Source organism: Azotobacter tropicalis (assembly GCF_059739045.1).
Genome location: NZ_AP046059.1, coordinates 1,355,646 through 1,413,316 on the forward strand (window position 1 = coordinate 1,355,646; position 57,671 = coordinate 1,413,316).

General features: G+C 65.0%; 46 protein-coding genes, 3 tRNA genes and 6 pseudogenes (2 of these 55 cut by a window edge). 18 read left to right on the plus strand and 37 right to left on the minus strand.

Features of this window, described 5'->3' with window-relative positions:
• The 14 genes from Atro_RS06270 to mtnA form a co-directional block, all read right to left on the minus strand.
• Positions 1-147, minus strand: partial view of a flippase gene (locus Atro_RS06270; protein WP_497926895.1) — the 5' portion only. 1,122 nt of this gene lie to the left of the window's left edge; only the first 147 of its 1,269 coding nucleotides appear in the window; its start codon is at positions 145-147; its stop codon lies off the left edge, out of view.
• A 186-nt stretch (positions 148-333) separates the two neighbouring features.
• A complete protein-coding gene (gene rfaH, locus Atro_RS06275; RefSeq protein WP_238996017.1) occupies positions 334-855 on the minus strand; it encodes a transcription/translation regulatory transformer protein RfaH in 522 nt (173 codons plus the stop codon).
• Positions 856-1,097: 242 nt separating this feature from the next.
• Complete coding sequence (locus Atro_RS06280) at positions 1,098-2,231, minus strand: MBL fold metallo-hydrolase RNA specificity domain-containing protein (protein WP_497926896.1); 1,134 nt, start codon at positions 2,229-2,231, stop codon at positions 1,098-1,100.
• Between the two features lie 58 nt (positions 2,232-2,289).
• Positions 2,290-3,345 carry an LPS O-antigen chain length determinant protein WzzB gene (locus Atro_RS06285; RefSeq protein ID WP_497926897.1) on the minus strand — a complete coding sequence of 352 codons (1,056 nt, stop codon included), beginning with the start codon at positions 3,343-3,345 and terminating at the stop codon, positions 2,290-2,292.
• A 221-nt stretch (positions 3,346-3,566) separates the two neighbouring features.
• On the minus strand, positions 3,567-3,845 hold the full coding sequence (locus Atro_RS06290) for a lipopolysaccharide assembly protein LapA domain-containing protein (RefSeq protein WP_497926898.1): 279 nt from the start codon (positions 3,843-3,845) through the stop codon (positions 3,567-3,569).
• Between the two features lie 169 nt (positions 3,846-4,014).
• Positions 4,015-4,293, minus strand: coding sequence for an integration host factor subunit beta (ihfB, locus tag Atro_RS06295; protein ID WP_039805172.1), 279 nt, complete (start codon positions 4,291-4,293; stop codon positions 4,015-4,017).
• 209 nt (positions 4,294-4,502) lie between these two features.
• Positions 4,503-6,182 carry a 30S ribosomal protein S1 gene (gene rpsA, locus Atro_RS06300; protein WP_497926899.1) on the minus strand — a complete coding sequence of 560 codons (1,680 nt, stop codon included), beginning with the start codon at positions 6,180-6,182 and terminating at the stop codon, positions 4,503-4,505.
• A gap of 118 nt (positions 6,183-6,300) precedes the next feature.
• Positions 6,301-6,990, minus strand: coding sequence for a (d)CMP kinase (gene cmk / locus Atro_RS06305; RefSeq protein ID WP_497926900.1), 690 nt, complete (start codon positions 6,988-6,990; stop codon positions 6,301-6,303).
• Positions 6,987-9,245: a bifunctional prephenate dehydrogenase/3-phosphoshikimate 1-carboxyvinyltransferase gene (locus Atro_RS06310; protein WP_497926901.1), complete on the minus strand. Its 2,259-nt coding sequence runs from the start codon at positions 9,243-9,245 to the stop codon at positions 6,987-6,989. Before Atro_RS06310 ends, cmk begins: the two co-directional genes overlap by 4 nt.
• Positions 9,238-10,350, minus strand: a complete 1,113-nt coding sequence (gene hisC / locus Atro_RS06315; protein ID WP_497926902.1) for a histidinol-phosphate transaminase — start codon at positions 10,348-10,350, stop codon at positions 9,238-9,240. The genes Atro_RS06310 and hisC overlap by 8 nt, the downstream gene beginning before the upstream one ends.
• A gap of 93 nt (positions 10,351-10,443) precedes the next feature.
• On the minus strand, positions 10,444-11,541 hold the full coding sequence (pheA, locus tag Atro_RS06320; RefSeq protein WP_497926903.1) for a prephenate dehydratase: 1,098 nt from the start codon (positions 11,539-11,541) through the stop codon (positions 10,444-10,446).
• On the minus strand, positions 11,541-12,626 hold the full coding sequence (gene serC, locus Atro_RS06325; RefSeq protein WP_497926904.1) for a 3-phosphoserine/phosphohydroxythreonine transaminase: 1,086 nt from the start codon (positions 12,624-12,626) through the stop codon (positions 11,541-11,543). Before serC ends, pheA begins: the two co-directional genes overlap by 1 nt.
• 142 nt (positions 12,627-12,768) lie before the next feature.
• Positions 12,769-15,573, minus strand: a complete 2,805-nt coding sequence (gene gyrA, locus Atro_RS06330) for a DNA gyrase subunit A (protein WP_497926905.1) — start codon at positions 15,571-15,573, stop codon at positions 12,769-12,771.
• A 142-nt stretch (positions 15,574-15,715) separates the two neighbouring features.
• Complete coding sequence (mtnA, locus tag Atro_RS06335; RefSeq protein ID WP_497926906.1) at positions 15,716-16,792, minus strand: S-methyl-5-thioribose-1-phosphate isomerase; 1,077 nt, start codon at positions 16,790-16,792, stop codon at positions 15,716-15,718.
• A 112-nt stretch (positions 16,793-16,904) separates the two neighbouring features.
• Here mtnA and Atro_RS06340 point away from each other — a divergent pair, with 112 nt between their 5' ends.
• The 4 genes from Atro_RS06340 to Atro_RS06355 all read left to right on the plus strand — a co-directional run bounded on the left by Atro_RS06340 (position 16,905) and on the right by Atro_RS06355 (position 20,596).
• Positions 16,905-18,242: a TRZ/ATZ family hydrolase gene (locus Atro_RS06340; RefSeq protein ID WP_497926907.1), complete on the plus strand. Its 1,338-nt coding sequence runs from the start codon at positions 16,905-16,907 to the stop codon at positions 18,240-18,242.
• Between the two features lie 90 nt (positions 18,243-18,332).
• A complete protein-coding gene (gene ubiG, locus Atro_RS06345) occupies positions 18,333-19,031 on the plus strand; it encodes a bifunctional 2-polyprenyl-6-hydroxyphenol methylase/3-demethylubiquinol 3-O-methyltransferase UbiG (protein ID WP_497926908.1) in 699 nt (232 codons plus the stop codon).
• 7 nt (positions 19,032-19,038) lie between these two features.
• Positions 19,039-19,710 carry an N-acetylmuramic acid 6-phosphate phosphatase MupP gene (gene mupP, locus Atro_RS06350; RefSeq protein ID WP_497926909.1) on the plus strand — a complete coding sequence of 224 codons (672 nt, stop codon included), beginning with the start codon at positions 19,039-19,041 and terminating at the stop codon, positions 19,708-19,710.
• A 127-nt stretch (positions 19,711-19,837) separates the two neighbouring features.
• Entirely contained in the window at positions 19,838-20,596 is a 759-nt protein-coding gene (locus tag Atro_RS06355; protein ID WP_497926910.1) for a YciK family oxidoreductase, read from the plus strand.
• A gap of 15 nt (positions 20,597-20,611) precedes the next feature.
• Here the strand turns inward: Atro_RS06355 and rluB are convergent, their stop codons facing one another.
• The 3 genes and pseudogenes from rluB to pgl form a co-directional block, all read right to left on the minus strand.
• Positions 20,612-21,862, minus strand: coding sequence for a 23S rRNA pseudouridine(2605) synthase RluB (rluB, locus tag Atro_RS06360; RefSeq protein ID WP_497926911.1), 1,251 nt, complete (start codon positions 21,860-21,862; stop codon positions 20,612-20,614).
• Positions 21,863-21,948: 86 nt separating this feature from the next.
• Positions 21,949-22,587, minus strand: coding sequence for a bifunctional 4-hydroxy-2-oxoglutarate aldolase/2-dehydro-3-deoxy-phosphogluconate aldolase (locus Atro_RS06365; RefSeq protein WP_497927624.1), 639 nt, complete (start codon positions 22,585-22,587; stop codon positions 21,949-21,951).
• Between the two features lie 29 nt (positions 22,588-22,616).
• Positions 22,617-23,331, minus strand: a pseudogene (gene pgl / locus Atro_RS06370) (6-phosphogluconolactonase).
• A gap of 176 nt (positions 23,332-23,507) precedes the next feature.
• On the opposite strand from pgl, the gene Atro_RS06375 reads away from it, so the two are divergent.
• Positions 23,508-24,374, plus strand: coding sequence for a MurR/RpiR family transcriptional regulator (locus tag Atro_RS06375; protein ID WP_497926912.1), 867 nt, complete (start codon positions 23,508-23,510; stop codon positions 24,372-24,374).
• Positions 24,375-24,393: 19 nt separating this feature from the next.
• Here the strand turns inward: Atro_RS06375 and Atro_RS06380 are convergent, their stop codons facing one another.
• The 6 genes and pseudogenes from Atro_RS06380 to Atro_RS06405 all read right to left on the minus strand — a co-directional run bounded on the left by Atro_RS06380 (position 24,394) and on the right by Atro_RS06405 (position 30,408).
• Positions 24,394-25,362, minus strand: a complete 969-nt coding sequence (locus Atro_RS06380; protein ID WP_497926913.1) for a glucokinase — start codon at positions 25,360-25,362, stop codon at positions 24,394-24,396.
• On the minus strand, positions 25,359-27,185 hold the full coding sequence (edd, locus tag Atro_RS06385; protein ID WP_497926914.1) for a phosphogluconate dehydratase: 1,827 nt from the start codon (positions 27,183-27,185) through the stop codon (positions 25,359-25,361). Before edd ends, Atro_RS06380 begins: the two co-directional genes overlap by 4 nt.
• Positions 27,186-27,268: 83 nt before the next feature.
• Entirely contained in the window at positions 27,269-28,018 is a 750-nt protein-coding gene (scpB, locus tag Atro_RS06390; RefSeq protein WP_497926915.1) for an SMC-Scp complex subunit ScpB, read from the minus strand.
• Entirely contained in the window at positions 28,015-28,854 is an 840-nt protein-coding gene (locus tag Atro_RS06395) for a segregation and condensation protein A (protein WP_497926916.1), read from the minus strand. Before Atro_RS06395 ends, scpB begins: the two co-directional genes overlap by 4 nt.
• A gap of 48 nt (positions 28,855-28,902) precedes the next feature.
• A pseudogene (locus tag Atro_RS06400) lies at positions 28,903-29,531 on the minus strand (L-threonylcarbamoyladenylate synthase).
• Positions 29,532-29,544: 13 nt separating this feature from the next.
• Positions 29,545-30,408: a PHP domain-containing protein gene (locus Atro_RS06405; protein ID WP_497926917.1), complete on the minus strand. Its 864-nt coding sequence runs from the start codon at positions 30,406-30,408 to the stop codon at positions 29,545-29,547.
• Positions 30,409-30,474: 66 nt separating this feature from the next.
• Between Atro_RS06405 and Atro_RS06410 the strand changes: the two genes are divergently transcribed.
• From Atro_RS06410 to Atro_RS06430, 5 genes and pseudogenes are all read left to right on the plus strand, one after another.
• Positions 30,475-31,077, plus strand: coding sequence for a septation protein A (locus Atro_RS06410; RefSeq protein WP_497926918.1), 603 nt, complete (start codon positions 30,475-30,477; stop codon positions 31,075-31,077).
• A 1-nt stretch (position 31,078) separates the two neighbouring features.
• Positions 31,079-31,378, plus strand: coding sequence for a YciI family protein (locus Atro_RS06415; RefSeq protein ID WP_497926919.1), 300 nt, complete (start codon positions 31,079-31,081; stop codon positions 31,376-31,378).
• 11 nt (positions 31,379-31,389) lie between these two features.
• Positions 31,390-32,066: pseudogene (locus Atro_RS06420) on the plus strand (response regulator transcription factor).
• Positions 32,067-32,354: 288 nt separating this feature from the next.
• Complete coding sequence (locus tag Atro_RS06425; RefSeq protein ID WP_497926920.1) at positions 32,355-32,618, plus strand: hypothetical protein; 264 nt, start codon at positions 32,355-32,357, stop codon at positions 32,616-32,618.
• Positions 32,619-32,682: 64 nt separating this feature from the next.
• Positions 32,683-34,026, plus strand: coding sequence for a HAMP domain-containing sensor histidine kinase (locus tag Atro_RS06430; protein ID WP_497926921.1), 1,344 nt, complete (start codon positions 32,683-32,685; stop codon positions 34,024-34,026).
• 9 nt (positions 34,027-34,035) lie between these two features.
• Here the strand turns inward: Atro_RS06430 and Atro_RS06435 are convergent, their stop codons facing one another.
• Positions 34,036-34,596, minus strand: a complete 561-nt coding sequence (locus tag Atro_RS06435; RefSeq protein ID WP_497926922.1) for an NAD(P)H nitroreductase — start codon at positions 34,594-34,596, stop codon at positions 34,036-34,038.
• A gap of 269 nt (positions 34,597-34,865) precedes the next feature.
• Here Atro_RS06435 and Atro_RS06440 point away from each other — a divergent pair, with 269 nt between their 5' ends.
• Positions 34,866-35,696, plus strand: a complete 831-nt coding sequence (locus Atro_RS06440) for a sulfite exporter TauE/SafE family protein (RefSeq protein ID WP_497926923.1) — start codon at positions 34,866-34,868, stop codon at positions 35,694-35,696.
• Positions 35,697-36,647: 951 nt separating this feature from the next.
• Here the strand turns inward: Atro_RS06440 and Atro_RS06445 are convergent.
• The 4 genes from Atro_RS06445 to Atro_RS06460 all read right to left on the minus strand — a co-directional run bounded on the left by Atro_RS06445 (position 36,648) and on the right by Atro_RS06460 (position 41,877).
• Complete coding sequence (locus tag Atro_RS06445) at positions 36,648-37,271, minus strand: recombinase family protein (RefSeq protein WP_497926924.1); 624 nt, start codon at positions 37,269-37,271, stop codon at positions 36,648-36,650.
• Between the two features lie 970 nt (positions 37,272-38,241).
• On the minus strand, positions 38,242-39,333 hold the full coding sequence (locus Atro_RS06450; RefSeq protein WP_497926925.1) for a hypothetical protein: 1,092 nt from the start codon (positions 39,331-39,333) through the stop codon (positions 38,242-38,244).
• A gap of 573 nt (positions 39,334-39,906) precedes the next feature.
• Entirely contained in the window at positions 39,907-41,358 is a 1,452-nt protein-coding gene (locus Atro_RS06455; RefSeq protein WP_497926926.1) for a tyrosine-type recombinase/integrase, read from the minus strand.
• A gap of 147 nt (positions 41,359-41,505) precedes the next feature.
• The gene (locus Atro_RS06460) at positions 41,506-41,877 is read right to left on the minus strand and encodes a YkgJ family cysteine cluster protein (protein ID WP_497926927.1); all 372 of its coding nucleotides are present in this window, start codon (positions 41,875-41,877) and stop codon (positions 41,506-41,508) included.
• 235 nt (positions 41,878-42,112) lie between these two features.
• On the opposite strand from Atro_RS06460, the pseudogene Atro_RS06465 reads away from it, so the two are divergent.
• Positions 42,113-43,563 (plus strand): annotated as a pseudogene (locus Atro_RS06465) (TrkH family potassium uptake protein).
• A 27-nt stretch (positions 43,564-43,590) separates the two neighbouring features.
• Here the strand turns inward: Atro_RS06465 and queF are convergent.
• Positions 43,591-44,421 (minus strand): NADPH-dependent 7-cyano-7-deazaguanine reductase QueF, encoded by an 831-nt coding sequence (gene queF, locus Atro_RS06470; RefSeq protein WP_497926928.1) that lies wholly within the window; start codon positions 44,419-44,421, stop codon positions 43,591-43,593.
• A gap of 124 nt (positions 44,422-44,545) precedes the next feature.
• Between queF and Atro_RS06475 the strand changes: the two genes are divergently transcribed.
• Entirely contained in the window at positions 44,546-45,229 is a 684-nt protein-coding gene (locus Atro_RS06475; protein WP_497926929.1) for a heavy metal response regulator transcription factor, read from the plus strand.
• Positions 45,226-46,544 (plus strand): annotated as a pseudogene (locus Atro_RS06480) (heavy metal sensor histidine kinase). Before Atro_RS06475 ends, Atro_RS06480 begins: the two are co-directional and overlap by 4 nt.
• On the opposite strand, the gene Atro_RS06485 reads toward Atro_RS06480, so the two are convergent.
• Both Atro_RS06485 and Atro_RS06490 read right to left on the minus strand, forming a co-directional pair.
• Entirely contained in the window at positions 46,541-47,320 is a 780-nt protein-coding gene (locus Atro_RS06485; protein ID WP_497926930.1) for an ABC transporter permease, read from the minus strand. The pseudogene Atro_RS06480 and the gene Atro_RS06485 overlap by 4 nt on opposite strands.
• Entirely contained in the window at positions 47,317-48,249 is a 933-nt protein-coding gene (locus tag Atro_RS06490; protein ID WP_497926931.1) for an ABC transporter ATP-binding protein, read from the minus strand. Before Atro_RS06490 ends, Atro_RS06485 begins: the two co-directional genes overlap by 4 nt.
• A 192-nt stretch (positions 48,250-48,441) precedes the next feature.
• Between Atro_RS06490 and Atro_RS06495 the strand changes: the two genes are divergently transcribed.
• Entirely contained in the window at positions 48,442-50,889 is a 2,448-nt protein-coding gene (locus Atro_RS06495; RefSeq protein ID WP_497926932.1) for an acyl-CoA dehydrogenase, read from the plus strand.
• A gap of 99 nt (positions 50,890-50,988) precedes the next feature.
• Entirely contained in the window at positions 50,989-51,396 is a 408-nt protein-coding gene (locus Atro_RS06500) for a PA2817 family protein (RefSeq protein ID WP_497926933.1), read from the plus strand.
• Positions 51,397-51,488: 92 nt separating this feature from the next.
• Here Atro_RS06500 and Atro_RS06505 read toward each other — a convergent pair.
• From Atro_RS06505 to Atro_RS06520, 4 genes are all read right to left on the minus strand, one after another.
• Positions 51,489-51,564: transfer RNA gene (locus Atro_RS06505), tRNA-Gly, on the minus strand.
• A 111-nt stretch (positions 51,565-51,675) separates the two neighbouring features.
• Positions 51,676-51,751, minus strand: a tRNA-Gly gene (locus tag Atro_RS06510).
• A gap of 2 nt (positions 51,752-51,753) precedes the next feature.
• Positions 51,754-51,829: transfer RNA gene (locus Atro_RS06515), tRNA-Glu, on the minus strand.
• Positions 51,830-51,980: 151 nt separating this feature from the next.
• Positions 51,981-52,862, minus strand: coding sequence for an ATP-binding protein (locus Atro_RS06520; protein WP_497926934.1), 882 nt, complete (start codon positions 52,860-52,862; stop codon positions 51,981-51,983).
• 101 nt (positions 52,863-52,963) lie between these two features.
• Between Atro_RS06520 and Atro_RS06525 the strand changes: the two genes are divergently transcribed.
• Positions 52,964-55,285: a hybrid sensor histidine kinase/response regulator gene (locus tag Atro_RS06525; protein ID WP_497926935.1), complete on the plus strand. Its 2,322-nt coding sequence runs from the start codon at positions 52,964-52,966 to the stop codon at positions 55,283-55,285.
• Between the two features lie 89 nt (positions 55,286-55,374).
• Here Atro_RS06525 and Atro_RS06530 read toward each other — a convergent pair whose 3' ends face one another.
• The gene (locus Atro_RS06530) at positions 55,375-55,851 is read right to left on the minus strand and encodes a glutathione peroxidase (protein WP_497926936.1); all 477 of its coding nucleotides are present in this window, start codon (positions 55,849-55,851) and stop codon (positions 55,375-55,377) included.
• Positions 55,852-55,921: 70 nt separating this feature from the next.
• Positions 55,922-56,322 (minus strand): annotated as a pseudogene (gene msrB / locus Atro_RS06535) (peptide-methionine (R)-S-oxide reductase MsrB).
• Positions 56,323-56,573: 251 nt separating this feature from the next.
• On the opposite strand from msrB, the gene Atro_RS06540 reads away from it, so the two are divergent.
• On the plus strand, positions 56,574-57,671 hold the 5' portion of the coding sequence (locus Atro_RS06540; RefSeq protein ID WP_497926937.1) for a pyridoxal phosphate-dependent aminotransferase. Its footprint extends 114 nt past the window's final position; 1,098 of the gene's 1,212 nt are visible here — the first part of the coding sequence; the start codon lies at positions 56,574-56,576; the stop codon falls past the right edge of the window.

A 57,671-nucleotide genomic window follows, 5' to 3' on the forward strand; every position in this document is an offset into this window, starting at 1 on the left:
TGAAAAGTAGCCAACAAACACCCACAATATGGTCAGAAAGCCAAAAAGCTCATTTCCGAACTGATCTACCATCAACGGTATCGAATAAACCCCTATCGCAAGCGGTAGAAAATTGCTTGCAAAAACCCACACCATTTTCTTCTTCACTAGTTCCCCTTCAAACAGCTTGGGCTCTGCAACATCTCAACGGAAGCGGTGGAGCCTCCACCGTCTTTTCTCTTTTTCTTTAAACACGCTACCGCCCCAGGATTTACCGTCGGTTTCCTGAGAACGCGAAAGCCATGATGTAGACACGCCCGGGCACAGCATCGCTGCGCCCGGGCGTGAGGATTGTCAGTATTTGCGTATGCTTTCCAGCGGCAGGCTCAGCCGGTGTTCGCGGTGAAGCAGGCTCATCAGCAGGACGACGCGCTCTTCGCCATCCATCGCCAGGAAGATGGCATCCAGCTCCGCGAAGCTTCCCGTGGTGATGCAAACCCTGTCGCCGGGTTGCAGAACCGGTTGTGGCACCGGCTGGACACGCCGCTGCAGTTCGGCAATCAGTTCGTCGGCGATGGACAACGGCATGCCGCCAAAGCCGACCAGACGACTGACACCGCGCGTCGAGCGCAGCGGCGCCCAGTTGGCATCGGCTGCCAGCCGAATGAACAGATAGCCTGGAAACAGCGACTCGCTCTGGACCTGCAGGGTGCCACGCACCAGACGCTCTCGTCGGCACTGCGGGCGAAAGTATTCGTATCCTTGGCGGTCCAGATTTGCTTCGGCCCGTTCGTCCTGGCGAGGTTTGCACTGCACGAGATACCACGCCTTGCCCTTGCGCATGCCGGATGCGTCGTTCGCAGTGCGGATGTTCATTTCCGTGTCACCTTGCTCCTGACTTGGCCACGGCCAACGCAGGAAGCTTTTCCGATTTACTCAACGTCCCTGGTTACGCGCCAATGGACTTCGTTTGCACGTCTGGCAACACTTCCGATACCAAGCGGATCTGCCTGACGGGTTTCAGGGCAGTGCCACCGCCCAAGACCATCGCGAATGAATTCGCTCCTATGCCCCTCCTGCGATTGATTTGTCGATCGCTCTATCCTTTACCATCGCCTTCACGGGGTGATCATGTTCACCCTCTTCTGTCTTTGCTCATATCTATGCTGCAGTTCGGCAGCGAGCGCACGCTTAGCCTCGGCCTCGCCATGAACAAGACGTATCTCGTCCGGCCATTCGCGCATCCGGCTGATGAAACTTACCAGCCCCTGCCGGTCGGCATGGGCCGAATAGCCGCCCAGAGTGGTAATGCCAGCCGTGATCGCTAAGCGCTCGCCGTCCAGTTCCACATAACCGCCCCGTGGTCCATATTTCTGGATAGCATGTCCAGGCGTACCCATGGCTTGGTAGCCGACGAAGAGCACGTTGTGCCGACGATCATCGAGCATGGCCTTCAGGTAGTTGACGATGCGCCCGCTGGTGCACATGCCGCTGCCGACAATAACAATGGCCGTGCTCGCCAGATGCTCGACCGTGCGCAGATGGTCGGCATGGGTTTCCAACGTGACCAACAGCTCGAAGCCCAGCGGCCGGCGACCGGACTTTATCCGGCTGATGGCTTCCTGGTCCCAGAAAGGCTGCAGTTCGCGATAAGCCTGAGTGAAGCGGCTGGCCAGGGGGGAATCGAGGATGATGGGCAGTTGCGGCCACAGGATGCGGCGCTTGCGACCAGTGGCCTTGTAAGCCAGATCGACCTCAACATAGGCCAAGCCGAGAATGTGGCCTGCCCGCTGCAGGCGAACTTTGCAGAGCAACGCCGGGGTATCCGCTAGGGTGGACCAGTGCTTGTAGGGCAAGGTGATCAGACGCTGTCCGATCAGCGTGAGGTAGCGCTCCACCTGTCGCTGATCGCCACTCACGCCCAGCTTGAAGGCATCCTCCAAGACGATGGGCAGCAGCCTGGCCGAGGGCTCGCTGCAAAGAATCGGCCCCTTGAAACCGGCCGTCAGCAGATAGGGAATCCATCCGACATGGTCGATGTGCACGTGGGTCGCGACCAGCGTCTTGACGGTATCCAGCGGAAAGTCGATGGCCAGACTGCCCGCCCCGCCTCGCCCGTCGGCGGAGATCTCCGCCCCCTGGAACAGGCCGCAGTCGATCAGTAGGCTGTGCTGCATATCCATCAGCAACTGATGGCAGGAGCCGGTGACACCCAAGGCGGCGCCGTGATGGAGAATCTCCGGATATGGCATTGCTCGACTCTCCAGCTCAAGGTTCCCGGCCACCGGGTGCGGCAGGTGCTATCTCGCCTCAGGCGATGGAACGTTTCTTCAGCATCGCGCGCACTAGGGCGATGAACACGCCCAGCATGCCACCCAGCACCACGCCAAGCGCCAGAACCAGAAACCTCTTGGGCTTGATCGGCTTGTCCGGCGTCACGATGCTGCCGTCCTGACGAAAAACCGCAACCCTGTCCGCATCGATCTTTAAGCCAGCATAGAGGTTGTACCTTTCCTCGAGATTGCGCAGCTCACCGATGAAGGGATCGTCCGACTCGCGGGTTTCCAGGGATTGGATTTCCGCGCGCAACGCCTTGGCACCGCGCATGTACATCAGGCTGCCATCCATGATGGCGGAGAGCTGTCTTTCATCCTGACCGGACACGACCGGAGGATCCTCCAGCTTCAGGGCATCGGCCACGGCCAAGGCCTCCTTGAGCCGAACGATACGGTCCTCCCGGCGGTTGCGGGCGGCTTCGCGCAGAGTGCTGATTTGCTGCTGAACGGTTCGCCCCCGTACGAGAATCTCACTGCGGGCATTTTCCAGCATCTGCGTCAGGGACTCCCGGGCTACCCGATCCAGGTACAGCCTGGCCCACTCGGCGGCCTGCGCCGGATCTTTGCGCTCGACGGAAAGCTCGTAGCGATCAGGTTGATCCTTGTCCTTGCCCGGCGTCTTGATGATCAGATCTTCGGAAAAGCGTTCGTACAGATCGTCCAGTTCGTCGTCGCGGTCATCTTCGTCCAAGGCAGGCAAATAAACGTCATTAAAGAAGCTGCGACGCGCCTCATCGGACTGCAGGTTACGGGTGAATACCGCATAAACGCCTGCAGTAGTGAGCGGCTCGAGGCCGATCTCGGCGTTGCGCACGAAGTTGAGCGGTGCAATATCGCTGAGCAAGGGCGGGTATGTGCCCACCGTGGCCTGATAGACAGGCTTGGTCAGAAACGCGTAAGCGGCCGCACAGGCGGTCACCAGAACAGTTACTAGGACAATCAGCCATTTCTGGCTCCATATTGCCTGAAAAAGTTCGATCAGGTCGATCTCGTCGCTCCGCGGAGCGCGACGTACGAGGGGCTCATCCATTCGAGCAGGTCCATCGATAATGATGACATAAGAAAGCTGCGGGCAATTCGCATATCCATGCCAGACAACAAAGTCGAAGGCGCGAATTGTGCCGAGCTGAAGGTAGATTGCAAGCCTTGACAGGGGGTAGCGGCGATCAGCCGGAAAACCTAGAACGCAAATACCGGAACGGCATCACAAATCCTGCCATCCCCTGAAGGGCGGAAATAATGCTGCCCCAACTACTCCGCAGCGGGCTGCGCCGTCAATCGGGCCAATTCCTTCTGACACTCCACCAATTGGCGCTGACGGGAAGCCAGCTGCATCCTCAGGCGACCGTAGAACATCATTCCCAGCAGCGGCGAGGCCAGCAGGCCCAGCAGCAGGGCAGCGGAAACGAAGACGGCCATCGGCAGTTGCGGCGTAGTCCAGCCAAAGAGCACCAGTGTTGCGACCTGGCGATTTTCCAGCACGAACACCAGCGTGGCGGCGGCTACCAGCAGCAGGATCAGTCCCAGCAAGATTCGTTTGAAGTGGCGCATTAAGCAATTCTCTCGTGATGACTACACTTTCGTTCGCTCTATCCGGACGGGCCATTGCAAAGGGGCAATACAAGGTCCACCGTGCGGACGAGCCAGCTCCGGAGACGCTCAGTGTACCGTCCCGGTGTTCAGGCAGGACATAGTCATTTCAATCATTGACGCGATCGCGCAGTTCCTTGCCGGGCTTGAAATGCGGCACGAACTTGCCATCGAGGCGAACGGTCTGCCCGGTTTTCGGATTGCGTCCGACACGCGGCGCTCGGTAGTGCAGCGAGAAGCTGCCGAAACCGCGAATTTCGATACGATCGCCGGTGGCCAGAGCTTGCGACATCTGCTCCAGCATGGTCTTGATGGCCAACTCCACATCCTTTGCAGAAAGCTGGCCCTGCTGGGTGACGATGCGCTCGATCAACTCCGACTTGGTCATGGTTTTCCCTTCGTTTTCAAGCGGCTAGATCAAAATAGGTTGCTTGGGTTTTAGCATGCTGAACAGAGTTTGAACAGCCCGAAGCACGGCCAGGCAGCGACAAGCACACAGAAAGCACAGCGTTTCCTTCAGATGAACGTATAAGGAAAACTCGAAAACAAAAAAGGGCGACCGAAGTCGCCCTTTTCCATTCAACGCATCGCCAGAACTCAGCTCTGGTTGCCCATCTGAGCGCGGATCAGGTCGCCGATAGTGGTGGGACCGGGCGCCTCGGTTTCCTGCTTGCGCAGTTCCTTGATGGCATCCTTCTCGTCGTCCACATCCTTGGCCTTGATCGACAGGCTGATGACGCGACTCTTGCGGTCGATGCTGATGATCTTGGCTTCGACTTCGTCGCCTTCCTTCAGCACGTTGCGGGCGTCTTCAACGCGGTCACGGCTGACTTCGGAAGCCTTCAGCACGGCTTCGATGTCATTACCCAGGTCGATGACTGCACCCTTGGCGTCGACTTCCTTCACGGTGCCGCGCACGATGCTGCCCTTCTCGTTGAGGGAGGCATAGTTGGAGAACGGATCGTCCGCCAGCTGCTTGATGCCCAGGGAGATGCGCTCGCGCTCCGGATCGACGGAGAGGATGACGGTTTCCAGCTCATCGCCCTTCTTGAAGCGGCGCACGGCTTCCTCGCCCTGCTCGTTCCAGGAGATGTCGGACAGGTGGACCAGACCGTCGATGCCGCCTTCCAGACCAATGAAGATACCGAAATCGGTGATCGACTTGATGGTGCCGGAGATGCGGTCGCCCTTGTTGTAGTGGCTGGAGAAATCTTCCCAAGGATTGGACTTGCACTGCTTGATGCCCAGGGAGATGCGGCGACGTTCCTCGTCGATGTCCAGCACCATGACTTCCACTTCATCGCCGACCTGAACGACCTTCGACGGGTGGATGTTCTTGTTGGTCCAGTCCATCTCGGAAACGTGCACCAGGCCTTCCACACCCTCTTCCAGCTCGGCAAAGCAGCCGTAGTCGGTGAGGTTGGTGACGCGGGCCATGACGCGGGTGCCTTCCGGATAACGGGCCTTGATGGCGACCCACGGATCCTCGCCCAGCTGCTTCAGACCCAGGGAGACGCGGTTGCGCTCGCGGTCGAACTTGAGCACCTTGACTTCGATCTCGTCGCCGACGTTGACGATCTCGGACGGATGCTTGATGCGCTTCCAGGCCATATCGGTGATGTGCAACAGACCGTCCACACCACCCAGGTCGACGAACGCGCCGTAGTCGGTGAGGTTCTTGACGATACCCTTGACCTGCTGGCCTTCCTGCAGGGATTCCAGCAGGGCTTCGCGCTCGGCGCTGTTCTCGGCTTCCAGGACGCTGCGACGGGAAACGACAACGTTGTTGCGCTTCTGGTCGAGCTTGATGACCTTGAACTCGAGCTCTTTGCCTTCCAGGTGGGTGGTGTCGCGCACCGGACGCACGTCGACCAGGGAACCCGGCAGGAACGCACGGATGCCGTTGATATCGACGGTGAAGCCGCCCTTGACCTTGCCGTTGATGACGCCTTTGACAACTTCTTCTGCCGCGAAAGCCGCTTCCAGAACAATCCAGCACTCGGCGCGCTTGGCTTTTTCGCGGGACAGCTTGGTTTCACCGAAGCCGTCTTCCACTGCGTCCAGCGCGACGTGGACCTCGTCACCCACCTTGATGGTCAGCTCGCCCTGCTCGTTGTAGAACTGTTCGACCGGGATGACGCCCTCGGACTTCAGGCCGGCATGCACGGTAACCCAGTCACCGTCGATGTCGACCACGATGCCGGTGATGATGGCACCGGGTTGCATGTCGAGGGATTTCAGGCTTTCTTCAAAAAGTTCTGCAAAGCTTTCGCTCATGTTGATTCCTGTCGATTGAGGCGGAGAGCCGCCCATCTCCACATTCCAGACAATGTGGGTTCGTTTCTTTAAAAAAGAGGCCGCAGTACAAGGCCTGGTTTTCTGCGGCCCTTCTATATCATCCGGCGAGATCACGCGCGGCGATTTCACCCATGATGCACTCCACCACCTGCTCGATCGAGAGTTCGGTGGAGTCCAGACAGATCGCGTCCGGTGCAGCCTTGAGCGGAGCAACGCTGCGCTTGCTGTCGCGCTCGTCACGCTTGCTGATCTCGCCCAGTAGACTGGACAGATTAGCATCGACCCCACTGTCCTTCAACTGCTGGTAGCGGCGGCGCGCCCGCTCCTCGGGGCGGGCGGTGAGGAAGACCTTCAGCGGGGCGTCCGGGAAGACCACCGTCCCCATGTCCCGACCGTCGGCCACCAAGCCCGGCGGCTCAAGGAAAGCGTGCTGACGCTGCAACAGCGCCTCGCGCACGGCCGGCAGCGAGGCGACCTGGGACGCCCCGGCGCCGACTTGCTCGTTGCGGATGGCGTCGGTGACATCCTCGCCCTCGAGGACGATCTGCTGCGGCCGCTGCTCGGTGGAAGTGACGAACTGCACGTCCAGATGGGCGGCCAGCACCTTGAGCGCTTCCTCATTGGTCAGGTCCACGCCATGGTTGCGCGCGGCAAAGGCGAGCAGACGGTACAGCGCTCCCGAGTCGAGCAGGTTCCAGCCGAGCCTCTTGGCCAACAGGCCGGCCACGGTCCCTTTGCCGGAGCCGCTGGGACCGTCGATGGTGATCACGACCGGGCGAGCGCTCATGACTCATTCTCCTCGTCCACGCGAATACCGACATGCTTGGCCAGGGCGACGAAGTTGGGGAAGGAGGTGGCCACATTGGAACAGTCGTGGATACGAATCGGCGCGCCGGCACGCAGCGAAGCGATGCTGAAGGACATGGCGATGCGGTGGTCACCGTGGCTGTACACCTCGCCCCCGCCGATCTGGCCGCCCTCGATGACGATGCCGTCCGGAGTCGGCTCGGCCTTGACGCCGAGCGCCTGCAAGCCGTCGGCCATCACCTGGATGCGATCGGACTCCTTGACCCGCAGCTCCTCGGCGCCACGCAGTACGGTACGGCCCTCGGCACAAGCAGCGGCGACGAACAGCACGGGGAACTCGTCGATCGCCAGCGGCACCAGGTCCAGGGGAATCTCGATGCCCTTGAGGCGAGCGGAACGCACGCGGATGTCGGCGACCGGCTCGCCGCCCACTTCGCGCTGGTTCTCCAGAGCGATGTCAGCGCCCATCAGCTTGAGGATCTCAATCGCGCCGGTGCGGGTCGGGTTAATGCCGACGTGCTCGAGCAGCAATTCGGAGTCTTCGGCGATGGTCGCGGCCACCAGGAAGAAGGTCGCCGAAGAAATGTCCGCCGGAACCTCGATCTGGGTCGCCTTCAGCTTGTGGCCGGACGCGACGGTGACCTTGCTGCCCTCGACCTTCACCGGATAACCGAAGCCGCGCAGCATGCGCTCGGTATGGTCGCGGGTCGGTGCCGGCTCGCTGACCGAGGTCTCGCCGCCGGCATAGAGGCCGGCGAGCAGCAGGCAGGACTTCACCTGGGCACTGGCCATCGGCATCTGGTAATGCATGCCGGTAAGTTTGCGCCCGCCCTTGATGGCCAGCGGCGGACGGCCTTCCGGCCCGGTTTCGATCTGCGCCCCCATCTCGCGCAGGGGCTTGGCCACACGGTTCATCGGCCGCTTGGAGAGCGAGGCATCGCCGGTCAGCACGGTGTCGAACGGCTGAGCGGCGAGCAGACCCGACAGCAGACGCATCGAGGTGCCCGAGTTGCCCAGGTACAGCGGCCCGGGCGGCGCCTTCAGACCGTGTAGGCCGACCCCATGGATGGTCACCCGTCCATGGTGCGGCCCCTCGATGACCACGCCCATGTCGCGGAACGCCTGGAGGGTGGCAAGGGCGTCCTCGCCCTCGAGAAAGCCTTCCACTTCGGTCGTGCCCTCGGCCAGCGAGCCGAGCATGATCGAGCGGTGGGAGATGGATTTGTCGCCGGGAACACGGATGTGTCCGCGGGCATGACCGCCCGGCAGGGCCAGGTAGATCAAGTCGTTATCGTGCATGGCATCCACATAGGCCCGGCGGGCCAGTATCTTGCTGAAATGCTCACGGGCGACGCGGGCGCGGGTGAACACGCCCAGCAATTGATGCCCGTCCCCTGCATCGACCGCGGCGCGCAGGGCGTCGAGGTCGCTGCGAAAGACATCGAGGGTGCGCAGCACCGCCTCGCGGTTGGCGAGGAAGATGTCGTGCCACATCACCGGATCGCTGCCGGCAATCCGCGTGAAATCGCGAAAACCGCCGGCAGCGTAGCGAAAGATCTCCAGGTTTTCGCTGCGCTTGGCCAGCGAGTCCACCAGACCGAAGGCCAGCAGGTGCGGCAGATGGCTGGTAGCGGCCAGCACCTCATCGTGACGCTCGACGGCCATATGCTCGACCACCGCACCGAGTCCCCGCCAGAGGCTGTCGACCAGCGTCAGCGCCTCGGGCTCGCTTTCCTGCACCGGTGTCAGGATGACCTTATGGTGGCGGAACAGTTCGCTGTCGGCCGCCTCGACGCCGCTGCGCTCGGAGCCGGCGATCGGATGGCCAGGCACGAAGCACAACGGCCGGCCGGCGAAGGCCTGGCGTGCCGCCTGCAACACATGCCCCTTGGCGCTGCCGACGTCGGTAATGATGGCGTTGCCCAGATCGAGCCCGGAGAGCACGCCGAGCAGTTTCTCCATGGCCAGAATGGGCACAGCCAGCTGGATCACTTGCGCATCTCGGCAGGCGGCAGCCAAATCCTCCTCGCAGCGATCGACGACACCCTGCTCGACGGCCAGCCGGCGGGTTTGCGGGTCGAGATCCACCCCGACCACTTCGCGGCACAGACCGCGCTCGCGGATGCCCTTGGCGAAGGAGCCGCCGATCAGTCCCAGGCCCACTACGACCAGACGGCCAATCCTGGGCTCCTCCCGTTGCACTGCGGTGACAGGCGTGAACGCATGCTCAGACACTGGCGAGAACCCTCTTCAGCGCCGTCAGGAAGCGGGCGTTCTCTTCTGGCAGCCCGATGGAAACCCGCAGGAAGGTCGGCATGCCGTAGCCAGCCACCGGCCGCACGATCACGCCCTCGCGCAGCAGCGCCGCGTTGATCGGCGCGGCATCGCGACCGAAGTCGACGGCGACGAAGTTGCCCTTGCTGGGAATCCAGGACAGGCCGAGCTCGCCCAGCCCCGCCTCCAACTGGGCCATGCCCGCATCGTTGATGCGCCGGCCCTCAGCCAGGTAGTCGGCGTCCTCCAGCGCGGCGCAAGCAGCAGCCAGGGCCAGGCTGTTGACGTTGAACGGCTGGCGCACGCGGTTCAGCACGGCTGCCACCTCCGGCGTGGACACGGCATAGCCGACGCGCAGAGCGGCCAGGCCATAGGCCTTGGAGAAGGTGCGCGAAACCAGCAGGTTCGGGTAGCGGGCCAGGTAGCGGAGTCCGTCGGGCAGAGCGTCGCCCGAAGCGTATTCGATGTAGGCCTCGTCGAGGACCACCAGCACGCGCTCCGGTACCCGGGCGAGGAAGCGCTCCAGGGCGGCCGGGCCGAACCAGGTGCCGGTCGGATTGTTCGGGTTGGCGAGGAACACCACATGGGTGTCGGCATCGATGGCGGCAAGCATGGCCTCCAGATCATGGCCGTAGTCCTTCGCCGGCACCACCCGCCCCTCGGCGCCCACCGCCTGGGTGGCGATCGGGTAGACGGCGAAAGCATGCTCGCTGAATACCGCATTGCGCCCCGGCGCCAGCCAGGCACGAGCGATCAGATCGAGGATGTCGTTGGAGCCATTGCCTAGGGTGATCTGCGCCGGCGCCACGCCACAGCGCTCGGCCAGTCTGGCCTTGAGCACATAGCCGCTGCCGTCGGGATAGCGGGTCAACTCCGCCAGCTCGGCACGGATCGCCTCCAGCACCCTCGGGCTTGGGCCGAGCGGGTTCTCGTTGCTGGCCAGCTTGACGATGCCGGCCGGGTCGAGCTTCAGCTCGCGCGCCAACTCGTCCACCGGCTTGCCCGGCACATAGGGAGACAGCTTCTGCACGCCCGGCACGGCCAGGGCGAGGAAATCACAGGTCATGAATCAAGCCTCAAGCGTGAAGCCACAAGCCACGGGGCAGGCCGGACAGCGCTGCGCTGGCGGCCTGCCTGCGCTCGCATGCAGCTGCCGCAATCACAGTACTGCCTTGGGATAGGAGCCAAGCACCTTGAGTGCTACGGCCTCCTGGCTGAGCCGCTCCAGCACGCTCTTGACCAGCGGGTCGTGGCGGTGGCCGACGAAGTCGATGAAGAACACATAGGTCCATTTGCCGCTGCGCGACGGACGGGTTTCGATGCGGGTCAGGTCGATGCCATTCTCGTGGAAGGGCACCAGAAGCTCGTGCAGAGCCCCGGGCTTGTTGCTCATCGAGACGATGATCGAGGTCTTGTCGTCGCCGGTCGGCGGTACTTCCTGATTGCCGATGATCAGAAAGCGCGTGGAGTTGTCCGGGCGGTCCTCGATCTTCTCGGCAAGCCTGGTCAGGCCGTAGAGCTGAGCCGCCATGTCGCCGGCGATGGCCGCCGAATTCCACTCGCCCTTCACCCGTCGGGCGGCGTCGGCATTGCTGGCCACTGCCACGCGCTCGACGTTCGGGTAGTGCGCATCCAGCCACTTGCGGCACTGGGCCAGCGATTGGGCATGGGAGTAGATACGGGTGATGCCGTCGGTGCGGGTGTTCTCGCCGACCAGCAGATGATGGTGGATACGCAGCTCCACCTCGCCGCAGATCACCAGATCGTGTTCGAGGAAGCTGTCCAGGGTATGGTTGACCGCGCCCTCGGTGGAGTTCTCCACCGGCACCACGCCGAAGTTGACCGCCCCGGCAACCACCTCGCGGAACACCTCGTCGATCGCCGCCATCGGCGTGCTGATCACGGCATGGCCGAAGTGCTTGAGTGCGGCGGCCTGGGTGAAAGTGCCTTCCGGGCCGAGGTAGGCGACCTTCAGCGGGTGCTCCAGGGCCAGACAGGAGGACATGATCTCGCGGAACAGCCGGGCGACCTCCTCGTTGCCCAAGGGCCCCTTGTTGATCTCCATGATGTGCCTGAGCACCCAGGCTTCGCGTTCGGGCCGGTAGAACACCGGCGTCTCGCCGGGCTTGAGCGTCGCCATCTTCACCCGCGCCACTTCTTCGGCACAACGCGCACGCTCGCTGATCAGCTCGAGGATGCTCTCGTCGAGGCTATCGATGCGTACGCGCAGGGCCTTGAGCTGATCCTGGTCGCTCATCAGCCATGCTCCTTCTCGAACTCGGCCATATAGCTCACCAAGGCCTCGACCGCGTCCAGGCCGACCGCGTTGTAGATCGAGGCGCGCATGCCGCCGACCGAGCGGTGCCCCTTGAGGTTGAGCAGGCCGCGTGCTTCGGCGCCGACGAGGAAGGCTTTGTCCAGCTTCTCGTCGGCCAGGCGGAACGGCACGTTCATCCAAGAGCGGGCATTCGTGGAAATCGGGTTGGTGTAGAAGGCGCTGCTGTCGATGAAGCCGTAGAGCAGATCCTTCTTAGCGCGGTTGCGCTGCGCCATGGCCTCGACGCCGCCCTGCTCCTTCAGCCACTCGAAGACCAGCCCGGACAGATACCAAGAGAAGGTCGCCGGAGTGTTGTACATGGAGCCGTTATCGGCGGCGATCTTGTAGTCGAGCATGGTCGGGCAGGCGCTACGGGCGCGGCCGAGCAGGTCCTCGCGGACGATCACCACCACCAGGCCGCTTGGGCCGATGTTCTTCTGCGCACCGGCATAGATCAGGCCAAACTGCGACACGTCGATCGGACGGGACAGAATGTCCGAGGACATATCCACCACCAGCGGCACGTCGCCAAGCTCCGGCACCCAGTCGAACTGCAGGCCGCCGATGGTTTCGTTGCTGGCATAGTGCAGGTAGGCAGCGCTCTTCGACAGCCGCCACTCGTTCTGCCCGGGGATGGCGAAGTAGTCGTAGGCCTCGGCGCTGGCGGCGACGTTGACGGTGCCGAAGCGGCGCGCCTCCTCCATGGCCTTGCGCGACCAGATGCCGGTGTCGATATAGTCGGCGACGCCGCCTTCGGGCAGCAGATTCAGCGGAATCTCGGCGAACTGCTGGCTGGCCCCGCCCTGCAGGAACAGCACCTTGTAGTTCGAGGGGATCGCCAGCAGATCGCGCAAGTCCTGCTCGGCCTTCTCGGCGATAGCCACGTACTCGTCGCTGCGATGGCTCATCTCCATCACCGACAGGCCCTTGCCGTGCCAGTCGAGGAGTTCGGCCTGGGCGCGAAGCAGGACAGCTTCGGGAAGCGCGGCCGGGCCGGCGCAGAAGTTATAGGCGCGTTTGCTCACGTCGTTTCTCTCACTCTGTTCTTCGATCGTTTCCGCGCGCTGCGGAAACGCAGCCTTGACGCCCGCGGGAGGCGTCGTCCGCAATGTCCTTGCCGGCCCGCTTCCAGCAAGGCCCGCCGTGACCGATGGCCGGCAGGCCGAATCAATCCTCGTCGTCGGTCGGCACTACGCCCGGCGACACGTCGCCGATTCCGCCGAGCAGCTCGTCCTCGCCCGGCTCGGTGCTGATCACCGGCATTTCCTTTTCCAGAGTCTGCTCGTCGAGCTGGGCCTCGACGCCTTCCAGAACTTCCTCCTCGGAGGGCTCCTGAACGCGCTCCAGGCCAACCAGTTTCTCGTCGCAGGCCAGCTTGATGAGGGTCACGCCCTGAGTGTTGCGCGATAGCGAGGACACTTCGTCCACGCGGGTGCGCACCAGGGTGCCCTGGTCGGAAATCAGCATGATTTCCTCGCCGTCGAGCACCTGAATGGCACCGACCAGCTGGCCATTGCGCTCATTGGTGACCATGGCGATCACGCCCTGGCCACCACGACCGCGACGCGGGAACTCGTCCATCGCGGTGCGCTTGCCGTAACCGCGCTCGGAAGCGGTGAGAATCTGCGCACCCGGCTCGGGAATCAGCATGGAGATCAGACTCTGGCCTTCGCCCAGCTTCATGCCGCGCACGCCGCGGGCAGTACGCCCCATGGTGCGCACGTGCTTCTCCTTGAAGCGGATGACCTTGCCACCGTCGGAGAACAGCATCACCTCGCGGGCGCCGTCGGTCACCGCGGCGGCGATCAGGGTGTCGCCCTCTTCCAGCTTCAGGGCGATCAGGCCGGCGCTGCGCGGCTTGCTGAACTGCACCAGCGGCGTCTTCTTCACCGTGCCGTTGGCCGTGGCCATGAAGATGTAGGCGCCGGTCGGCTCGTCCTGCTCGTCATCGGCGACCTCGGCATCGCTGTCTTCGGCCGCTTCGCCCTCGATCACCAGATCGTCGGCCTCGTCCAGTTCCTCGTCGCTGCCGGCGCCTTGTTGCAGCGCCTCCAGGTCGACCTGCAGCATGGCGGTGATGCGCTCGCCCTCGTCCAGCGGCAGCAGGTTGACCAGCGGACGACCACGCGCGCTGCGCGAGGCTTCGGGAATCTCGAAGGTGCGCAACCAATAGACCTTGCCCTTGCTGGAAAACAGCAGCAGGGTGGCATGACTGTTGGCAACCAGCAGGTGCTCGATGTAGTCCTCGTCCTTCACCCCGGTAGCCGACTTGCCCTTGCCACCACGGCGCTGCGCTTGGTAGGCGGCCAGCGGCTGGCTCTTCGCATAGCCGCCGTGGGAGATCGTCACCACACGATCCTCTTCGGTGATCAGGTCGGCGATGGTCAGGTCCACCTGAGAGGCGACGATCTCGGTGCGCCGCGCGTCGCCGAACTCGGCCTTGACCCGCTCCAGCTCCTCGCAGATCACCTCCATCAGCCGTTCGGGGCTGGTCAGGATGCGGATCAGCTCGCCGATCTGGGCGAGGATCTCCTGGTACTCGGCGAGAAGCTTCTCGTGCTCCAGGCCGGTCAGGCGGTGCAGACGCAGGTCGAGGATCGCCTGGGCCTGCTCCGGCGACAGGTAGTACTTGCCGTCACGCAGGCCATATTGGGGATCGAGATCCTCGGGACGACAGGCGTCGGCGCCAGCGCGCTCGACCATGGCCTCCACGGCGCTGGATTCCCAGGCGGTGGCGACCAGGCGCTCCTTGGCTTCGGCCGGGGTCGGCGAGCGCCTGATCAGCTCGATCACCGGGTCGATGTTGGACAGGGCAACCGCCTGCCCCTCGAGGATGTGGCCGCGCTCGCGGGCTTTGCGCAGCTCGTAGACGGTGCGCCGGGTCACCACCTCGCGGCGGTGGCGGACGAACACCTCGAGCATGTCCTTGAGGTTCAGGGTGCGCGGCTGGCCATCGACCAGGGCCACCACGTTGATGCCGAACACGCTCTGCAGCTGGGTCTGCGCGTAGAGGTTGTTGAGCACCACCTCGGGCACCTCGCCGCGGCGCAGCTCGATGACCACGCGCATGCCGTCCTTGTCGGACTCGTCGCGCAGCTCGGTGATGCCCTCGATCTTCTTCTCTTTCACCAGCTCGGCGATCTTCTCGATCAGCCGCGCCTTGTTCAGTTGGTAAGGCAACTCGGTGACGACGATCTGCTGACGGCCACCGGCCTTGTCGATGTCCTCGATATCGGCCCGGGCGCGGATGTAGATGCGTCCGCGCCCGGTGCGGTAGGCCTCGATGATCCCCGCACGGCCGTTGATGATGCCCGCCGTGGGAAAATCGGGACCGGGGATGTACTGCATCAGCTGATCGACGGTCAGCTCCGGGTTATCGATCAGCGCCAGGCAGCCGTCGATCACCTCGGAAAGGTTGTGCGGCGGAATATTGGTGGCCATGCCCACGGCGATGCCGCTGGAGCCGTTGACCAGCAGGTTGGGGATCTTGGTCGGCATGACCGCCGGAATCTGCTCGGTGCCGTCGTAGTTGGGCACCCAGTCGACGGTTTCCTTGTCCAGATCGGCCAGCAGCTCGTGGGCCAGCTTGGCCATGCGCACTTCGGTGTAACGCATCGCCGCGGCGTTGTCGCCGTCCACCGAACCGAAGTTGCCCTGGCCATCCACCAGCAGGTAACGCAGCGAGAACGGCTGGGCCATGCGCACGATGGTGTCGTACACCGCGGTATCGCCGTGCGGATGGTATTTACCGATGACATCGCCGACCACACGGGCGGACTTCTTGTACGGCTTGTTCCAGTCGTTGCCCAGCTCGCTCATGGCGAACAGCACACGCCGGTGCACAGGCTTCAGGCCGTCGCGCGCATCCGGCAGGGCCCGCCCGACGATCACGCTCATCGCGTAGTCGAGGTAAGACTGCTTCAGCTCGTCTTCGATATTGACCGGGAGGATTTCTTTGGCCAGTTCGCCCATGGAAGCCGGGTTCCTTTTACGTCAGCAATGTCCTGCGTTTAAGCGCGGAATGGTAACACAAGCGAGGTGTCGCAGGCTGCACGCCATGCGCGGCAAGCGCAAGCCGGAGCACCGCTCCGACGAGCCCCTGCCTCCGGCCTTTTCAGTGCAGCCGCTTGCGGCTCATCAGCTCGGCCATCTTGGCCGCGTTCGGCCGCTCGACCACGCCCCGCTCGGTGACGATGGCGTCGATCAGGTCGGCCGGGGTGACGTCGAATACCGGGTTGACCGCCTCCACCGAGGCCGCCACGCGCTTGCCACCGACCTCCAGCAACTCGCGCCCGTCGCGCTCCTCGATGGGAATTTCCTCGCCGCCCTGCAGCGACATGTCGATGGTCGAGCTGGGCGCCACGACCATGAAGCGCACCCCATGGTGCATGGCCACCACCGCCAACTGATAGGTGCCGATCTTGTTGGCCACATCGCCCTCGGCAGTGATCCGGTCGGCACCGACGATCACCCAGGTGATGCCCTTGGTCTTCATCAGGTGAGCGGCCGCACCGTCCACGTTCAGACTCACCGGCACGCCCTCCTCGGCCAGCTCCCAGGCGGTCAGACGCGCACCCTGCAGCCATGGCCGGGTTTCGTCGGCATAGACCCGCTCGACCAACCCCTCCAGATAGGCCGCCCGGATCACGCCAAGGGCGGTGCCGAAGCCGCCGGTCGCCAGCGCGCCGGTATTGCAGTGGGTCAACAGCGCCTGGGCGCTGCCGTTATGCTTGCGGATCAGCTCGACGCCGAGCTGGGCCATGGTCAGGTTGGCCTCACGGTCGCTCTCGTGGATGCCCACGGCCTCGGCCTCCAGCGCGACCAGCGCGTCCTCGCCCGCCTTCAGCCGCCCCAGGCGCTCGCGCATGCGATCCAGCGCCCAGAACAGGTTGACCGCGGTCGGCCGCGATTCGGCCAGCGCCCGGAAATCCTCCTCCAGCGCCGCCCGCCAGTCGCCGCCCTCCGCCAGCCGCCGGCGGGCGCCCAGCACCACGCCATAGGCGGCGCTGATGCCGATCGCCGGAGCGCCGCGCACCACCATGTCGCGGATCGCCTCGGCCACCCCTGCCGCGGAATCATAGGTGCGCCAGGTTTCCTCCAGCGGCAGCAGGCGCTGGTCGAGCAGATGCAAAGTGCCATCCCGCCATTCGATGGCCTTGATTTTCTCCGCAGCCAGCAATCGCTCGCGCATGGGACACCTCGCAGTTCAGGAAACGAAAAAGGCGCGGATTATAACGAGCGCCCCAAAACAGCGCTCGGGTATACTGCATCTTGTTGAAATGACTGATCGAAGGACCCCCGCCATGCCTGACGCCACCGCTCCGCTCGACCTGCTGCTCCTGCCGACCTGGCTGGTGCCGGTCGAGCCCGCCGGCGTCGTGTTTCACGATCACGCGCTGGGCATCCGCGACGGCCGCATCGCCCTGCTCGCGCCCCGCGACATCGCCCTGCGCCATGCCACCCGGGAAGTCCGCGAGCTGCCCGGCATGCTGCTCGCCCCCAGCCTGGTGAACGCCCACGGCCATGCGGCGATGACCCTGTTCCGCGGCCTGGCCGACGACCTGCCGCTGATGACCTGGCTGGAAAAGCATATCTGGCCGGCCGAGGCCCGCTGGGTGAACGAGGATTTCGTCCGCGACGGCACCGAGCTGGCCATCGCCGAACAGCTCAGGGGCGGCATCGGCTGCTTCTCGGACATGTACTTCCACCCGGAAATCGCCAGCGATCCCATCCATCAGAGCGGCATCCGCGCCCAGCTGTGCATCCCGGTGCTGGATTTCCCCACCCCCGGCGCCCGCGACGCCGGCGAGGCGCTGCGCAACGGCGTAGCGCTGTTCGACGAACTCCGCCACCACCCGCGAATCCGCGTCGCCTTCGGCCCCCACGCGCCCTATTCGGTGGGCGACGAGACGCTGGAGAACGTGCGCGTGCTCGCCGAGGAGCTGGATGCGGCGATCCACATGCACGTGCACGAGACCCCTCACGAAATCGTCCGGGCTCTCGAGCGCGACGGCATGCGGCCGCTGGCCCGCCTGGCCCGTCGCGGCCTGCTCGGCCCGCGCTTTCAGGCGGTGCACGTGACCCAGCTCGACGACGACGACCTGGCCCTCCTGGTGGAAAGCAACAGCAGCGTGATCCATTGCCCGGAGTCCAATCTCAAGCTGGCCAGCGGCTTCTGTCCGGTGGAGCGTCTCTGGCAGGCAGGGGTGAACGTGGCCATCGGCACCGACGGCGCGGCGAGCAACAACGACCTCGACCTGCTCGGCGAAACCCGCACCGCGGCCCTGCTGGCCAAGGCGGTCGCCGGCTCGGCCACCGCCTTGGACGCTCACCGCGCGCTGCGCATGGCCACCCTGAACGGTGCCCGCGCCCTCGGCCTGGAGGCCGAAACCGGCTCCCTGGAGCTCGGCAAGTCCGCCGACCTGGTCGCCGTCGATCTCTCCGGACTGTCCCAGCAGCCGATCTACGATCCGGTATCGCAACTGATCTACGCCAGCGGCCGGGATTGCGTGAAGCACCTCTGGGTCGCCGGCCGGCAACTCCTCGACGACGGCCGCCTGACCCGCCTGGACGAGGAACGACTGAAGGACAAGGCCCGCGAATGGGGCCGGCGCATCGGCGCCGCGGACAGCGCCCGCTGACCCCGCCCGCGACAAACCGACACTGGGCTGGCGCGCCGTTCCCCGACAAAGCTGGCACAGTGTTATCGCCCGACAACCACGGAACAACTGATGAGCAACGTCGACCACGCCGAAATCGCCAAATTCGAAGCCCTGGCTCACCGCTGGTGGGATCGCGAAAGCGAGTTCAAGCCGCTGCACGAAATCAATCCGCTGCGGGTCAACTGGATCGAGGAGCACGTCCGCCTGGCCGGCAAGAAGGTGCTCGACGTCGGCTGCGGCGGCGGCATCCTCAGCGAGGCCATGGCCCTGCGCGGCGCCACGGTGACCGCCATCGACATGGGCGAAGCGCCGCTCGCTGTGGCCCGCCTGCACCAGCTGGAGTCCGGCGTCGAGGTGGACTATCGGCAGAGCACCGTCGAAGCGCTGGCGGCGGAGCTGCCCGGCCAGTTCGATGTGGTCACCTGTCTGGAGATGCTCGAGCACGTGCCCGACCCGGCGTCGGTGATCCATGCCTGCCACACGCTGGTCAAGCCCGGCGGCCAGGTGTTCTTCTCGACCATCAACCGCAACCCGAAGGCCTACCTGCTGGCGATCGTCGGCGCCGAGTACCTGCTCAAGCTGCTACCGCGCGGCACCCACGACTTCAAGAAATTCATCCGCCCCTCCGAACTGGGCGCCTGGTGCCGCGCCAGCGGCCTAGCGGTCGAGGATATCGTCGGCCTGACCTACAACCCGCTGACCCGCCACTACAAGCTGGGCACGGACGTCGACGTCAACTACATGATCCAGACCCTGCGCGAGGAATGACCCTGCAATGACTCTACGAGCGGTCCTCTTCGACATGGACGGCACCCTGCTCGACACGGCGCCGGACTTCATCGCCATCATCCAGGCCATGCGCGCCGACCGCGGTCTGCCACCGGCCGACGAACGCGCCATCCGCCAGGTCGTCTCCGGCGGCGCCCGGGCGATGATCATGACGGCCTTCGCCCTGGATCCGTCCGCCGCCGCATTCGAGCCGCTGCGCCTGGAGTTCCTCGAACGCTATCAGGAGCATTGCGCAGTGTTCACCCGCCCCTACCCGGGCATGGAGGAACTGCTGGCCGACATCGAGCGGGCACGGCTGCTGTGGGGCGTGGTGACCAACAAGCCGCTGCGCTTCGCCGAGCCGATCATGCAGCGCCTGGGCCTGGCCGAACGCTCGGCCCTGCTGATCTGCCCGGACCATGTGAAGAACAGCAAGCCCGACCCGGAGCCGATGATCCTCGCCTGCAGCCGCCTCGGCCTGGAGCCGGCCAGCGTCCTGTTCGTCGGCGACGACCTGCGCGACATCGAGTCGGGGCGTGCCGCCGGCACCCGCACCGCCGCGGTGCGCTACGGTTACATCCATCCGGACGACAACCCCGGCCACTGGGGCGCCGACGTGGTGGTGGACCATCCGCTCGACCTGCGCACGGTCCTCGACCGTGCGCTCTGTTCGTGCTGAGCCGCCAATCCGCAGGCTGCGCCGGCCGCACGGCGAGCTAGCCCGCCGGCGGCACCGCGAAGGACCGCCCGGCGGGCTGCGCTTCGTCAGCCCTCTAAGAAGCTGCCGTTCTCCACAGGAGATTCTCATGTTCCAATACACCGCCCGTCCCGACCTGCTGAAGGACCGCATCGTTCTGGTCACCGGCGCCGGACGCGGCATCGGCGCGGCCGCCGCCAGGACCTTCGCCGCCCACGGTGCCACCGTGCTGCTGCTGGGCAAGACCGAAGAGCACCTCAACCAGGTCTATGACGAGATCGAGGCCGCCGGGCATCCGCAGCCGGTGGTGATTCCCCTCAACCTGGAAACCGCCCTGCCGCACCAGTACGACGAACTGGCGGCGACCATCGAGCGCGAATTCGGCCGCCTCGACGGCCTGCTCCACAACGCCTCGATCCTCGGCCCGCGCACGCCGCTGGAGCAGCTTTCCGGCGACCACTTCATGCGCGTCATGCAGGTCAACGTGAACGCCGAGTTCATGCTCACCAGCACCCTGCTGCCGCTGCTCAAGCTTTCCGGGGACGCCTCGGTGGTGTTCACCTCGAGCAGCGTCGGCCGCAAGGGACGCGCCTACTGGGGCGCCTACGCGGTGTCGAAGTTCGCCACCGAGGGGCTGATGCAGGTGCTCGCCGACGAGGTCGAGGGCACCTGCGCGGTGCGCGCCAACAGCGTCAACCCCGGCGGCACCCGCACCGACATGCGCGCCCAGGCCTACCCCGGGGAGAACCCGCTGAGCCGGCCGGGGCCGGAAGAGATCATGCCGGTCTACCTGTACCTGATGGGACCGGACAGCAAGGGCGTCAACGGCCAAGCATTCGACGCCCAGCAGGCGTCGAACATGCCCTGAGCCTTGCGGCGCCCGTCAGGGCCGCTTGCGGCCGAAGCCCGGGCGCTGGCCCTCGCCGGCCGGCGGACTGCGGCGCTTGGCCGGCGCCGGCCTGGGCTTGCGCGCCGGCCGCTCGGCCAGCTCGACGGGCGGCCGCTCGCCGGACGGCTTGCCCGGACGCTTGCGAGCAGACTCGCCAGATGAACGCTCCCCGGCCGGATTCGCTGGACGCTTGCGCGCAGGCTCGGTGGACGGGCGCTCTCCGGCCGGCCGGCCCGGCCGCTTGCGCGCGGACTCGGCGGGACGCTCGGCGACCGGCGTGCCGCGGCCGCGCGGTGCCTGCTCCTCCTTCGGCCGGCGCGGGGCGCGGCGCTCCTCTGCCTCTGCGCCCTCATGGGCCGGCCGCAGCACCCGCTCGCGCGACCCGCTGCGGCCGACCGGCTTGGCCGACTTGCGCTGCAGGCGCTCGATCTTCTCGCGGAACTTCGGCTTCATTTCCGGCAGCGCCACCGGCTCCAGACCCACCTCGCTGCCGAGGACGTCCACCTCGCCCTGGGTCATCTCCCGCCAGCGGCCCATGGACAGGTCGGCGGTCATGAACACCGGACCGAAACGCACCCGCTTCAACCGGCTCACCACCACGCCCTGGGACTCCCACAGGCGGCGCACCTCGCGGTTGCGGCCCTCCATCACCACGCAGTGGAACCAGCGGTTGAGGCCCTCGCCGCCAGGCGCCTCCTTGATGTCGGTGAAGCGCGCCGGACCGTCCTCCAGCATCACCCCGCGCTTGAGGGTGTCGAGCATTTCCTCGGTGACCTCGCCACGCACCCGCACGGCGTACTCGCGGTCCATTTCGTAGGAGGGATGCATCAACCGGTTGGCCAGCTCGCCGTCGGTGGTGAACAGCAGCAGGCCGGTGGTGTTGATGTCGAGCCGGCCGATGTTGATCCAGCGACCGTCCTTCAGGCGCGGCAGGCGATCGAATACGGTCGGCCGACCCTCCGGATCGTTGCGGGTGCAGATCTCGCCCTCGGGCTTGTTGTAGATCAGCACGCGACGCACCGCTTCGGCGGCCTCTTCGCGCTTGAGCAGGCGCCCGTCGAGGGTAATGGCGTCATGGCGGCCGACACGCTGGCCGAGCGTGGCGACCACCCCGTTGACCAGCACCCGGCCCTCGGCGATCCGCGTCTCGACGTCGCGCCGGGAGCCGAGGCCCATGCGCGCCAACACCTTCTGCAGCTTCTCGCCCTGGACGGCAGGCTGGGCATTCTCTTCACGTTCGCTCATCTGGGCACCTCCCGGTGTATCGGTTCCGCTTGAATGGGGGCGCGCATCATACGCGCATCGCCGGCGAGACGCATCCGGCGCCGGCATCAGCCGAGCAGGGCCACGGCCTCGGCGGCCAGACGCTCGGCGGTCGCCCAGTCGCCGCGCTCCAGCGCCGCGCTGTCGAGCATCCAGGAGCCGCCCACGCACATCACGTTGGGCTGAGCCATGTACTCCCGGAGGTTCTCCGCACGGACGCCGCCGGTGGGACAGAAACGGATGCCGGGGAAAGGCCCCGCGAAGGCCTGCAGTGCCGCCACCCCGCCGCAGATTTCCGCCGGGAACAGCTTGAAGCGCCGGTAGCCAAGGCTGTGGCCGAGCATCAGGTCGGAGGCGCTGCCGGCCCCGGGCAGCAGCGGCAGCGGGCTTTCCAGCCCGGCCTGGAGCAGCTCCGCGGTGCAGCCGGGGCTGACCGCGAACTGCGCCCCGGCGCTCTCCGCCTCGGCCAGCATCCGCGCATCGAGCACGGTGCCGACGCCGATGCACAACTGCGGCCGCTCGCGGCGCAGGATGCGGATGGCGGCGAGGCCGTGCGTCGAGCGCAGGGTGATCTCCAGGGTGCGCAGTCCCCCGGCGGCCAGAGCGTCGGCCAGCGGCAGAATGTGCGCCGCCTGGCGCACGGTGATCACCGGCAGGATCCGCGCCTGGGCACAGAGACTGTCGAGGCGGGCGATCTTCTCGGCCATCGGGACGGACATGCGACGCTCCTCGGCGCTCAGGGGCACCAGTAGACCTCGAGGGGGAATGCAGGAAGGCGCGGATCGGCATCTGAAGGACATCCTCGCCGGCCAGCGCGGCACGCAAGGTGGCCAGCTTGGGCTCGCCCTGGATCTGCAGCAGGGTCAGCCGGGCCGCGGCCAGCAGCGGCAGGGTCAGGGTCAGACGCTGGTGCGGCACGCTCGGGCCCGCATCGGCAGGCAGCGACGCGGGCACGCGGGATCGAGCGCCGCAGCCAGGTTCGGACTGCCGGGGAACAGCGACGCGGTATGGCCGTCCTCGCCCATGCCCAGCACCAGCACGTCGATCGGCAGGGGCAGTCCGGCCAGCGCCGCGTCGGCCTGTTGCGCCGCCGCCTCGAGGGACGCCGCCGGGTGGTATAGCCCGACGAACCGCGCCTGCGCCGCCCGATCACGCAGCAGATGGCGCTGCACCAGGCCGGCGTTGCTGTCGGGATGGCCGAGCGGCACCCAGCGCTCGTCGGCCAGACCGACGGTTACCCGCTGCCAGTCCAGCACCTGCTCGGCCAGCTGCTCGAAGAAGGCGACCGGACTGCGCCCGCCGGATACCACCAGGGTCGCCTGGCCCCGCGTGTCGATGGCCACCCGCAAGGCGTCCACCACCTGCCGGGCCATGGCCGTCGCCAACCCTTCGGCATCGGCCAGCTCATGGGTGGCGATACGCGGGGACAACCCAACTGCATGAATAGACATAGAAACTCCCCCGTATCGGCCCTCTCGGCGAGCGCCTGGTGCATTGAATGTATTTTTTACCAGCTTAGAAAACAAAAGCCCGGCCTTCAGCGGGAATTTTGCCTGCCTCTGTTGTAATAAAACTACGAAGTCTTGTAAAACGCTGAGAGGCCCTTCAGAAAGGACAGGGAAACGTCATGAGAAATTTCCTCGAACAGATCCAAGGGCGCCTCGACGAGCTGAACAAGGCCGAACGCAAGGTCGCCGAGGTCATTCTGCAGGACCCGCAACAGATCATGGGCCTGAGCATCGCCGCCCTGGCCCAGGCGGCCGGCGTCAGCGAACCGACCGTCAACCGCTTCTGCCGCTCCCTCGACGCCAGTGGCTACCCGGCCCTGAAGATCCAGCTGGCGCAGAGCCTGGCCAGCGGTGCCGCCTACGTCAGCCAGGCGGTGGCGGCGGACGACGGCCCCGCCACCTACACGCGCAAGATCTTCGGCAGCACCATCGCCGCCCTCGACAACGCCTGCCAGGGACTCGACCCGCAGAGCGTCGACCGGGCCGTCGACCTGCTGATCCAGGCCCGGCAGATCCACTTCTTCGGTCTCGGTGCCTCCGCCTCGGTGGCCCTGGACGCGCAGTACAAGTTTTTCCGCTTCAACCTCGCCGTAGCGGCGCAGAGCGACGTGCTGATGCAGCGCATGCTCGCCTCGGTGGCCCATACCGGCGATCTCTTCGTGGTCATTTCCTACACCGGGCGCACCCGCGAGCTGGTCGAGGTGGCGCACATCGCCCGCAGCAACGGCGCCTCGGTGCTCGGCCTGACCGCCGCCGGCTCGCCGCTGGCCCGTGCCTGCAGCCACAGCCTCGACGTTCCGCTGCAGGAGAACACCGACATCTACATGCCGATGTCCTCGCGGATCATCCAGCTCACCGTGCTCGACGTGCTGGCCGCCGGCGTGACCCTGCGCCGCGGCACCGACTTCCAGCCGCACCTGCGCAAGATCAAGGAGAGCCTGGCGCAGACCCGCTACCCGACCGACGACGAAGTGACCGAAGAGTGAGCGGCCGGAGCGCCTCGCCTCAGGCAGGCGAGCGCTCCGACCAGTCCTGCAGGGCCAGCCCGGCGCCCAGCAGGCCGGGCTGCTCGGCCGTCGCCAGCCAGACCGGGACGTCGCGCAGGTAGTCGCTCATCACTCCCTTGTCGACGAAGCAGCGGGCGAAGCCGCTGCTGCGCAGGAAGTCGGCAAAATGCGGCAGGATGCCGCCGGCCAGATAGACCCCGCCGCGCGCGCCCAGGGTCAGCGCGTGGTTGCCGGCGACCCGCCCGAGCCAGCAGCAGAACTGCTCCAGCACCGCCGCCGCGCCGGCATTCCCGGCCAGGGCCGCCGTGCTCACCGCGGCGGCCGAGTCGAGCTGCGGCGTCTGTCCATCGAGGGCACAACTGGCCCGGTACAAGCGCAGCAGGCCGTCGCCGCTGAGCACGCTTTCCGCGGAGACGTGTCCGAGTTCGCGCTGCATCACCTGCCACAGCGCCAGCTCGCGCGCGCTGCCGATCGGCAGGTCGACATGCCCGCCCTCGCCCGGCAGCACCCGCCAGCCGCCCGCACCGTCCGGCAGCAGGGCGCTGACGCCGAGCCCGGTGCCCGGCCCGAGCACCAGCCGGGGGCAGCCGCTGGCGGCCTGCCCCGGCCGGACGGTCAGTCGCTCGTGCTCGGCCAGGCGGGTCATGCCGAGGGCCATGGCGGCGAAGTCGTTGATCACCAGCAGCCGGCGCAACCCCAGCGCATGGGTGAGCGCCAGGCGGCCGAACTGCCAGTGGTTGTTGGTCAGGCGGAAATGATCGCCGTGCACGGGGCCGGCGCAGGCCAGGCAGGCGGTTTCCAGCGCCTCCAGCGGCAGCTCCAGCAAGGCCAGGTAGGCGCGGATCGCTTCCGCAGGACCGGGATAGTCGCCCGTGGCCAGCACCCGCAGGGCCTGCGGCCGACCGTCCTGCCAGAGGGCGAAACGCACATGGGTGCCGCCGATGTCGCCGATCAGGGCCAGCTTCATTTGAGCGCTCCGAGGCGCTCGGTGAACACGCAGGCACCCTCCTCGGCCGAACTGAAGGCCGCGCGCATGAAGGCGAACAGCTCGCGGCCGCAGCCGACACCGGCGTCCTCCGGCGGAGCGAGCGTCTCCCGTGCCGCCCATTCCTCGGCCGGCAGCAGCACGTTCAGTTCGCCGCTCTCGCCGTCCACGCGGATCAGGTCGCCGTCGCGCACCCGCGCCAGCGGCCCGCCCTCCTGCGCCTCCGGACAAACATGGATGGCCGCCGGGATCTTGCCGGAGGCTCCCGACATGCGTCCGTCGGTGACCAGCGCGACGTGGTAGCCACGGTCCTGCAGCAGCCCCAGGTAGGGGGTGAGCTTGTGCAGCTCGGGCATGCCGTTGGCCTTCGGCCCCTGGAAGCGCACCACCGCCACCAGATCGCGCTCCAGCTCGCCGGCCTGAAAGGCCGCGGCCAGCTCGGCCTGGTCGGCGAAGACCCGTGCGGGCGCCTCGACCACCCGATGCTCCGGCGCCACCGCGGATACTTTGATCACCCCGCGACCGAGATTGCCCTCCAGCACGCGCAGACCGCCTTCGGCGGAGAACGGCCGGGCCACCGGCCGCAGGATGCTGTCGTCGAGGCTCTGCTGCGGGCCATCGCGCCAGACCAGCCGCCCCTCGTCCAGAAACGGCTCCCGGGTGTAGCGGCTCAGCCCGCGCCCCAGCACGGTGTTGACGTCCTCGTGCAACAGCCCGGCGCCGAGCAGCTCGCGGATCAGGAGGGGCGTGCCGCCGGCGGCATGGAAACGGTTCACGTCGTCCTGGCCGTTGGGATAGATCTTGGTGATCAGCGGCACCACCTCGGACAGCTCGGCCATGTCCTGCCAGGTCAGACGGATGCCGGCGGCCTGGGCCATGGCCGGCAGGTGCAGGCTGTGGTTGGTCGAGCCGCCGGTGGCGAGCAGCGCCACCACCGCGTTGACCACCGCCTTCTCGTCGAAGAGCTCGCAGAGCGGCAGATAGTCGCCGGCCTGGCGGGTCAGCCGCGTCACCTGGCGGGCCGCCTCGCGGGTCAGCTCGTCGCGCAGCGGCGTGTACGGGTTGACGAAGGCGGCGCCCGGCAGGTGCAGGCCGATCACCTCCATCAGCATCTGGTTGGTGTTGGCGGTACCGTAGAAGGTGCAGGTGCCGGGGCCGTGATAGGACTTCATCTCCGACTCCAGCAGTTCCGCGCGGGTAGCCTTGCCCTCGGCGTAGCGCTGGCGGGTCTCGGCCTTTTCCTGGTTGGGAATGCCCGAGGGCATCGGCCCGCCGGGGACGAAGACGAACGGCAGATGGCCGAAGCGCAGCGCGCCGATCACCAGGCCGGGGACGATCTTGTCGCAGATCCCCAGGCACAGCGCCGCATCGAACAGGTTATGGGACAGCGCCACCGCGGTGGCCATGGCGATCACGTCGCGGCTGGCCAGGCTCAGCTCCATGCCCGCCTCGCCCTGGGTGACGCCGTCGCACATCGCCGGCACCCCGCCGGCGAACTGGCCGACCGCGCCGATCTCCTGCAGGGCGGTCTTGATGATCGGCGGAAAGTGCTGATAGGGCTGGTGGGCCGAGAGCATGTCGTTGTAGGCCGAGACGATGGCCACATCGATCTCGCCGGGCAGGCGCAGGCGCTGCTTGTCGCTCTCGCCGCAGCCGGCCACGCCGTGGGCGAAGTTGGCGCAGGGCAGCCGGGTGCGCGACGGCCCCGCGGCGGCAGCGCGGCGCATCAGCTCGAGATAGCACTCACGGGTGGCGCGGCTGCGCTCGGTCAGCCGCCGGGTGACATCGAGAACTCGGGGATGCATCGCGGACTCCCACTGACTGGTCAGTATTCATTTAGGCCCAGGGCCGAGCAATGGACAAGGCGCGGGCGACGGCGCCGCGCCGCTCAAGCGTCGTCCGCCGCCCGCTCCAGGCCGGTGTCGTCCGGGGCGTCCGCCTCCGGCAGGTCGTCGAAGTCGGTCTTGAGGCCCTGCTCCATGGAATCCAGCTCGGCCAGCAGGCTGCGGAAGCTGGTCTGCTCGGCCGGCTCGGCGAGACCGGCGTGCGCCGGCCGGCCGGCCGGCGGCAGTTCCTCGCCGGCCACGCCGACCGGCTCCGGCTCCAGGCTGCGCAGGACCGCCAGGGGCGGCAGCTCGTCGAGGCTCTTCAGGTTGAAATGGTCGAGGAAACCGCGGGTGGTGGCGAACAGCGCCGGCCGGCCGGGCACTTCGCGGTAGCCGACCACCCGTATCCACTCGCGCTCCTGCAGGGTCTTGATGATGTTGCTGCTCACCACCACGCCGCGCACCTCCTCGATTTCGCCGCGGCTGATCGGCTGGCGGTAGGCGATCAGCGCCAGGGTCTCCAGCAGGGCCCGCGAGTAGCGCTGCGGCCGCTCCTCCCAGAGACGCCCGACCCAGGGCGCGAAGCGCTCGCGCACCTGCAGGCGATAGCCGGAGGCCACCTCCTTCAGCTCGAAGGCGCGGCCCTGGCAGGAACGCGCGAGGATCGCCAGGGCGTCGCGCAGGCGGGCCGGCTCGGGCCGCTCGGCCTCCTCGAACAGCTCGCCGAGGCGCTCCAGCGACAATGGCCTGCCGGCGGCCAGCAAATAAGCCTCGAGCAGCACGGCCAACTCGGCCGGATCGTTCAGGTTCATGCCGTTTCTCCCGAAGGCTCGTCGCCGCGCAGGCGCACATGGATGGGCGCGAAGGGTTCGGTCTGCACCAGCTCGACCAGCGACTCCTTGATCAGCTCGAGCACCGCCATGAAGGTCACCACCACCCCCAGGCGCCCTTCCTCGGCGCTGAACAACTGCACGAAGGGCACGAAGTGGCCCTCGCGCAGACGCTCCAGCACCTCGCTCATGCGCTCGCGGGTGGACAGCGCCTCGCGGGTGACCTGATGGCTCTCGAACAGGTCGGCGCGGCGCAGCACCTCGGCCATGGCCAGCAGCAGCTCGTCGAGGCCGACCGTCGGCAGCAGGCGGCGCACCTTCGCCTGTGGCGCCTCCAGCTGCGCCGGGTGCAATTCACGACCGACCCGCGGCAGCCCGTCGAGTTCCTCGGCCGCGCGCTTGAAGCGCTCGTACTCCTGCAGGCGACGGATCAGCTCGGCGCGCGGGTCCTCCTCTTCCGCCTCGGCCTCCGCCGAGCGCGGCAGCAGCATGCGCGACTTGATCTCGGCGAGCATGGCGGCCATCACCAGGTATTCGGCGGCCAGCTCCAGGCGTGCGACCTTCATCAGCTCGACGTAGCCCATGTACTGGCGGGTGATCTCGGCCACCGGGATATCGAGGATGTCGATGTTCTGCTTGCGGATCAGATAGAGCAGCAGATCGAGCGGCCCCTCGAAGGCCTCGAGGAACACCTCCAGGGCATCCGGCGGGATGTACAGGTCCTGCGGCAGTTCGGTCAGCGCCTGCCCGTAGACCAGCGCCAGGGGCGGCTCCTGGCCTGCGCCGGGCGCGGAAATCGCAGGGGCTTCGTTCGGCATGGATTCGGCGGCCGACGCTGCTTCGGCCGGCACTGGGCGGCGCAAGACTCAGGCTTCGCCGGCGAAGGGCGCCGGGTCGCCGCAGCCGACGCGCAGCACCTCGGGCTCGCTGTCGAGCAGGCTGACCACGGTGGAGGCCTCCAGGGTGCCGGCGCCGCCGTCGATGATCAGGTCGACCTGGTGCTCGAGGCGCCGGCGCATCTCCGCCGGTTCGCTCAGCGGCAGCGTCTCGCCGGGCAGGATCAGGCTGGCGCTCATCAGGGGTTCGCCGAGTTCCGCCACCAGGGCCTGGGCGATCGGATTGGCCGGGATGCGCAGGCCGACGGTGCGCCGCTTGGGATGCAGCATGATCCGCGGCACTTCGCGGCTGGCGTGGAGAATGAAGGTGTAGGGGCCCGGGCCCAGGTCTTGAGCAGGCGGAAGGCGCCGGTGTCGACCCGGGCGAACAGGCTCAGTTGCGAGAGGTCGCTGCACACCAGGGTGAAGTTGTGCTTGTCGTCCAGCTGGCGCAGGCGGCGGATGCGTTCCAGACCGGCCTTGTTGCCGAGCTGGCAGCCGAGCGCGTAGGAGGCGTCGGTGGGATAGACGATCACCCCGCCGCTGCGGACGATCTCGGCGGCCTGGCGAATCAGGCGCAGCTGGGGGTTTTCCGGATGGATCTGGAAGTACTGACTCACATGAACTCCCTGTTCAGAGGACGGCGCAGTGACGGACATGGGCGAAACGCGTCCAGAGCGGCGGCAGGTCGTCCGGCAGCGGGCGGTACAGACCCAGCTCGGACCAGGTGTCGGGGGCATGGAAATCGCTGCCGGCACTGGCCAGCAGACCGAATTCGCGAACCAGGATGGCCAGACTGCCGGTCTGCTCGGCCGGCTGCAGGCCGTTGCTGACCTCCAGCGCATGGCCGCCGGCGAGGATGAAGTCGCCGACCAGACGGCGCCGCTTGCTGCGGGTGAAATCGTAGTGCCAGGGATGCGCCAGGCTGATCCAGGCGCCGGCCGCACGCAGGGTGGCGACCGCCTGTTCGAGGCTCGGCCAATATTGCTTGACGTCGCCCAGCTTGCCCGCACCCAGCCACTTCTGGAAGGCTTCCGCGCGGTCCCGGGCATGTCCGGCGCGCACCAGAAATTCGGCGAAGTGCGGGCGCGCCGGCGCGTTGTCGCTGCCGCCCAGCTCGCGCTGCACCGCCCGGGCGCCGTCCAGGGCCCCGTCCATACCCTTGCCGGCCAACCGCCGGGCGATCTCCGCAGCCCGCTGCCAGCGTCCCTCGTGCAACGCGGCGATGGCCTGGCGCAGTGCCGGCGCATCGCTGGCGAAGGCATAGCCGAGCACATGCACGGTCGCCCCGCCCCACTGGGCCGACAGCTCGATACCGTTGATCAGTTCGATGTCCAGCCCGTTGGTGGCCGCCTGCGCCTCGGGAAGCCCGTCGAGGGTGTCGTGGTCGGTCAGCGCCAGCAGCCGGACTCCGCGCTCGTGGGCGCGGCGAACCACCTCGGCGGGGCTCAGCGCCCCGTCGGAAGCGGTACTGTGGCAGTGCAGATCGACCTTCATGGGGCTGGCTTTCGCGGCTGTCGTGGTTTGTTATTATGCCGTCACATCCCGCTTCTGGCTGCCACAGTGAAACAATTCATCGATTTCATTCCGCTGATTCTCTTTTTCATCGTCTACAAGCTGGAGCCACGGATCGTCGAACTGGCCGGTCAGAGCTTCACCTTCGGCGGCATCTTCAGCGCCACCGCCGTGCTGATCCTCGCCTCGCTGCTGGTCTACGGTGCCGTGTTCCTGGCCCAGCGCCGGCTGGAGAAAGGCCAGTGGATCACCCTGCTCGCCTGCCTGGTGTTCGGCGGCATGACCCTGACCTTCCACAGCGAAACCTTCCTCAAGTGGAAGGCGCCGGTGGTCAACTGGCTGTTCGCCCTGGGCTTCGCCGCCAGCCAGTTCATCGGCGACCGCCCGCTGATCCAGCGTATCCTCGGCCATGCGGTCAGCCTGCCGGCACCGCTGTGGACGCGCCTGAACCTCGCCTGGGTGGCGTTCTTCGTGTTCAGCGGCTGCGCCAACCTGTTCGTCGCCTTCACCTTCCACGACTTCTGGGTCGACTTCAAAGTGTTCGGCAGCCTGGGCATGACCGTCCTGTTCCTGGTCGGCCAGGGGGTCTTCCTCGCCCGTCACATGCACGAACACGGCACCGCCCCCACCTCTGCCAAACCCAAGGACTGACATGCTCTACGCCATCATCGCCACCGACGCGGAAAACTCCCTGGACAAGCGCCTGGCCACCCGTCCCGCCCACTTGGCCCGCCTGCAGCAACTGAAGGAAGAGGGTCGCCTGGTGCTGGCCGGTCCGCATCCGGCCGTGGACAGTCCCGACCCCGGCCCGGCCGGTTTCAGCGGCAGCCTGGTGGTCGCCGAGTTCGACTCCCTGGAAGCCGCCCGCAGCTGGGCCGAGGCCGACCCCTACTGCGCCGCCGGCGTGTATGCCGACGTCAAGGTCAAGCCCTTCAAGAAGGTCCTGCCCTGATCCCCGCCGCCATGAGCGAACTGCTGCTGATCGACGACGACCGTGAGCTGTGCGAGCTGCTGGCCAGCTGGCTGACCCAGGAAGGCTTCCTGGTGCGCGCCTGCCATGACGGCCGCGACGCCCGCGCCGCCCTCGCCGAGAAGACCCGGATGCCGTGGTGCTCGACGTGATGCTGCCCGACGGCTCCGGCCTCGAGCTGCTCAAGCAGCTGCGCGGCGACTACCCGGACCTGCCGGTGCTGATGCTCTCCGCCCGCGGCGAGCCGCTCGACCGCATCCTCGGCCTGGAGCTCGGCGCCGACGACTATCTGGCCAAGCCCTGCGATCCGCGCGAGCTGACCGCCCGCCTGCGGGCCGTGCTGCGCCGCAGCCAGCCGCCGGCGGCCTCCAGCCAGCTGGAGCTGGGCGATCTGTGCTTCAGCACGGCGCGCGGGGTGGTCGACATCGGCGGACACGAGATCGCCCTCACCGCCTCCGAGAGCCGCCTGCTCGAAGCCCTGCTGCGCCAGCCGGGCGAGCCGGTGGACAAGCAGGCCCTGGCGCAGCTGGCCCTCGGCCGCAAGCTGACCCTCTACGACCGCAGCCTGGACATGCACGTCAGCAACCTGCGCAAGAAGCTCGGCCCGCATCCGGACGGCAGTCCGCGCATCCTCGCCCTGCGCAGCCGCGGCTACTACTACAGCGCCTGAAGGCACCTTTACCCTGCCTTTACCATCACCTGACTGCAACTGACCGTAGGCTCTCTAGACTGAAATCGTCCGGCACATAGCCGATTTCGCACTCAGGAGATACACCATGCGCAAGACCCTTTCCATGCTGCTGCTCGCCGCCGCCCTGCCCGCCGCCGCGATCGCCGCGGAGCCGGAGCATCCCGCCTGCGACATGGGCCCCGGCTATCACCATGCCGGCAAGGACGGCATGCCCGGAATGATGGGCGCCGCACACGGCCTCAACCTGACCCCGAGCAGCGCCAGACGATGGGCAAGGCCTACCGGGATGCCGCCCGGGAGAAGCGCGAGATTACCCAGCGCTACATGGACAAGCTGTCCGAGGCCGACAAGGAGGCCATGCAGAAAGAGCTGCAGGCGAGCCGCGACAAGGCCGACAAGGCCTTCCGCGACCAGCTGACGCCGGAGCAGATGAAGACCTTCGACGAGCGCAAGGCCGAACAGGAAAAACGCCGCGCCGAGTGGGAAGAATTCCGCAAGTGGAAGGCCGAGAAGGAAGGCAAGCCGCAGTAAGCCTTTCCCCGCCGAGCCGCCCGCCGGGCGGTTCGGCCTTTCTGCCCGCCGTACCGAGTCCCCTATGCGCTCACTCTTCTGGCGAGTTCTGGCCGCCTTCTGGCTGGCCCTGGCGCTGGTCGCCGGCCTGTCCATGCTGCTCGGCCGGGCACTGAACAACGATGCCTGGATCATTGCCCGCCACCCCGGCATGCAGGATCTCGCGGCCCGCTGGACGGAACGCTACGAGGCCCAGGGGGCCCTGGCCGCGCAGCCCCTGCTGGACGAGAACCGCAACCAGTACCGGGTCTTCGTCCAAGTGCTGGACGAGACCGGTCGCCACCTGTCCAGCCGCGACCACCCCCACCATCACCGTCCGCCACCGCCGCCGCCGTCCGAGCCCGGCAACCGCCCGCCCCTGCCGCGCTTTCCCTGGCGCCAGCTGAGCCAGGAATACACCAGTCCTAAAAGCGAGCAGACCTACCTCTTCATCTACCGGATTCCCCACGAGGAGCTGCGGGAGTGGCGCCACGACAGCCTGCTCTGGCCGCTCAGCGCCCTGCTCGTCGCCCTGGTGGTGCTGACCCTGTTCAGCCTGTTGGTGACCGTCTCGATCACCCGCCCGCTGAACCGCCTGCGCCGCGCCGTGCACGACCTCGGGCAGACCAGCTACCAGCAGCACAGCCTGGCGCGCCTGGCCAACCGGCGCGACGAGCTGGGCGTGCTGGCCCGCGACTTCAACCGCATGGGCGCGCGCCTGCAGAGCCTGATCGGCAGTCAGCGCCAGCTGCTGCGCGACGTCTCCCATGAACTGCGCTCGCCGCTGGCGCGATTGCGCATCGCCCTGGCCCTGGCCGAACGCGCCAATGCAGAGGAGCGCACCCGCCTGTGGCCGCGCCTGACCCAGGAGTGCGACCGCCTGGAAGCACTGATCGGCGAAATCCTCACCCTCGCGCGCCTCGACGCCGACCCCGGCGCGGCACTTCCGATCGACCTGGACGAGTTGGTCACGCGCCTGCGCAACGACTACGCCCTCAGCACCAAGGGGCGGGAGATCCGCAGCGAACTGGCGCCCGGAATCAAGCTGTCGGGCTGGCCGGACATGCTCGAACGGGCGCTCGACAACCTGCTGCGCAATGCCCTGCGCTTCAGCCCCGCGGACCGGCCGGTGGAGATCCGCGCCGAACGCCGGGGCGAACGCCTGCTGCTCAGCGTGCGCGATCATGGCCCGGGCGTGTCCGAGGAGCATCTGGGCCGTCTGGGCGAACCCTTCTATCGCGCCCCCGGGCAGAGCGCTTCCGGTCACGGGCTGGGCCTGGCCATCGCCCGGCGCGCCGCGGAACGCCACAACGGCCAGCTGCGCCTCGCTAACCATCCGGACGGCGGCTTCGTCGCCACCCTCGACCTGCCGCTGGCCCCACCCCACTGAGCCGCCGGCTCAGCCCGGCCAGGCGCTGACGAAATCGGCCGGAGCCAGCCGATGCGGTACTCGCAGCTCGCCCTCCGGCGTCCCCAGGTAGAGGAAGCCGACGATCCGCTCGTTGCCGGCCAGGCCCAGGCCGGCCGCCACCCGCGGGTCGTAGGCGGCATCGCCGGTGCGCCACATCGCGCCGAGTCCCTGGGCATGCGCGGCGAGCAACAGGGCGTGGGCCGTACAACCGGCGCTCAGGACCTGCTCCACGTCCGGCACCCTGGGATGCTCCTTCAGGCTGGCGATCACCACCACCAGCAAGGGCGCCCGCAAAGGCGCACTGCGGGCCTTCTGCAGGACCTCCTCGCGGGCCTCCGGCTGGCTGGCGGCGATGGCGCTGGCGAACAATTCGCCGAGGCGTTCCCGGGCCTCGCCCTCCACGGTCAGAAAGCGCCAGGGGCGCAACTGGGCATGGTCCGGCGCGCGCAGGGCGGCGGCGAACAGACGCTCGCGCTGCTCGGCGCTCGGTGCCGGGTCATGCAGGCGAGCGACGGAAACACGGTTGAGCAGGGCATCGAGAGCCTCCATGGGCACCTCCTTGGCTGTTGATGGGGAAAGTCTATGACAAAAACAAAAATATAAATAAAATCAATAACTTAAAAACATGACGATCTGTGAATTGTACCCAGCCATTGTACCCAACAGTGGCCCCACCCCCACCAATACAGGATCCAGAGTCGGTTATAGCTAGCCGGGCATATAAAATCCTTAGGCACTAGACTTCTACCCCAAGGCCCTACTGTGGCAATTGGGGCCGGGGAAGCCATACAATCGCTATATATTTGAAAATACTAATATTGTGGCTTCCCAGGAATCTAGATCACATGCTGACAACTCATGAAATGTCGACCTCTCGGCTCGCCTTGGCTCTCGCAGGCGGGATGCTAATCGGTGCACTTGGAGGCTTGATCGGCCTAGGTGGTGCCGAATTCCGCCTTCCGCTGCTGATCGGTGTATTCGGCTTCGCCGCTCTGTCCGCCGTCATTATGAACAAGGCCATGAGTCTGGTTGTTGTGGCTTCTGCCCTTCTGTTCCGCATGAAGGCAGTACCCCTCGAAGAAATCTCTGCACACTGGTCAATTGTCGTGAACCTGCTTTCAGGCAGCCTTATCGGTGCGTGGCTGGGGGCAAGCTGGGCAATGCGGATGCGTAGCCAGACGCTGTATCGAGTCCTCGCCGTCCTGCTTGTTCTTATCGCCGTGGTGCTGCTGCTTGGCCATGAACAAGGCGCGACCGAACCGCTGTTGACGGGGTGGATGCAAATGGTGGCGGGTGTGGTCTGTGGTTTCGCTATTGGCGTCATCGCTTCGCTGATGGGTATTGCAGGCGGAGAACTGCTGATTCCGACCTTGGTGCTACTGTTTGGTGCGGATATCAAGCTGGCCGGTAGCTTATCGCTGGTAGTGAGCCTGCCAACCATGATCGTTGGCTTCGCCCGCTACAGCAGCGATGACAGCTTTGCCGTACTGAAAGAGAACAAACTATTCGTTGTGACCATGGCCGCTGGCTCCCTACTCGGGGCATGGATCGGCGGAAATCTGCTGGGCATCGTTCCAAACACGATACTGCTGCCCATGCTAGCCCTGATTCTCGTCATCTCATCCTTCAAGGTGTGGCGGCATCAGTGACTACAACCGTATTCGGCTCTATTCGGATCGCGTTCCGCTGTAAGCCAGAACCTACGTGACGTTCGGAGTTCTGCCGATTTGCTCAAGGCAGCTACAGGAGTAGCTTGAATCCCACAGCGACGTCGAGGGATTAAAACAGGCTGACTAGGATGGTGGCCAAGGACAGTTGCAGGATGCGGCTTCATCAGGATGATGGGGCGACGGAAGAGAAGACACGAAAACGGCGAGGCGAACCCCTCGCTGTTTTTGTTTGTGTTGAAGCAAGCTCGTCAGTTCCACCCCAGCCAGACGGAGTCCAATTCGTGGCCTGCCAGTCAGGCGCGCACGCTACTGCCAGCTATAGTCATGGACTCACAGCCTGTGGGTAGAGGTGGGCTATGGACTACGTCATCCTATCAGTTGCACTGGCGATGGCCGTCTTTCTGATTGCCTTGATCGAGCACTAAGCCAGTCAGCGTTCCGTTCCTATGTGGCCAATCTGTCTGTCTTCATCGGTGAATCGTTTCATCAAACTCCCTCTCTGCTCTAACTGTTGCGGCATGCATGGTGGCGCTGAAAGCAAAAAAGCCCTCAATCACCGGTCGGACGAAGGAGGGCTAGTGCGTGTGCATGCGTTCCGTACTTGCAACAGCCACGCGGGAGATGCAGGCGTCCAATCCGGCAGTGCCATTACACAGCGCTTCGATTACATCTGTGTGACCAAACCCAACCCCCTGGCGGGGGATCAGATATCGAGAGCAGGATGCTGGAACCCATTTTCTGGAATATCCGATATCCGGGAGGGAGGTTTAACCCGGCTCCTACTCCCACTCGATACCGGCGAATGATTTCAAAGTATCCAAGGGATGGCTGGGAAGGTGTCTCAGACGCACAGAGAAGTGCACAGGAGAGGCGTAGAGAAGAAGGGCATACACAACTATGCCCCTTGCACAGAAGCTCTCTAGGGCGATTCTAGGAGGCGTGCTGCATGACCTGCTTCACTCGTTGCACAGTGGTGGTAGAGCACGACAACAGATCGGCCACTTTGCGAATCGACTTCCCTTCATTCAACAGCTCGGCAATCTTGGCTCGCAGAGCTTCATCCTGTTTTCTTCCCTTATAGACCCCTTCCGCCTTGGACTTAGCGATTCCTTGGGCCTGACGGCGGCGACGGTCGTCATAGTCCTTCCGAGCTACAGCGGCGAGCATATCCAGCAGCATGGAGTTGATCGCGGATAGCATCCTGCCGGTGAATGGGTCAGCACTGGAGGCCGAGAAGGCTGCCCATGACGTTGGTAGATCGAGGGCAACCACCACCACACCCTTCTGAGAAATCAAGGCACGGAGCTTGTTCCAATCACTCTCAGACAGACGGGACAAGCGGTCCACCTGCTCGATCAGTAGCACGTCACCTTCGTGGGCATCATCCAGCAGGCGGAATAGCTCAGGACGTTGGAGAGATGCACCAGACTCATTCTCGACGTAGAAGCTGGCGATCCTGTATCCCTTCTCCTGGGCGAAGTCGATCAGACTCTGTTTTGCACGGGAAGCGTCTTGCTGATCGGTGGACGCTCTGAGGTAGGCACGGATGAACATGGTGGGCAGCTCTGCGTGGCACTTAGGATGTGATACACAATAGTGTGGTACATAGGATTGGTCAACACAATTTAATGACACGATGAGCAAGGGCTACAGAGCCTGTTTCAGCGTGGTACGTGATGTATACCCAGAATGACACATGCAAGGGTGGGAGGCAGGGGCCAAGGCAAAGGGGATGGGGACAGCGAAAAAAGAAAAAGCCGGCGTTGCTGATAAAGCGCAGCAAGCCGGCTGGAGCAGAAAAGCACAAAGCACAGTGAATATGGACAGTGTAGCGAAGGCCGTCCCGCTGTCGACGTGACATGCCGCCACTGAGGCAGGCTGACTCAGGCATCAAAAGGTATCCGTTGTCATTGCTGGCGGGGGAGGATCGCCTAGTTAAGCAGAATCAGCACAGGAGGCCAGGAAACATGCGGCTTCCAGCCTATTGGCACACTGAAGAGGGTAGAAAATACCAAACTATTTAAGTAGGGTATTCAGCCCATTCCAGGCCAGTTTCCGAGCCTCAATGATCTGCACTACCAAGGCGGCAACCTTCTCCAGATCGAACCCTATAGGCCGGAGCTGCACTGGAGGCTTCTCGATGGGGGAGCACCGCGATGGGTGGCGTCGCAAACTGCGACTGTTGGTTGAGCTCATCAGCTAACGCTGAACTCAAGAACAAGACCATTGGCCAGACTTTGTATGTATGTCTGGCCAAAGTGAAATGGATGTACAACGCATCCTAGGTTGTTGCTAGTCACGCAAACTGCGTGGAGGTCGTCACCCCCGCATGTTTCACATGCAGACGGATGGAAAGTTGTCCACGAAGGCAAGAATGCGTGCTCTGCACGCAGGGGATTCCTACAGGAATTTGGCAAAATCGTGGACACTAATAAAAGTCTGAGATGCCCGAAATCCGTAGCATTGCACGGAAAATTGCTTTATTTACGGCATTCAACTCTCAGACTAGATACATAGACTTCCTTCAGAACGGGCAGCTATCCGCTAAGGCAACCGGAGGGTTAGCAAGATACGCAGCCATACTAAGTTGTTTCTCGGCTTGCTCAGTAGCCAAGTCTGACAGGATATCGGCTAAAGCACTGCAGCGCTTAGCATCGTACTCTTGCACCAAACCCTTTAGATCAATGCTAGCTCCAGCCAAAATCATCTGAGACATTGACTCAACTAACCCAAAGATGTGCCAATAGGCTCTGCAATTTGCCTTCACCTCAGCGCCAGCGTATGTAGGCGGATGCGGGTCTGGTAGCTCGGCCAGCCACTGACAAAGTTTGCAGATATCATCTCGACGGACTGCCAGACGTTCCAATTCATGCTGGATCACCCTCGACTCTTTGTAGACTTCGAAGCTCAAGTGAAATAAGTCATTATCTTGAAAGTCTGCCCTCAACTCCCACAGCTGCTCCAAGTCCAATTGATCCAACACAATCGAATCGTCAACAAGGCAAACATTCTTCTTGAACCATTCAAGCTCCTTAACAATTGCCAATGTGCTGGGCTGACACTCCTTCTTGAACTGCTTCAAAGTGGGTATGCCGATCCGCTTGAAGATCAACTCGATAATATCGGCTTTCTCAGCTCCAGAAGGAATGCACCACTCTGGCTTAAGTCGGTATTTGGAAATCGAATGCCCATTACCAAGGTGCTTTGTGCCATGCGATCTATTGAACGTAGCCGGTTGCACAACAAGGTTTGAAGGGTGGAGAGTTCCTATCTTTCCCTGTACGCCGCATACCGGATGAATGTGGCTAATCTCATACTTTCTGGACTTCTTGTAGGCATTGGCCTTGTTGTTGTAACTCCAGATTGCATGGAGTTCGGACAAGTCCTCAAGCTTCTTTGGAACCACTTCAACAGTGCCTGCACGTTTCGACTGGTAGTGGAGGTACGAAAAGAAGCCGGTATTGTGGAGCTGAGACAGAAGAACCTTGTCTTTATCTTGCTCGGATCTTCTTGCGGATTGTCCGCATGCTTGGGAGCAGTAAAGTTGGTCGGCTCGGGCTGGGGTAAACTTCTTCTTACAGTGCTTACAAATCTTGCGTTGTTTCCGTGTTGGCATGTTGTTCCTCTCTAATGGGAATGGCGGTTAGTTGGTTAAGCATCGTCGTAATCACTTTGTTCAGAGTGTGGGTTGGGGTTTGTAAGTCGAGAAGCTGCATTATCTGTAGCAGCTCTCCGCTTGTTCTTTCATTCAGCGTTATTCGCATCGTCATTCTCCTTCTGTTTGGTTCGGTACAACCTCATGTAGCACTTCTGACTGCATGTACGTTTGTGGCTGCGGCGTGTAGCCATAGGCTGTCCGCATACCACGCATTTGCGTGTTACGAGCATGTTGGTTCCTATGTAAGAGTTTCGTCGCAACGACGAAAAGAAGCCCAGCCGTGGGCCGGGCAGGAGGCTCAGTGTCTGGGTATTGAGTTGGGTTGCTGGTAAAGCTGGAGAAATCAACTGCCGTTACAGGAGGGAACGGCTCGGTGAGGACTGCACCGAAAACCAGCTCGACCAGCGAAAGGGTTGTGGACTAAGAGCGCTCATCCACTATACGACTATTATCGCATGACAATCGCGATTTGTCAAGCAATTCACATGCCAACTTAAAAATAAATTTGTAACAGAATGATTCTACTAGTATTCAATACCTCAGCCGTGAGATGGCCTCAAACTTCTGTGTTGCACTGAACCCCTTTGCATATATGTCGAACGTAACTGTTTTCGTCTCATGTCCCACTAACTCAGCGATCAACAGCCCCTGCACATCAAGCCGCTGGAACTGAGTTATCGCCGTAGCGCGGATACTGTGGAACACATATCTCTCACTATAGCCGAGCCTAGTCTTAAGTTTGCTGAAGTCCTTGGAAAGAGTGGCAGAGCGTTTGCCGTACTTATTCTTCGCCGTAGATGGTATCAAGTAACCATCAACTGAGTTGGCGGATAGACGCTCGACAGTCTGGAACAACACAGGATGAACTGGCACGGTACGAATACCAGCCGCCGTCTTACTATCGACGATGTTGAAATGAAGAATGCCGCCATCTTCGATCAAATGCTCGACCTTAAGCTGGCATATCTCTTCGATTCTCGCACCAGTGTGGAAGCCGATCTGGATCAGGTCCGCAAGTGCTTGCCTACCATCATTAAGAGCGGCAGTGTGTAACTTCTGAAAGTCGGCAGCATCAAACGCTAGACGCTGAGCATCTACAGCAGCTTTCCCTTTGGGCAGACGGATATCGTGCCCACAGAATGGACTAGACACGCCTTTGAATTCAGTACGCCAGTCTGCATCGTACTTCATCGCCCATTTCCAGAAGGCATTCCCGGCAGTGTTGTACATCACCAGCGTTTGAGGATGCAGGCCGAGAGTGTTCAAGAACTCTGCCACGCTATCGAAGTTCAATGGACTGCCTCTCTGAGACAGGTATGCAGAAAGCTTCTCCAGCTTGGATTCTTGAATATCAAGCGTCCGAGCTGCTACATCCTGGGATTGCCGGAACTCCCTGAACTTGGCGAGTCGCTTCTTTGTGATAGGTGACTTCGGCTTGTACGACGCTGGATCAGCGACAATGGATTCGAGCTGTTCGCGCTGGCCCTCGGTGGTCTGGTAGTGCTTGGTATAGAGGCCTGGCAGGAGATGAGTGAACGTTTCCGCCAAACCATCCTGCACCATCAACTCTCTGTCGATGCTGCCAGCACTCCACTCAGCCAGCTCCTGCAACGTAGCGAAGAACTCTTGAACGCTGGGATGACTCATGGCCGACTCTGGAAAATCAGGAGTGGCGGGGCGAGGCATCACCGGCTCTCCAATCACCTCCCGACGACCTTGCAGACGCCATTGCTCAATCGTGGACACAGCTGACGACATATCGTCTTGCCAGCCTTCAGGAAGCGCCCTGCCCTCCCGCGCCTGCTCAATCTCTGCTTTCCATTTTGTCAGCCATTGGAGGCGTGCATGCATGGCCTTGGAGCGTGACCCTGTGTCCAAGGAACGGGTGAGAACCCGCCTGCCACCGAACGCCTTCCGTACATCCTGTGGAATGGCCAGACGCACATGCCACGTTCCGCCCTTCAAGACTAGATTGTCAGCCACGCCCTGCCCCCGTTGTACCTAGCGTTGTACCCAGCAATTGTACCCAAAAACCGAACTCAAGCCAGATAACTAGGGACTTCTAGGCGTTCACCCTCCTTGGCTGTGATGGGGAAAGTCTACGCCGAGCCACCGGGCAGCGCGCTCCGTTCAGGCGACCCGGTCCGGGCTCAGATCCGGCTGCAAGGGTGGCGTCAGCGGCGGCAGACCGTGGGCGGCGCGGGCCTTGTCGCAGTGGGGGTTGGCCTGGCCGTTGCTCCAGGCCGCCTCGAACTCCCGGCAGGTGCTGGAACGCTGTTCGTAAAGGGTGCAGCGCACCGCGCCGCCGACCTCGCCGAGCAGGCCGGCGCAGCGCACCGGCCGATGCTCGGTACCGCACATCGCCACCCGGTGCGGGCCGATCGGCACCACCAGATCGTCCGGTACGAGCCCGCCGGCGGAACGGCATTCACCCCAATAGAAGGACACACGAAACTGCGCGCAGCAGGCGCCGCACGTCAAACAAGGATTCTGATCGGACATGATTGGGAATAGACAAGAAACCGGCATGGGCCGGCGCCCAGGCTGCGCGAAGGAATGGCAAGAAAGCCGCAAGAACGCCCTTCGCCCGGCCTGCCCCTGACAAGCGGCGCTATTCTATCCGCCGTCCTGCGCTTGTGAAGTGCCCGGCACGCCCTCTGCAAACCCCTGCTCGGTTTACAGTGCGACCTGCGCGGGTAGAATGGCCCGCCTTGAATATCCGTCCAGGCATCTTTCCATGGCGCTGCCGACCCTGCGCATTATCGGCTTCATTCTCGGCCTCTTCCTGATCACCCTCGCCATCGGCATGGTTTTGCCGATCCTGACCCTGCTGATCTACGAACACAGCCACGAGATCGAGCCCTTCACCTGGGCGAGCATGATCACCCTCAGCGCCGGCGTCGCCCTGATCCTCCCGGCCGTCCGGAGCATGTGCATCTGCGGCCCCGCGACATGTACATGCTGACCACCGCCAGTTGGGTGGTGGTCTGCGTCTTCGCCGCCCTGCCGCTGAACCTACTGCAGAACATCAGCTACACCGACGCCTTCTTCGAGGCCATGTCCGGCATCACCACCACCGGCTCGACCGTGCTGTCCGGACTGGACAGCGCCTCGCCGGGCCTCTTGATGTGGCGCTCCATGCTGCACTGGCTGGGCGGCATCGGCTTCATCGGCATGGCGGTGGCGATCCTGCCGCTGCTGCGCGTCGGCGGCATGCGCCTGTTCCAGACCGAGTCCTCGGACTGGTCGGAAAAGGTGATGCCGCGCTCGCACATGGTGGCCAAGTACATCGTCGGCATCTATGTCGGCTTCACCCTGCTCGGCATCCTGGCCTTCCATCTGGCCGGGATGAGCTGGTTCGACGCCATCAACCACTCCATGTCGGCGATTTCCACCGGCGGCTTTTCCACCTCGGACGCATCGATGGCCAAGTTCGGCCCGGCCACGCACTGGACCGCCATCGTTCTCATGCTGCTCGGCGGCCTGCCCTTCACCCTCTATGTCACCACCTTGCGCGGCAACCACCAGGCTTTGCTCCGCGACCACCAGGTGCGCGGCTTCATGGGGATGCTGACCATCACCTGTCTGCTGTTCGGCCTCTGGTACTGGCAGCACTCCGACCACCACTTCGTCGACGCGCTGCGCATCGTCACGCTGAACGTGGTGTCGGTGGTCACCACCACCGGCCTGGTGCTGGGCGACTACAGCCAGTGGGGCGGCTTCGCGGTAATGGTGTTCTTCTACCTGACCTTCGTCGGCGGCTGCTCGGGCTCGACCAGCGGCGGCCTGAAGATCTTCCGCTTCCAGGTCGCCTATGTGCTGCTCAAGGCCAGCATGCGCCAGCTGATCCACCCCCGTGCGGTGCTCAAGCAGCAGTACAACGGCCACAACCTGGACGAGGAGATCGTCCGCTCGATCCTCACCTTCTCGTTCTTCTTCACCGTCACCATCGGCGCGATCGCCCTCGGCCTGAGCCTGCTCGGCCTCGACATGATCACCGCCCTGAGCGGCGCCGCCACCGCGGTATGCAACGTCGGCGTCGGGCTCGGCCCGATCATCGGCCCGGCCGGCAACTTCTCCAGCCTGCCGGATGCCGCCAAGTGGTTGCTGTCGATCGGCATGCTGCTCGGCCGCCTGGAAATCATCACCGTACTGGTGCTGCTGACTCCCAGCTTCTGGAGGCACTGAGCGGACGCCTGGTCCGCCCGCGAATCCTCACTGGCGCACCAGGCGCCGGTTGTCGGCGACTACCGCCCCGGTGCTGCGCCAGGGGTTGATGTCCAGCCCGCCGCGCCGCACGTAGCGTGCGTAGACGGTCAGCCGCTCCGGCTCGAGCCGATGCAGCAGGTCGAGAAAGATGCGCTCGACGCACTGCTCGTGGAAGTCCGCATGCTGGCGGAAGCTCACCAGATAGGCCAGCAGGCTGGCCGGTTCCAGCGCCGGGCCCTGGTAGTCCACCACCACGCTGCCCCAGTCCGGCTGGCCGGTCACCGGGCAGTTGGACTTGAGCAAATGGCTGTGCAGCACCTGCTCGACCCGGCGCTCGGGGTCGCAGCGCAGCAGCTCGGCCGACGGCTGGCCATAGCGGCCGATGGCCACGTCCAGCTCGTCGATGCACTGCCCCGGCAGCGCCGCGACGCCCTCCTGCTGCGCTTCGGCCAGGCTGCGCAGGCGCACCGCCACCGGCGCTCCGGCCGCCGCGGAGAGATCCTCGGTCAAGGTCCGGCGCACTACTTCACGGTCGGCGAAGACGGTCTGGTTGAGCGAGTTGAGGTAGAGCTTGAAGGACTTCGACTCGACGATGTTCGGCGAGTCGGCGGGAATCACGAACTCGCCGATGGCCACCACCGGCTTGCCGGAAGGCAGCAGCCAGGACAGCTCGTAGCAGTTCCACACATCCACGCCGCGGTACGGCAGGTTCCCGGCCGTCAGCCCCAGCTCGGCCCACTTGGGCGCACGCGGGATGGGGAACAGCAGGGACGGCGTGTAGGTGTCGAGGTATTCGCTGGACTTGCCCAGCGGGGAATGTTCGGCGGCGGGATGCATGGCGCGAAAACCTGGTGGCCTGATCGAGCGCGGCAGTGTATCGGGTTCGCGACCGGCTTTCATGCCGCGGGACGGGCGGGTCTGCAGCCGGTATAAAGGGCTTCTTTTCCTGGCGGACACCGCGATGAAACTGCTGATCGTCGAAGACGAGCCCAAGACCGGCCGTTCCCTGCAGCAGGGCCTCGGCGAGGCCGGCTTCGCCGTCGACCTGGCCGCTGACGGCGCGAGCGGCGAACGCCTGGCGCTGGAGGGCGACCACGACCTGCTGATCCTCGACGTGATGCTGCCCGGCCGCGACGGCTGGCAAATCGTGCAGGCGCTGCGCCGGGCGGGGCGGGAAACGCCGGTGCTGTTTCTCACCGCCCGCGATGCGGTGGCGGACCGGGTGCGCGGCCTGGAGCTGGGCGCCGACGACTACCTGGTCAAGCCCTTCGCCTTCGCCGAACTGCTGGCGCGGGTGCGCACCCTTCTACGCCGCAGCCAGGGTCCAGCCGCAGAGCCCCTTCTGCAGGCCGCCGACCTGGAGCTCGACCTGCTGCACCGCCGGGTCCGCCGCGCCGGCCGGCGTATCGAGCTGACGCCCAAGGAGTTCGCCCTGCTCGAACTGCTGCTGCGCCGCCAAGGCGAGGTGCTGCCCAAGTCGCTGATCGCCGCCGAAGTCTGGGACATGCATTTCGACAGCGGAACCAACGTCGTCGAGGTGGCTATCCGCCGTCTGCGCGCGAAGATCGACGACGGCTTCGCCCCGCCGCTGATCCATACCGTGCGCGGCCTCGGCTATGTCCTCGAAGCGCCCGCCGCGCCATGAGGCCGCTGTCCCTCGGCGCCCGCCTGAGCCTGCTGTTCGCCGCCTGCAGTGCGGCCGTCTCGCTGCTCGCCGGCGCCCTCTTCAACCAGGCCAGCGAGGCGCACTTCGTCGAACTCGACCAGCAGCAGCTGGAAGGCGAGCTCGCCGTGCTGCGCACCCTGCTTGACGGCGTCGCCGACGTGGCGGACCTGCCGGAACGCCTGCCCGCCCTGCGGGAAGAGCTGGCCCTGCACCCGGAACTGGCCCTGCGCATCGCCGGCAGCGACGGCCTCGTCTGGTTCGACACCTTTCCCGAGCACCACGACCCGGCGGCCTACCGCAGCCTGGAGGCGCCCCTGGAGCCGCAGCGCGCCGACGGAGCGCGGCTGACCCTGCATCTCAACATCGCCCACCACCGGCATTTTCTCGACGACATGCAGCGGATGATCTGGCTCGGCGTCGGCCTGTCCGCCCTGGCCACCGCCCTGCTCGGCGCCTGGGGGTACGCTGCAGCCTGCGCCCGCTGCGGCGGATGGGCGAGGTGGCGGCCGGGATTTCCGCCAGCTCGCTGACCACCCGCCTGGAGCAGGAGCGCCAGCCTGCCGAGCTGGCCGAGCTGGCGCAGGCGTTCAACGCCATGCTGGCCCGCCTGGAGGACGCCTTCGCCCGGCTCTCGGCCTTTTCCGGGGACATCGCCCACGAATTGCGCACCCCGCTGTCCAATCTGCTGACCCAGACCCAGGTGATCCTCTCCCGCCCGCGCGCCCTGGAGGACTACCGCGAGACCCTGCACTCCAACCTGGAGGAACTGCAGCGCCTGGCGCAGATGGTCGCCGACATGCTGCTGCTGGCCAAGGCCGATCATGGCCTGCTGCTGCCGAGCCGCGAGCCGCTGGAGCTCGGTGCGGAGATCGACGCCCTGCTCGACTATTTCGCGCCGTTCGCCGAGGACGCCGGGGTACGCCTGGCGCGGCGCGGCGAGGCGCGGCTGGCGGCCGACCGCGGCATGCTGCGGCGGGCACTGTCCAACCTGCTGGACAACGCCCTGCGCTTCACCCCGGCGGGCGGCGAGATCCGCCTGGAGCTGACGAGCGCCGCTGGCGGCCTGCGCCTGGAAGTCGGCAACAGCGGCCCGGCCATCCCCGCCGCCCAACTGCCGAAACTGTTCGACCGCTTCTACCGGGCCGATCCGGCCCGCCGCGAAGGCGGCACCGAGCACGCCGGCCTGGGCCTGGCCCTGACCCGCTCGATCGTCCGTGCCCATGGCGGGGAGATCCGTTGCGAGTCCAGAGAGGGCTGGACGCGCTTCATCCTCGAGTTCCCCGCATCGTCCTAATGGCGCATGCCGCGCCCGCTCACCAGCAGGCGCAGGCAGTAGGCGTACAACAGTGCGGTGGCCAGCAGCATGAAGCCGATGGCGATGCCGATGTGGATGTCGGAGACGCCGAGAATGCCGTAACGGAAGGCGTTGACCATGTGCAGGATCGGATTGCCCAGCGACACCGCCTGCCAGAACGGCGGCAGCAGGTCGATCGAGTAGAACACTCCGCCGAGGTAGGTCAGGGGCGTCAGGACGAAGGTCGGGATGATCGAGATGTCGTCGAAGTTGCGGGCGAACACCGCGTTGATGAAGCCGCCCAAGGAGAAGATGGTCGCGGTAAGCAGCACCACCAGCACGATCAGCCCCAGGTGATGCACCTGCAGGTCGGTGAAGAACAGCGACAGCAGGGTGACGATCAGCCCCACCGCCAGGCCGCGCAGCACGCCGCCGATGGCGTAGCCGAGCAGGATGATGTGCGGCGACACCGGCGACACCATCAACTCCTCCACCGAGCGGTGGAACTTGCTGCCGAAGAAGCTCGACACCACGTTGCCATAGGAGTTGGTGATCACCGCCATCATGATCAGCCCGGGCACGATGTAGTCCATGTAGGCGAAACCGCCCATCTCGCCGATGCGCCCGCCGATCAGGTTCCCGAAGATCACGAAGTACAGCACCATGGTGATCGCCGGCGGCAGCAGGGTCTGCGGCCAGATGCGCAGGAAGCGCTTCACCTCGCGGGCGACGATGGTCTGCAGGGCGACCAGGTTGGCGCGCAGTTCCAGGCTCATGGCGCCACCCCGTCGAGGTTCTTCTCCACCAGGGACACGAACAGCTCCTCCAGGCGATTGGTCTTGTTGCGCAGGCTGAGCACCTCGACGCCCTGCTGCTCCAGCTGGGCGAACAGGGAAGTCATGCCGTGGCTCTTCTCCACCTGCACCTCCAGGGTATGGTCGTCCACCAGCCGCGCCGGATAGCCCGACAGCTGCGGCTCGACCAGTTGCGGCTCCTTGAGGTCGAGCAGGAAGGTTTCCATGTGCAGCTTCTTCAACAGCTCGCGCATGCTGGTGTGCTCGACGATCCGCCCATGGTCGATGATGCCGATGTGCCGGCAGAGCTGCTCGGCCTCTTCCAGGTAGTGGGTGGTGAGGATGATGGTGATGCCCTGGCGGTTGAGCTCGCTGAGAAAGCTCCACATCGAGCGGCGCAGTTCGATGTCCACCCCGGCGGTGGGCTCGTCGAGGATCAGCAGGCGCGGTTGGTGGACCAGCGCCCGGGCGATCATCAGACGGCGCTTCATGCCGCCGGAGAGCATCCGCGACGGCACGTCGCGCTTGTCCCACAGCCCCAGCTGGGTCAGGTACTGCTCGGCGCGGGCCTTGGCGATGCGTGCCGAAATGCCGTAGTAGCCGGCCTGGGTGACGACGATGTCGAGGGTCTTCTCGAACTGGTTGAAGTTGAACTCCTGCGGCACCACGCCGAGGCAGCGCTTGAGCCCGGCCGGGTCGCGGTCGAGGTCGTGGCCGAAGACCTGCACGCTGCCGCCGGTCTTGTTCACCAGGGTCGAAAGAATGCCGATGGTGGTGGACTTGCCGGCCCCGTTGGGGCCGAGCAGGGCGAAGAAGTCGCCTTCGGCCACCTCCAGGTCGATGCCCTTGAGGGCCTGGAAGCCGTTGGCGTAGGTCTTGGTCAGCTGCCGGATGGACAGAGCGGAACTCATGGGAATAGGCGTACGGATCTGATCGGGAGAAGCGGCATATGGGGGCATGACGCCCCGAATGCAACCGTTGCCCTCGCAAAGCCCGTGCCGATCCGCTGCAATTTCGCCCCCCCGCACTCGGCTATCCTCAGGTGAGTCGCGCTTTCCGGCCGGCTCGTGCGCCGGTCTGCGCCCCACTCAGGAAGGATGCCCATGCTGTTCGCCTGGCTTCTGCTGCTGGCCGTCGGTCTGCTCGTGCTGGCCCACCTGCGCACGCCGGCCCTGCCCGTCCTGGCGCTGCTCGCCCTGTACCTGATCGCCATGGGTCTGTCCGGCGATGCACCCGGCTGGCTGCTGGCGCTGCTCTGGCTGCCCTGGCTGGCGTTCGCCCTGCCGCTGCTCCTGCCGCAACTGCGCCGGCGCTACCTCAGCGGCCCGCTGCTGACCTGGCTGGGCAAGACCCTGCCGCCGCTCTCCGATACCGAGCGCGACGCCATCGAGGCCGGCAGCGTGTGGTGGGACGGCGAGCTGTTCGGCGGCCGGCCGGACTGGAACAAGCTGCTGAGCTACCCGAAGCCCGGCCTCAGTGCAGAGGAGCAGGCCTTTCTCGACGGCCCCGTCGAGGAGCTGTGCGCCATGGTCAGCGACTGGGAGATCGGCCAGCGCCTCGACCTGCCCCCCGAGGCCTGGGCCTTCATCAAGACACAGGGCTTCTTCGCCCTGATCCTTCCCAAGGAGTACGGCGGCAAGGGCTTCTCCGCCCATGCCCATTCGCAGATCGTGATGAAGTTGGCCACCCGCAGCGGCGATCTGGCCTCGACGGTGATGGTGCCCAACTCCCTCGGTCCGGCGGAACTGCTGCTGCGCTACGGCAGCGAAGCGCAGCGCCAGCACTACCTGCCGCGCCTGGCCGACGGCCGGGAGATTCCCTGCTTCGCCCTGACCGGCCCGCATGCCGGCTCCGATGCCGGCGCCATGCCCGACAGCGGCGTGATCTGCCGCGGCCCGTGGCAGGGCGAGGAGGTGCTCGGCCTGCGCCTGAACTGGGAGAAGCGCTACATCACCCTCGGCCCGGTGGCCACCCTGCTCGGTCTGGCCTTCAAGACCTACGACCCCGAGCACCTGCTCGGCGACCGGGAGGAGCTGGGCATCAGCCTGGCGCTGATCCCTACCGATACGCCCGGTATCGAGATCGGCCGCCGCCACCTGCCGCTCGGCGCCGCCTTCATGAACGGCCCGAACGCCGGCAAGGACGTGTTCGTGCCTCTGGATTTTCTCATCGGCGGCCAGGCGATGATCGGCAAGGGCTGGTCGATGCTCATGGAATGCCTGTCGGTGGGCCGCTCGATCTCCCTGCCGGCGGTCGGTGCCAGCGTGGCCAAGGGCTGCAGCTACGTCAGCGGGCGCTATGCGCGCATCCGCGAGCAGTTCGGCGTGCCGCTGGCCAGCTTCGAAGGCATCCAGGAGGCCCTGGCGCGTATCGGCGGCAATGCCTGGCTGATGGACGCCGCACGGCTGCTCACCGCCCAGGCGGTGGACCTCGGCGAGAAACCCGCGGTGCTCTCGGCCATCCTCAAGTACCAGTTGACCGAACGTGCCCGCGAGTGCATCGGCCATGCGATGGACATCCACGGCGGCAAGGGCATCATCCTCGGCCCGCGCAATTACCTGGCGCGCCTCTGGCAGAGCACGCCGATCTTCATCACCGTGGAAGGCGCCAACATCCTCACCCGCAACCTGATGATCTTCGGCCAGGGCGCGGTCCGCTGCCATCCCTATCTGCTGCGGGAAATGAGGCTCGCCGGTCGCGCGCCGCAGGCCGGAACACTCGATGAATTCGACGCCCTACTGCGCGGGCATCTGGGCCACGTCACCGGCAACGCCGCCAGCACCCTGCTGCTCGGCCTCGGCGGCGGCTGGCTCGACCGGGTCCCGGGCGACGCCGCAAGCCGCCGCTATTTCCGTGCCCTCAATCGTCTTTGCGCAGCCTTTGCCCTGCTCGCCGATCTCTGCCTGCTGCGGCTCGGCGCCGATCTGAAGCGTCGCGAGCGGCTCTCGGCGCGCCTGGCCGACGTGCTGAGCCACCTCTACCTCGGCTCGGCCGCACTCAAGCGCTACCACGACCTAGGTCAGTCCCAGGAGCAGCGTGCGTCGCTCGCCTGGGCCATGGAAGATTCCCTGGCGCAGGCCGAGGCGGCTCTGGCCGGCGTTCTCGCCAACTTTCCCGGCCGCCTCCCCGGCATGCTGCTGCGCCTCCTGGTGTTTCCCTTGGGCCGCCGTCACCGGGGCCCCTCCGACCGGCTGGATGCCCAGATCGCCGACATCCTGGGCCGCCCCGAGGACGATCCGGCCCTGGCAGCGCTGCTCGAGGGCTGCTATCGCCCGCAATCCCCCGAGCAGCCGCTCGGCGCCCTGCGCCAGGCCTTCGAACGACTCACCGCTACCCAAGTCAGCGCCAGGAAATTACGCACGGCACTTCGCAACGGCCAGCTGCGCCCTGCCCCTGGCGCCGATCCGATCGATGCAGCGCTGGCGGCCGGCGTGTTGGACAGCACCGAAGCTGCCGCCCTGCAGGCTGCGGAGGAGGCGCGGATGAGGGTCATCCATGTCGACGATTTCACTCCGGAAGAGGTCCAATTGGGCGAAGGCAGGGTTCGCTGAGAGCGAATCCGTATGAGTCACGCGCATCAGTCCTGCTGCCCGAAAGGAGGCGACGCATCGGACTGTTATACTCCGCGCCCTTTTCATTGCAGGTATCCCATGCCCACGTCCTACCTCGACCACAACCTCGCCCTGCTCGCCCAACTGCGCGCCCTGCTCATCGCTCTGGGCGAATCCGAACAGGTCTCCGACGAGAGCCACGCGCTGTTCATGGAGCGTTTCGACGAGTTGCTGATGTCCTTGCCGCAGATTCCGGAGGATCGCCATCTGGGCCAGGACATGATCTGCCAGGTGTTCCACCGCTATCCGCAGATCGCCCACCTGGTACCGCGCGACCTGCTCTGGTTCTTTGGCGGGGACTGTCTGCACTTCATGCCGGACGAGGAGATCGCCCTGTATCAGGAGCTCGACGAACGTCGCTTCGAAGCCGAGGAGCAAGGCAAGCCCTTCGACTGGAACCGGGAGAAACAGATGCTCGCCTTGCCGGAAGACAGCAGCCGGCACTGAGTGGAAAAGGCCCGCCGAAGGGCGGGCCGAGAGGGTTCTTCCAGAAATGGAAAACGAAAAACGCCGCTCGATGAGCGGCGTTTTCGTGAATTTGGAGCGGGAAACGAGACTCGAACTCGCGACCCCGACCTTGGCAAGGTCGTGCTCTACCAACTGAGCTATTCCCGCGTGTGCTGACCCTTAGGACATTAGGGCCTAACCAACAAAACACATCCTACCCTCAAGGCCACAAGCCTTGAGGTGAAGATGACGATTTATCCATCGACGCCTTCGAGAAATTGGAGCGGGAAACGAGACTCGAACTCGCGACCCCGACCTTGGCAAGGTCGTGCTCTACCAACTGAGCTATTCCCGCATTGGCGTCCCCTAGGGGACTCGAACCCCTGTTACCGCCGTGAAAGGGCGGTGTCCTAGGCCACTAGACGAAGGGGACGCGGCCCGGAACTTACAACAGACTTTTCCGGCTTCCCGCGCTTCTATTTTGCTTCAGCGCTGGAAGTGGGGCGCATTCTAGGGAGCCTTTCGAAAATCGTCAACACCCGAATAAAAATTTTCCAAATCAATGACTTCCCGATACTGCACGGCTAGCCGAGAAGCTGCAGCCCGACCCAGTGGCGGGCGAACTGATAGGCGCAACGGCCATTACGGTTGCCGCGCCCCTGAGCCCAGCGGATTGCCGTCTTCTCCAGGGCCTCGTCCCAATCCCAGGACAATCCACACTGCTCTGCCAGCACGCTAATCCAGTGACGCACCACGGACAGATAGTGGTCCTGGGTGAACGGATAGAAGGACAACCAAAGGCCGAACCGGTCGGACAAGGCAATCTTGTCCTCCACGGCCTCGTTCGGATGCACCTCGCCATCGACCAGCTGCCAGTTGTCGTTGTCGCTCTGCTTCTCCGGCACCAGATGGCGGCGATTGGAAGTGGCGTAGAGCAGCACGTTTTCCGGGGCGCGCTCCAGCGAGCCGTCCAGCACGCTCTTCAACGCCCGGTAGCCGTCGTCGCCGGCCTCGAAAGACAGGTCGTCGCAGAACAGCACGAAGCGCTGCGGCAGACCGGCCAGGCGCTCGACCACCCGCGGCAGATCGGCCAGGTGGTCGCGCTCGATCTCGATCAGGCGCAGGCCGGCTTTTGCATGCTCGGCCAGCAAGGCGCGGACCAGGGAGGACTTGCCGGTACCACGGGCGCCCCACAGCAGGGCATGGTTGGCGGGCAGTCCGGCGACGAACTGACGGGTATTGCGCGACAGTTGGTCGCGTTGGCTGTCCACGCCGAGCAGATCGGCTAGCCGCATGTCCAGGCTCACCTGCAATGGCAACAGCGCTCCGTCACGCCCTATGCGCTGCCAACGCGCGGCCAGGTTAGTGGTCCAATCCAGCGGGTGCTGCGCAGCTGGCAGCAGAGGCTCGAGACGCTCCAGCAGAACCTGAGCCTGGTCAAGAAATTCGTTCAATCGGGCGTTCACAATCCGTCCTTATACGATGGTCAGAATGCATGAAGGGTTCTGCCAGCCCGAAGCCTGCTTGGGTTATCCTACGCGGCTAGCATTTGGACTCCAGCCACTGCATGAACATAGCGCCAACCAACCGCCTCTCCTACAAGCAGGCCTCTTTGGCGGTACTGGCAGCGTTCGTGCTCGGTACCCTGCTCAGCCTGGCGAAGATCAGCCTGGATTATGCCAGCCAAAGCGCATCCATTGAGCGGGAAATCAACAGCCTGCAGCAAATCAGCCTCAATCCGGCAGCGCGCATCGCCTACAACATCGATGCCGAACTGGCGCAGGAGCTGCTGCTCGGCCTACTGCGCTCGCCCGCGGTGATCGGTGCCGAGATCGTCGGCAGCGACCAGCGCCCTCTGGCCGCGGTCAGCCGCCCGGCGATGAACAGCGAATACCGGGTGTTCAGCGACATGCTGTTCAAGCCCAGGCGCTATTTCGAGGCGCCCCTGAGCATCGCCCACGCACCCGACGAAGCCCTTGGCTTCCTGCGCCTGGAAATCGACACCTACGCCTTCGGCAGCGCCTTTCTCGAGCGCTCCGGACTCACCCTGCTGACCGGCTTCGCCAGCAGCCTGCTGCTGGCCCTGCTCCTGTTGGTGGTCTTCAACCGGATGCTGACCCGGCCGCTGGTCGGCATCATCCAGCAACTGAGCGAGCACAATCCCAACGAGAACCGGCCGCTACCCTGCCCGCCGCGCCACGAAAGCGACGAAATCGGCATTCTGGTCCAGGCCATCAACCAGCTGCTGCGCAAGACCGGCCAGGAGATCGAGCAGCGCCGCGAGGCCGAGAACCGTCTGACCGAATACCTCGGCGAGTTGGAGAACATGGTGTCGGCGCGCACCGCCGAGCTGGAGGCAGCCAACGCCCGACTGATGCAGAGCAACCGCGATCTGGAGACCGCCCGGAGCACCGCTCTGGAAATGGCCCAGGCGCGCTCCGCCTTTCTCGCCAACATGAGCCATGAGATCCGCACACCGCTGAACGGCCTGCTCGGCATGCTGTCCCTGTCCCTCGACGGCCCGCTCAGCAGCGAGCAGCGCCAGCAGCTTTCCGTTGCCCACGCCTCGGGCAAGGTGCTGGTCCGGTTGCTCAACGATGTGCTCGACCTGTCCAAATTCGAGTCCGGCCAGATGGAGCTGGAGCGGATTCCCTTCGATATCGGCGCGCTGATCGAGGATGCCACTGCCCTGCTCTCGCAGAGCGCGGCCCCCGGCGTCGAGCTGACCTGCCTGATCGACCCCGGACTGCCCGCCCAGGTGATCGGCGATCCGACCCGGGTCAGGCAGATCGCCAGCAACTTGATCTCCAACGCACTCAAGTTCACCCGCTTCGGGCGGGTCGACGTCTGCCTGCAAACCAACGGCGAAGGCATGCTGCTGCTCATCATCCGCGATACCGGCATCGGCATATCCAAGGAAGCCCAGGCGCGTATCTTCCAGCCCTTCGCCCAGGCGACCGCGCACATTACCCGCCAGTACGGCGGAACCGGCCTCGGCCTGGCCCTGACCCGCAAACTCTGCGAGGCCATGCAGGGCCGCCTCGCCTTCACCTCCAAGGAGGGTCTGGGCAGTACCTTCACCGTCGAGCTGCCGCTACCTTGCCACACCTCGGCCATGCCCCGCGACGCGCTGCATGGCCGCGTCGTCGGCATGACGCCCGGCAGCAGCGGCCTGGCGGAACTGCTCGAGATGCACCTGCCGGGCTGGGGTCTGGAATATCGGCGGCTGGACATCGACACCGGCCTGGCCGGAGTCGAGGCCGACTTGCTGATCACCGACTGCCCGCAATGCCTGCTGGGCATGCGCCCGGCCGTCACTACGCCGTTCCTGGTGGTGGCCGCCTACGGCAGCTTCCTGCCGCGGGAAGAGGTACATGCCCTGGCGCCCCTCCAGCAACTGGCCCGGCCACTCTCCCGTGCGGCCCTGTTCCAGGCAGTGACGCGAGCCTTGCAGGCCACGGAGGAACCCCCGCCCACTCACGTCGAGACCGTGCAAGCCGAGTCTCGACAGCGCCAGGTCCTGCTGGTCGAGGACAACCCGGTCAACCAGATGGTCGCCAAGGGCATGCTGGTCAAGCTGGGCTACGAGGTCGCCATCGCCCCCCATGGTGCCGAGGCGCTGTCCTATCTGGAACACGGCCCGGTCGACCTGATCCTGATGGACTGCAACATGCCGGTGATGGACGGCTACGAGACCAGCCGGCGGATTCGCCAGGATGGCCGCTGGTCCGAGCTGCCGATCATCGCGCTGACCGCCAACGTCCTGCCGGAGGAGCGCGAGCGCTGCCGTACTGCCGGCATGAACGACTACCTGGCCAAGCCCTTGCGCCGCGAGGATCTGGCCAACATGCTGCACACTTGGCTACCGGGCGGGACGAGCGCTACATGAGCGGAGCCGACGACAGGCTCGATGACTCGGCGGAAAACGAAGAAAAAGCACTATATGAGGCCAGCCTGATCCTGGCCGTCGGCCAGGCCCTATTCCAGCAGGGCTTCGATTTTGCCGTGGAGCTTACGCGGGTCGGTCGTGGGAGCGAAGCGCCTGACCACCCGGCCCTCCCGGCCGATCAGGAACTTGGTGAAGTTCCACTTCACGCTCTGGCTGCCCAGCAGGCCTGGGGCACGCTGCTTCAACTCCGCGAACAGGGGGTGCGTCCGGGGCCCATTGACCTCGACCTTCTGAAACAGCGGAAAACCGACGCCATAATGAGACTGGCAGAACTCGGCGATTTCGAGTTCATCGCCTGGCTCCTGATGACCGAACTGATTGCAGGGAAAGCCGAGCACCACCAGGCCCCGTTCCCGGTAACGCTGCCAGAGCATCTGCAGGCCCTCGTACTGGGGCGTGAAAGCGCAGCGACTGGCCGTGTTCACCACCAGCCAGGCGCGCCCGGGAAAATCGGCCAGCGTCCGCGACTGACCATCGAGGGGAATGTCGAACAGCGGATCGTGCATACCGAAGCCCTCCCGCAAGGCCTGGGCCGGGTCGCGGCGCTGCCCGGGCCCCGGCAGGAATGAGACCGACTCACCCTTCGCCGCGCGGCTCTAGGCGCAGCGAGGCGGAGTTGATGCAGTAGCGCAGGCCGGTCGGCGGCGGCCCATCGGGAAACACATGACCCAGATGGGCATCGCAGCGGGCGCAGAGCACCTCGATGCGGTGCATGCCGTGGCTGTAGTCGTCGCGGCTGGACAGCGCGCTGGGGACAACCGGCTGGAAATAGCTCGGCCAGCCGCATCCGGCGTCGTACTTGGCGTCGGAATCGAACAACGGCGCATCGCAGCAGGCGCAGTGGTAGACCCCCGCACACTGGTCGCGTAGTACTCGCCACTGAAGGCCCGCTCCGTGCCGCCCAGACGGCAGATGCGGAAACGCTCCTCGGACAGGAGCTCCCGCCAGGCATCAAGGGATTTTTCGAGCTTGTCCATGCGTAGACCTCGTTCGATTGGAAAAAAGCCCGACCGGTACCTTTCCAGCGAATCGGGCCGCGACGTATGATTCACAACCAGTTTGTCATCCGCGTCATCCATAGCCAAGGCCGCAAGGCCCGAATCGGTCCGGCGGCGAGGGATGGCTGCGTTCGCTGTCCCCGGCGTCCGCGCCCGGCCCCGGCCGGCACTACCGTCCTCCTTCCTATCCGGTTCCGGCTCCTGCGCGCTTCTTCTTCGGGATCACACACATGCAGGTTAGTAAATCGAACAAGCTCGCCAACGTCTGCTACGACATTCGCGGGCCGGTGCTCAAGCACGCCAAGCGCCTGGAGGAGGAAGGCCACCGCATCCTCAAGCTGAACATCGGCAACCCGGCGCCGTTCGGTTTCGAGGCTCCCGAGGAAATCCTCCAGGACGTGATCCGCAACCTGCCCACCGCCCAGGGCTACAGCGACTCCAAGGGACTGTTCAGCGCCCGCAAGGCGGTGATGCAGTACTACCAGCAGAAGAAGGTGGAAGGCGTCGGCATCGAGGACATCTACCTCGGCAACGGCGTGTCCGAGCTGATCGTCATGGTCTTGCAGGCGCTGCTCAACAACGGCGACGAAGTGCTGATCCCGGCGCCCGACTACCCGCTGTGGACCGCGGCCACCAGCCTGGCCGGCGGCAAGGCGGTGCACTACCTGTGCGACGAGCAGTCGAACTGGTATCCGGACATCGCCGACATCAAGGCCAAGATCACCCGCAACACCAAGGCACTGCTGCTGATCAACCCGAACAACCCCACCGGTGCGGTCTACCCGAAGGAGGTGCTGGAGGAGATCGTCGAGGTCGCCCGGCAGCACAACCTGGTGATCTTTTCCGACGAGATCTACGACAAGATCCTCTACGACGACGCCCAGCACATCTCCACCGCTTCGCTGGCGCCGGACGTGCTCTGCCTGACCTTCAACGGGCTGTCCAAGGCCTACCGGGTAGCCGGCTTCCGCTCCGGCTGGGTGGCCATCTCCGGGCCCAAGCACAAGGCGCAGAGCTACATCGAGGGCCTCGACATCCTCGCCAACATGCGCCTGTGCGCCAACGTGCCGGCCCAGCACGCGATTCAGACCGCGCTCGGCGGCTACCAGAGCATCAATGACCTGGTCCTGCCCGGCGGCCGTCTGCTGGAGCAGCGCAACCGCACCTGGGAACTGCTCAACGACATTCCCGGCGTCAGCTGCGTGAAGCCGATGGGCGCGCTCTACGCCTTCCCGAAGATCGATCCCAAGATCTGTCCGATCCACAACGACGAGAAGTTCGTCCTCGACCTGCTGCTGCAGGAAAAGCTGCTGATCGTCCAGGGTACC

Excerpts from the sequence above, each read along its gene's own strand:
- Atro_RS06530 (WP_497926936.1), bottom strand. The coding sequence starts at position 55,851 with ATGCACGATCCGCTGTTCGACATTCCCCTCGATGGTCAGTCGCGGACG.
- Atro_RS06380 (WP_497926913.1), bottom strand. The coding sequence starts at position 25,362 with ATGAAGCTGGCCCTGATCGGCGACATCGGCGGCACCCATGTGCGTTTC.
- gyrA (WP_497926905.1), bottom strand. The coding sequence starts at position 15,573 with ATGGGCGAACTGGCCAAAGAAATCCTCCCGGTCAATATCGAAGACGAG.
- Atro_RS06405 (WP_497926917.1), bottom strand. The coding sequence starts at position 30,408 with ATGAAGGTCGATCTGCACTGCCACAGTACCGCTTCCGACGGGGCGCTG.
- mtnA (WP_497926906.1), bottom strand. The coding sequence starts at position 16,792 with ATGCGCGAGCGATTGCTGGCTGCGGAGAAAATCAAGGCCATCGAATGG.
- rpsA (WP_497926899.1), bottom strand. The coding sequence starts at position 6,182 with ATGAGCGAAAGCTTTGCAGAACTTTTTGAAGAAAGCCTGAAATCCCTC.
- scpB (WP_497926915.1), bottom strand. The coding sequence starts at position 28,018 with ATGAACCTGAACGATCCGGCCGAGTTGGCCGTGCTGCTCGAGGCTTAT.
- Atro_RS06495 (WP_497926932.1), top strand. The coding sequence starts at position 48,442 with ATGCTGTTCGCCTGGCTTCTGCTGCTGGCCGTCGGTCTGCTCGTGCTG.
- Atro_RS06280 (WP_497926896.1), bottom strand. The coding sequence starts at position 2,231 with ATGCCATATCCGGAGATTCTCCATCACGGCGCCGCCTTGGGTGTCACC.
- Atro_RS06365 (WP_497927624.1), bottom strand. The coding sequence starts at position 22,587 with ATGGCCGAGAAGATCGCCCGCCTCGACAGTCTCTGTGCCCAGGCGCGG.
- Atro_RS06285 (WP_497926897.1), bottom strand. The coding sequence starts at position 3,345 with ATGGATGAGCCCCTCGTACGTCGCGCTCCGCGGAGCGACGAGATCGAC.
- Atro_RS06485 (WP_497926930.1), bottom strand. The coding sequence starts at position 47,320 with ATGAGCCTGGAACTGCGCGCCAACCTGGTCGCCCTGCAGACCATCGTC.
- rluB (WP_497926911.1), bottom strand. The coding sequence starts at position 21,862 with ATGAGCGAACGTGAAGAGAATGCCCAGCCTGCCGTCCAGGGCGAGAAG.
- Atro_RS06395 (WP_497926916.1), bottom strand. The coding sequence starts at position 28,854 with ATGCCGAACGAAGCCCCTGCGATTTCCGCGCCCGGCGCAGGCCAGGAG.
- Atro_RS06445 (WP_497926924.1), bottom strand. The coding sequence starts at position 37,271 with ATGTTCATCCGTGCCTACCTCAGAGCGTCCACCGATCAGCAAGACGCT.
- Atro_RS06435 (WP_497926922.1), bottom strand. The coding sequence starts at position 34,596 with ATGGAGGCTCTCGATGCCCTGCTCAACCGTGTTTCCGTCGCTCGCCTG.
- Atro_RS06525 (WP_497926935.1), top strand. The coding sequence starts at position 52,964 with ATGAACATAGCGCCAACCAACCGCCTCTCCTACAAGCAGGCCTCTTTG.
- mupP (WP_497926909.1), top strand. The coding sequence starts at position 19,039 with ATGACTCTACGAGCGGTCCTCTTCGACATGGACGGCACCCTGCTCGAC.
- rfaH (WP_238996017.1), bottom strand. The coding sequence starts at position 855 with ATGAACATCCGCACTGCGAACGACGCATCCGGCATGCGCAAGGGCAAG.
- pheA (WP_497926903.1), bottom strand. The coding sequence starts at position 11,541 with ATGAGCGACCAGGATCAGCTCAAGGCCCTGCGCGTACGCATCGATAGC.
- Atro_RS06430 (WP_497926921.1), top strand. The coding sequence starts at position 32,683 with ATGCGCTCACTCTTCTGGCGAGTTCTGGCCGCCTTCTGGCTGGCCCTG.
- Atro_RS06425 (WP_497926920.1), top strand. The coding sequence starts at position 32,355 with ATGGGCAAGGCCTACCGGGATGCCGCCCGGGAGAAGCGCGAGATTACC.
- hisC (WP_497926902.1), bottom strand. The coding sequence starts at position 10,350 with ATGACCTGTGATTTCCTCGCCCTGGCCGTGCCGGGCGTGCAGAAGCTG.
- Atro_RS06340 (WP_497926907.1), top strand. The coding sequence starts at position 16,905 with ATGCCTGACGCCACCGCTCCGCTCGACCTGCTGCTCCTGCCGACCTGG.
- Atro_RS06460 (WP_497926927.1), bottom strand. The coding sequence starts at position 41,877 with ATGTCCGATCAGAATCCTTGTTTGACGTGCGGCGCCTGCTGCGCGCAG.
- edd (WP_497926914.1), bottom strand. The coding sequence starts at position 27,185 with ATGCATCCCCGAGTTCTCGATGTCACCCGGCGGCTGACCGAGCGCAGC.
- Atro_RS06355 (WP_497926910.1), top strand. The coding sequence starts at position 19,838 with ATGTTCCAATACACCGCCCGTCCCGACCTGCTGAAGGACCGCATCGTT.
- Atro_RS06500 (WP_497926933.1), top strand. The coding sequence starts at position 50,989 with ATGCCCACGTCCTACCTCGACCACAACCTCGCCCTGCTCGCCCAACTG.
- Atro_RS06450 (WP_497926925.1), bottom strand. The coding sequence starts at position 39,333 with ATGCCAACACGGAAACAACGCAAGATTTGTAAGCACTGTAAGAAGAAG.
- ubiG (WP_497926908.1), top strand. The coding sequence starts at position 18,333 with ATGAGCAACGTCGACCACGCCGAAATCGCCAAATTCGAAGCCCTGGCT.
- Atro_RS06375 (WP_497926912.1), top strand. The coding sequence starts at position 23,508 with ATGAGAAATTTCCTCGAACAGATCCAAGGGCGCCTCGACGAGCTGAAC.
- Atro_RS06475 (WP_497926929.1), top strand. The coding sequence starts at position 44,546 with ATGAAACTGCTGATCGTCGAAGACGAGCCCAAGACCGGCCGTTCCCTG.
- cmk (WP_497926900.1), bottom strand. The coding sequence starts at position 6,990 with ATGAGCGCTCGCCCGGTCGTGATCACCATCGACGGTCCCAGCGGCTCC.
- Atro_RS06490 (WP_497926931.1), bottom strand. The coding sequence starts at position 48,249 with ATGAGTTCCGCTCTGTCCATCCGGCAGCTGACCAAGACCTACGCCAAC.
- ihfB (WP_039805172.1), bottom strand. The coding sequence starts at position 4,293 with ATGACCAAGTCGGAGTTGATCGAGCGCATCGTCACCCAGCAGGGCCAG.
- Atro_RS06415 (WP_497926919.1), top strand. The coding sequence starts at position 31,079 with ATGCTCTACGCCATCATCGCCACCGACGCGGAAAACTCCCTGGACAAG.
- queF (WP_497926928.1), bottom strand. The coding sequence starts at position 44,421 with ATGCATCCCGCCGCCGAACATTCCCCGCTGGGCAAGTCCAGCGAATAC.